We start from the raw sequence: 50849 nt of genomic DNA on the forward strand, positions 1-50849 counted from the left end.
TCTGCCGCGCAGACTCCTGGGTGCTCCCCGGGCGGCGTGTTGTTGCGCACCTCGGCTTGGCTGCCCATGATGGGGTCGCCGAGCGGCAGCAGCGCTTGCTTGGTGTGCTTGGCAATCAGGGCCCGCAGGGTTTTGGTGTGCGCTTCGTCGGTGTGCTCGAAGCGCGCGGGCTTGGTGAAGTCGAGCCGGCGAGCGAGGTGGATCGGAGGGTGTCCACGGCGAACGACGATGTTGTTGGCGTCCGCCAGGGGGAAGAAAGACCGGTGGATCCCCGCGCCCGGGTGCGTCCGGAGCCCGGATTTGGCGGCAAAACCGGCCCGATGGCGCTCAATCGGGCCCAGCGCCCAAGGGTTTTCGTGCAGTTGTGCTCTTGCCCTGCGAGCGCATTGCGGCGAACCTGCCACCCGAGGCGGCGACGTGAACGGCCCAGCGCTGAGCGACCCCGTTCTCGCCCTTCCTGATGCACCACCCAAATCGATCCTGACCGGAGCCCTGTTTCATGATGCCCGTGATCCTTTGCGTCGACGACGACAAGACCGTTCTTCAGTCTTTGCGCACCCTGCTCACGAAAACGCTGGGCGTGCCCTGTCAGGTCGAGATTGCGGAAAGCGGCCAAGAGGCGCTGGAAATCCTGGACGAGTTCCGTGCCGAAGGGCGCGATGTGCATGTGGTCATCTCGGACTTCATCATGCCCAGCATGCGCGGCGACGAGCTGCTGGTGCGGCTCCACGAGAAGAGCCCGCAAATGATCAAGATCATGCTCACGGGCCAGGCTGACTTCGATGGCGTGAAGCGTGTCATCAACGAAGCCAACCTCTATCGGTTTCTGGAAAAGCCGTTCAACAACGCCGACTTGGCCCTCACCGCTCGCTCGGCCGTTCAAGCCCGCGTTCGAGAGGTGGCCTTGTTGGCTCGGGTGGCCGAGCTGGAGCGCAAGGTGCAGGTCATGCAGCAAGCGTTTGGCCAGGCATCGGGGCAAGAGATGGGGTCGTCGCACGGGCCAACCGCGGGTGCCTGAGCCAACGCAATGACGGCCACCATGGTTGCTGGACGGAAGGTGGAAACGTCAACAGACGCAGCCTTGCCGGTGCCGCTTTTCGCATCCAACGAGGTGGTGGCGGCCCTGGAAGCCCGAATCCACAACGCCGGCGACCATGCGGCACTGAGCGATCTGGTCGATCTGGCGTGGCAGCGCCGGCAGCGCGACCCCGACCGCGCCTGCCAGATGACCGAAGCGCTGCAAGAGCGGCTGAACCTCCAAGGGGATGGCCCAGAAAGCCAGCGCGCAAGTGCGCGTTTGGCGCTGGTGCGGGTGGACGTCATGGCACGCCGCGCCTCATGCGAAGCGGCGCTGCCGCTGTGGCAGGAGGCGCTGGCTGCATTCGAGGCGCTGCAAGACCCGATCGGGATCGGAGACGCACATTTCGTGGCCATTGGCCTTTGGCGCAACCTGGGCAACGCCGCGCTGTCCGACCAAGCCCCCTCGCTCGCCCTTTCGGCCTACCTCAAGAGCGGCGATGTCACCCGGCAATGGGCGGCACGGGCGGTGGAAATCATCGACCTGCTGTTCGCCTACCCCAAGCAAGGGCAGACCGAACTGGATGCACTGCTGCGGCAGGAGGGGCCTCGGCCCGGGATCTACGCACAAGCCTTGGTGGCGCAGTGCCGGCATTTGGTCGCCACCATGCTGGGCGGCAGCAGTGCGGAGTGCCTGCGGCTGGGGCAACAAAGCGTGGATGACGCCTTGGGCTGCGGCGCTTTGGAGACGGCGGCCACCCACGCCACTGCCTTGGCCGAGTTCTTTCGCGGGATCGGTGACACCCACCTCTCACTCGACTGGGCTCAGAAGGCCTTGCATTGGGCCGAGACCTCTCAATCGGTGCTGGCCCAGGCCATGGCCATGGGCGAGATTGCCAACAGCCTGCTGCAACTGGGCCAGCGGGTCGAGGCCAAGGACTGGCGCGGCCGGGCCTTGAAGTTGCTCGCGGCCTTGCCGCACTCCACCATGGCGTGCGAGTTGCTCAACGACGCCGCCAGCCAAGCCGAGCTCGAAGGCGACCATGACCAAGCCCTGACCTGGTTCAGCCAAGCCGTGCAAATGCCAGAGCGCGTGCGGCTCTTGGAGAACGTCTTCCGCAGCTGCAACGGCTTGGCGTGCGTGCACGGCCGGCTGGGGGACAAAGACCAAGCGCTCGGGTGGGCCGAAGAGGCCCTGAGCTTGGCTCAAGATCAGGGCAACCCCCGCTGGGCGCTGACGGCCATGTGCACCTTGGCTGAGTTGCCGGTGGCTGGCGGTTCGTCCGACCCTTTGGCCCGAGCCCAAGCGCTGCAAGGCTTCGATCGGGCGCACGCCTATGCGAACGAAACCGCGCAGGGCTTGCCTCCGCCGTTCTTGCAGTGGGCGGCCGGGTTGCAGGCCCAAGAGGGCCGTTTTGAGCAAGCCCATCGCTTGATGCGTTGGGCCATTCAGTCGCGCGGCCACCAACGCTCGGAAGAAAGCGCCAAACAGGCCGCGGCGCTGCGCGTGCGTCAAGAGGTGGAGAGCCTCCAGCGTGAGGCCGAGGCCCTGCGTCGGCAGCACGAGGTTGAGGCGGCGCGGAGCAGCACCTTGGCGCAGGCCTTGAGCACCCTGGAGGACATGGGGGCCATTGGCCGTGAAATCACGCGGCACCTGGACTTCGAGGCCGTATTCACGACCCTGTACGAGCACGTCCATGGCTTGATGGACGCCTACAGCTTTGACGTCTATTTCGTCAACGACGCTCGAACCACGCGAACCCTGGTGTTCGGCATGGAAGGGGGCGAGCGCTATCCGGTCATCACGCTCAGCCTCGATCCCGGACACCCAGGCCACCGCTGCATCGTCGAAAACCAAGCCGTGCTGGAAGAGTTCGAGCCCAATTCCGGCGGCAACATCCCCGGCACCGCCGACAGCCTGAGCGTGCTGTACGGGCCCATGACGGCCGGTGATCGGCTGCTGGGCATCATGTCCATCCAGTCACCCAGGGCGCATGCGTACGGCAAGCGGGAGGTGGCGATCTTCAAGAGCCTGTGCGCGTACGGCGCCATCGCCCTGGCCAATGCTGAAACCTACCAAGCCCTGCAGCAAGCGCAAGCCTCGATGGTGCAGCAGGAAAAGATGGCCTCGTTGGGTCAATTGGTGGCCAACGTGGCGCACGAGATCAACACCCCCATTGGCGCCATCAAGAGCAGCGGGCAGAGCATCGCCGAGTCCCTGGTCCAGGCGCTGGACGAAATGCCGGCACTGTTGCTGAGCCTGAGCCCCGACGAAATGCCAGCGGTGTTGGAGTTGCGCCATCTGCTGCGGCGCCCGGCCCCCATGCTCAGCAGCCGCGAGGAGCGCGCCTTGGTGCGCGATGTGACCAGCGTGCTCGAGGCGCACGGCGTGCCCGATGCCCGCGCCCGCGCCGCCACCTTGGTCGATTGCCGCTTCACCACGGCCGATTTGCCGGTGCTCGTGCCGCTGCTGGCCAACCCCCGCTTGGACACCATCCTGCGGGTCAGCCACAACCTGGCCCTGGCCTTCAACAACGCAGCCAACATCAACACCGCCGTGGCCACCGTCAGCCGCATCGTGTTTGCCCTCAAGACCTACGCTCGTCAAGGCCATTCTGAAGAAGCCGTGCCGATGAATCTGCGCGAGAGTCTGGAAACCGTGTTGACGCTGTACAGCAGCAAGATCAAGCACGGCACCGAGCTGGTCTGCCAGTTCGACTGCGAGGGTCGGATTCAGGGCTTCCCTGACGAACTCAGCCAAGTCTGGACCAACCTGATCCAGAACGCCCTGCAAGCCATGAACTTCAGCGGAACCCTGAGCGTGACCATTGCCCGGGGCGAGGGCGAACTCGGGGGGCACCACGTGGTGTCGATCTGCGACACCGGCTGTGGCATTCCGTCCGAGATTCAAAGCCGAATCTTCGAGCCCTTTTTCACCACCAAACCGGCGGGCGAGGGCAGCGGCCTGGGGCTCGACATCGTCAAGAAGATCGTCGAAAAGCACCAGGGTCGAATCGGGTTGGAAAGCGTTGTGGGTGAGGGATCCACCTTCAGGGTGGTGCTGCCCGCCTTGGGCGGTCAAACCGGTTGAGTCAGCCATGCAACTTTTCGCCCCCAATGCCGAGGTGACCGAGCTGGAGGTGCGCGTTCAGCAAGCGGGCACTCAGGCGGCTCTGCCCGACTTGCTCCAACTGGCTTGGCACATGCGCCAGCGCGATCCCGACCGAGCCCTGCGAATGGCCGAGGCACTTGGGGGGCGCTTGGCGGGCTGGGATGACCCCCAGCAACGGGCGAGCGCCGATGCTCGATTGCGCTTGCTGCGGGGCGAGTTGGCCAGCATGCGGGCAAGCAACGCAGACGCGACGGGGCTCATCCAAGGAGCCTTGGCCCAGTTCCATGCCTTGCAAGACCCGCTGGGTGTGGGCGATGCGCACTGGGCCATGGTCAACCTCTGGCGCGACTCCGGCGACCCGGAGCGGCTCGTGCAAAGCCTGGAGTCGGCCCTGATCGCCTACGAGCGAGGTGGCGATGAGGCGCGCATTCAGGCCGCCCAGGCGCATCTGGTGCTGGAGCTCTCCTTCCAAGACGCAAGCATGGCTCGCCAGCGGTGGGAGCAACTCTTCGGCCATGTGCAGCCCAAGTCCAAGTTGGCGGAGGCATACATCCGGCAGGCGTCTTGCACCCTGAACATCTTGCGGGGCCAGACCAAACGCGCAGCGCGCGACGGCGCTCTCAGCATCGAGGCGGCACTGGCATGCGGCCACCTGCTGTTGGCCTGCCGGTGCGCCTGGAACACCGCGGAGTGTTTCCGGGCGATGGGCGACTTGACGTCGGCCCTGGAGCTGACCGAGAACGCCGCAGGCTGGGCCAAGAAGCGGCAAGCGGCCTACGAACAGGCCTTGGTCTTGAACGAAATGTCGTTGGCCCTGACCGACCTGGGGCGGCTGGACGAAGCCTGGGCCAAGCAGCGCGAGAGCCTGGCGTTGATAGAGCCCCTCAAGGACTCCATCCACTACTGCACCGCGCTGGTGACCTCCGGGCAGTTGGCCTTGCGCCAGGGCCGCACCGAGGAAGCGATCGCCTACTTTGAAGGGGTTGAAGGGCGGATTCAGGCGCATCAACTGGCGCAGTACGTCATGGAATGCCACAAAGGCTTGGCTCGCGCCCACTTGCAGGCGGGTCGGTGGGCGCTGGCCCATGCCAAGCTCCAGGCTGGGCTGTCGGTGGCCGTGAGCACCGGCAACCCCGAGTGGCAGTTGCAGATGTTTTGTGCGTTGGCCGAACTGCCCGACGAGGGGTGGCAGGTCAGCGACCCCAGCGAGCCATTTCTCGGCCGCTTGCATTGCATCGAGGCGGCCTTGGCCATGGCCCAGGTCCTCCCGGACGTCAACTTGCCGCAAGCCTTTTTGGAGTTCGCCGCAGACGCCTATGCCGAAATCGGGCATCACCAGAAGGCCTACGAACTCATCGTCCAGGCGGCTCAAGCGGCTGAACGCATCCACGCCCAAGGCGCCAGCGACCGCGCAGCCGCCTTGCGATTGCGCGAGGAAACCGATGCCTTGCATGCTCAGGCCCAGCAGCTCAGATTGCAGCGCGAAACGGAAGTGCAGCGCAGCAAGACCCTGTCAGAGGCTCTGATCACGCTGGAGAACATGGGCTCCATCGGGCGGGAAATCACCCGCAACCTGGACACCGAGGCGGTCTTCACCACCCTGCACCGCCATGTGCAGGGGCTGATGGACGCGTTCAGCTACGCGGTGTTCTTCGTCGATGACAGCCTCACCACCCGCACCTTGGTGTTCGGGATCGAAGATGGACAACGAATCCCCACCATGACCACGCCGCTGCGGCCGGGGCACGCCAGCCACCGCTGCATCGTCGAAAACCAAGTCGTGGTCCAAAACCCGAAGCCCGACGAGGTGAGCAGTCTGCCGGGCACGCAGCCCACCCTCAGCATCCTGTACGCCCCGCTCACCGTCGCGGGGCGCCTGCTGGGCATCATGTCGATCCAGTCCCAGCGCTCGCACGCCTATGGCGATCGTGAGGTGGCCATCTTCAAGAGCCTGTGCGCCTACGGCGCCATTGCCTTGGCCAACGCTGAAGCCTATCAAGCGCTGCAGCAGGCCCAGGTCACCATGGTGCTGCAGGAAAAAATGGCATCTCTGGGTCAACTCGTGGCCAATGTGGCCCACGAGATCAACACCCCGATCGGGGCCATCAAGAGCAGCGGGCAGAGCATTGCCGAGTCACTGGTTCAAGCCCTGTACGAGTTGCCCGAGTTGATGCGCAGCCTCACCCCGGATGAAACGCCCGCCGTCTTGGCGCTGCTGCACCTGCTGCAGCGCCCAGTCACCATGCTCAGCAGCCGTGAAGAGCGAGCCCTGGTGCGCGATGTGGCCAACGCGCTCGAAGCCCAGGGCATGCCCGACGCCCGCGCCCACGCGGCCACTTTGGTGGAGTGCCGCGTCACGACCGCCGATGTGCCCGCCCTGGTCCCTCTGCTGTCCAGCCCCCGGCTGAACGACATCCTGCGCGTGGTCTACAACTTGGCCCTGGCGGTCAGCAATGCGGCCAACATCAACACCGCTGTGGCCACCGTCAGTCGCATCGTCTTTGCCTTGAAGACCTACGCCCGTCAAGGTCGCGCGGAAGAAGCCGTCCCGATGAGCCTGCGCGAGAGCCTTGCGACGGTACTCACCCTCTACAACAGCAAGATCAAGCACGGCACCGAGTTGGTCTGTCAGTTCGACAGCGAGGGTCGGATTGATGGCTACCCCGACGAACTCAGCCAAGTGTGGACCAACCTCATCCAAAACGCGCTTCAGGCCATGAAGTTCAGCGGCACCCTGACCGTGTCGATCGCCGCGGGCGAGGGCGAGACGGCGAGCCATGAGATCGTGTCCATCGCCGACACCGGCTGCGGCATCCCGGCCGACATCCAAAGCCGCATCTTCGAACCCTTCTTCACGACCAAGCCGGTGGGCGAGGGCAGTGGCCTGGGGCTCGACATCGTCAAAAAGATCGTCGAGAAGCACCGGGGCCGCATCTGGCTGGAGAGCGCTGTTGGGGTCGGCACCACCTTCCGCGTCGCTTTGCCGGCCGGCAAGGATTGAGGGGCGCGACAGGGGCTGGAAACGGCAAACGGGCCGTGAGGCCCGTTTTTGCGTTGGTCTTGGCGGAGAGAGCGGGATTCGAACCCGCGGTGGGCTGTTAACCCACACACGCTTTCCAGGCGTGCGACTTAAACCACTCATCCATCTCTCCGAAGCCCGCGATTCTAACCCGTCAGGCGTCGCTGGCCTCGGGATGCGGCCACGCGTGCTCACGGAGCCACTCGAGCGGCACGACATCCAGGGTTCGCTCGTGCGTGCATTCCAGCACCACCGGCGGCGCGTAGCCGTTCTCGTACGCTTCACGCCAGCGGCGCACGCAGACGCACCAACGATCGCCTGGCTTGAGACCGGGAAAACGCAGTGCCGGGCGAGGGGTGATGAGGTCGTTGCCGCGCTCCAACTGGTGGTTCAAGAAGGCCGGGGTCATGCGGGCGCACACCGTGTGACTGCCCAAATCGTGGGTGTCGGTGTGGCAGCAGCCGTCGCGGCGCCAGCCGGTGAGGGGGTCGAAGGAGCAGGGCTGCAGCGGGCCGCCCAGCACGTTTCGAACGACTGACATCTTCAGGCTCACGCTTTGTGGCCCTTCATCAGCGCCATGGCGGTGCCGATCAGGCCGCTGACCTCTGTCATGTTGCCCGGCACGATCATCGTGTTGTTCTTCTGAGCCAGCTGGGCATAGGCGTCCACCGCCTTTTCGGCCACCTTGAGCTGAACGGCTTGGTCGCCGCCGGGCTGCTGAATGGCGTGGGCAATCTTCTGGATGGCGTCGGCGGTCGCATCGGCCACGGCCGTGATGGCGGCGGCTTCGCCCAGGGCCTTGTTGATTTCGGCTTGCTTCTCGCCTTCAGAGCGGGCAATGGCGGCCTCGCGCTCGCCCGTGGCGATGTTGATCTGCTCCTGCCGACGACCTTCAGAGGCGGCGATCAACGCGCGCTTTTCCCGCTCGGCCGTGATCTGGGCCTGCATGGCGCGCAGGATCTCGGCGGGCGGCGTCAGGTCCTTGATCTCGTATCGGAGGACCTTCACGCCCCAGTTGGATGCGGCTTCGTCCAACGCTTGCACCACAGCGGCGTTGATGGCGTCACGCTCTTCGAAGGTCTTGTCCAACTCCATGCGACCGATGACCGAGCGCAGCGTGGTTTGGGCCAACTGCGTGATGGCGACGATGTAGTTGCTGGACCCATAGCTTGCGCGCATGGGATCGGTCACCTGGAAGTACAGGATGCCGTCGACGGTGAGCTGCGTGTTGTCCTTGGTGATGCAAACCTGGCTGGGGACATCCAACGGAATCTCCTTCAGCGAATGCTTGTAGGCCAAGCGGTCGATGAAGGGCACCAGCAGGTGCAGGCCGGGCGTCATCGTCCGGTCGAACTTGCCCAAGCGTTCCACGACGAAGGCGTTTTGCTGCGGCACGATGCGGATGGCGCGGCTGATGAAGATGATGGCCACGATGGCCAGGACGAGTGCGATTTCCATGATGGACCTGCGGTGCGGAGGTTGAGGGGTCAGTCGTCGACGGGTTCGAGTTCCAGCGTGTTGCCGTCCAGCGCCTTGATGCGGTGCCATCCGCTGCGGGCCTCATGGCCGGTGGCCAGGCGTGCGGCCCAGGCTGCGCCTCGGTGCATCACCTGCGTGCGGCCGTGAGCGTCCCAGGCGGTCACGGTGACGGTTTCGCCAATGTCCAAATTGAGGTTGCGGTCGGCTTGGACCGTGGTGGGCTCCTGGCGATGGCGCCGTCGGTAAACGTACCAACCGGCCGTGCTCAGGGCGCCCGTCAACGCGGCCAAGGCGATTTGTGTGCTGGCGGGCATCCCAAAGTGGGCCGCCAGCGCGCCGACCGCGGCGGCGAAGGCGAGCATCAAAAGGTAGATGGTGCCGGTGGTCATCTCGGCCGCTACCAGGAGGCCTGCCAAGATCCACCATGCGGTTGACGCCTGCATCGTCGCTTCCCTTCGTGTGCGGACGGAACCCCACGGTTCCTGTCGAGTTCAGTTTAGGGTGCGATGCTTGCCCTTACGCGGGGCCGGCAGCCCTAAACTGCGCGCCCCTTTTGAGTCCGGCCCGTTCGAGGAGCCACCGAGATGCTGCGTTTTCACTTTCCCATCGTCATCATCGACGAGGACTACCGCTCCGAGAACGCCTCGGGACTGGGCATCCGGGCGCTGGCCGATGCCATCAAAAAAGAGGGCATGGACGTGCTGGGGGTCACCAGCTACGGGGACCTGAGCCAGTTTGCGCAGCAGCAAAGCCGCGCCAGCGCGTTCATTTTGTCCATCGATGACGAAGAGTTCACCCCGGGGCCGGAGTTGGACCCCGCCGTGTTGAACCTGCGCAAGTTCATCGGCGAGATTCGCTTTCGCAACCCCGACATTCCGATCTACATCTACGGCGAGACGCGCACCAGCCAGCACCTGCCCAACGATGTGCTGCGTGAATTGCACGGCTTCATCCACATGTTCGAGGACACGCCGGAGTTCGTGGCCCGCCACATCATCCGGGAAGCCAAGAGCTACCTCGATGGCTTGGCCCCCCCGTTCTTCAAGGCCTTGATGGATTACGCCCAGGACGGGTCGTACAGCTGGCACTGCCCAGGGCACTCCGGCGGCGTGGCCTTCTTGAAGAGCCCGGTGGGCCAGATGTTTCATCAATTCTTCGGCGAAAACATGCTGCGGGCCGACGTCTGCAACGCCGTGGAAGAACTCGGTCAGTTGCTGGATCACACCGGCCCGGTGGCGGCCAGCGAAAAGAATGCGGCTCGCATCTTCAACGCCGATCACTGCTTCTTCGTCACCAACGGCACCAGCACCAGCAACAAGATGGTGTGGCACCACACCGTGGCCCCCGGCGACGTGGTGGTCATCGACCGCAACTGCCACAAGAGCAACCTGCACGCCATCATCATGTGCGGCGCCATTCCGGTGTTTCTGACACCCACGCGCAACCACTACGGGATCATCGGCCCCATCCCCGAGAGTGAATTCAGTCCGGAGACCATCCGCGCCAAGATCGCCGCCAACCCCTTGTTGGCGCACGTGGACCCGGACAGCGTCAAGCCGTCCATCCTCACCTTGACGCAGAGCACTTACGACGGCGTGCTCTACAACACCGAGGTCATCAAGAAGAACCTGGACGGCTACATCCCGACCTTGCACTTTGACGAGGCTTGGTTGCCGCACGCGGCGTTCCACGACTTCTACGGGCAGTTCCACGCCATGGGCAAGAACCGCCCGCGCCCCAAGGAGGCCATGGTGTACGCGACGCAAAGCACGCACAAACTGCTGGCGGGCATCTCTCAGGCTTCGCAGGTTTTGGTGCAGGACTCGCAGCAGGTCAAGTTGGACAAACACTTGTTCAACGAGGCCTACCTGATGCACACCAGCACGAGTCCTCAGTACAGCATCATCGCCAGCTGCGACGTGGCAGCTGCCATGATGGAGCCGCCGGGTGGCACGGCGCTGGTGGAGGAGAGCATCAAGGAATCCCTCGACTTCCGCCGCGCCATGCGCAAGGTGGACGAGGACTACGGCAGCGATTGGTGGTTCAAGGTGTGGGGGCCGGACTACCTGCGGGCCGAAGAAGGCAGCGAGCCGGTCTCCGACGACTGGATGCTGCATGCTGACGAAGACTGGCATGGTTTCGGCGCCATCGCCGAAGGCTTCAACATGCTGGACCCGATCAAGTCCACCATCATCACCCCGGGCTTGGACATGGAGGGCCGCTTCGCTGCCACGGGTATCCCGGCCTCGGTGGTGACCAAGTTCTTGGTCGAGCACGGCGTGGTGGTTGAGAAGACGGGGCTCTACTCCTTCTTCATCATGTTCACCATCGGCATCACCAAGGGCCGCTGGAACACCCTGGTGACCGCCCTGCAGCAATTCAAGGACGACTACGACAAGAACGCGCCGCTGTGGCGCATCTTGCCGGAGTTCTGCGCCGCGCACCCCAAGTACGAGCGGATGGGTTTGCGCGACCTGTGTCAGAGCATCCACCAAGCGTATGCCGAAGGCGACATCGCCCGTTTGACGACGGAGATGTACCTCTCCAACCTCCAGCCGGCCATGACGCCGACCGACGCTTACGCTCACATCGCCCAGCGCAAGACCGAGCGGGTGGCCATCGACGAGTTGGAAGGGCGGATCACCACCAGCCTGCTGACGCCCTACCCGCCGGGCATCCCGTTGCTGATCCCCGGCGAGCGCTTCAACAAGAAGATCGTCGACTACCTGAAGTTCACCCGCACCTTCAACGCCAAGTTCCCCGGGTTTGCCACCGACGTGCACGGCCTGGTGCATGAGGTGGACGAAGAAACGGGGCGCAGCCGCTACTACGTGGATTGCGTGAAGCCGTGAAACGAATCAGGGGCCCCGCGGGGCCCCTGATGCTGTGAGCGCAGGCTCAGGCGCTCACTCGCCGCCCAGTGCCACTTGGCTGAAGCCGCCATCCACGTAAAGGATCTCGGCGCTGATGCCGGCGGCCAAATCCGACAGCAGGAAGGCCGCGGCATTGCCCACGTCGTCGATGGTGACGTTGCGGCGGATGGGGGCGCTGGCCGCGAACTGGCCGAGCAGCTTGCCGAAGTCCTTGATGCCCGACGCGGCCAAGGTCTTGATCGGGCCGGCCGAGATGCCATTCACCCGCACACCCCTGGCGCCCAAGTCCTGGGCGAGGTAGCGCACGCTGGCTTCCAAGCTGGCTTTGGCCAAGCCCATGGTGTTGTAGCTCGGCACGAAGCGCAGGGCGCCCAGGTAAGACAAGGTCAACAGCGAGCCGCCCGATCGCAGGCGCGGCGCTGCGGCTTTGGCCATGGCGGGGAAGCTGTAGGCGCTGATGTCGTGGGCGATGCGGAAGTTCTCCCGACTCAAGCCTTCGAGAAAGCTGCCGGCAATGGCTTCGCGCGGCGCAAATCCGATGGAGTGCACGAACCCATCGAACACTGGCCACACTTCGCCGAGTTGCGCAAAGGTGCGGTCGATTTGCTCGTCGCTGCCCACGTCGCAATCGAAAACCAGTGTGGACCCGAACTCCGCAGCGAACTCGGTGATGCGTTCTTTGAAGCGCTCGCCCACGTAAGAGAAGGCCAGCTCGGCGCCTTCACGGTGGCAAGCCTTGGCAATGCCATAGGCGATGGAACGGTTGGAAAGCACGCCGCTGATCAAAAAACGCTTGCCGGCAAGAAAGCCCATGTTGTGGTTCCGGAGTCTCAAAAACGGGTCGAGATTCTGGCACGCCACCCATGGTGCGGGTGAACCCGAGCCAAGTTCGGGCTAGAATCGTCGCTTCGCTGAAATGTCTAGCGTGGGCGGTTCGATCCAGCCCATTTTTTTTGGTCGATCCGAAATTGGGTGTTCGCTCCGGATGAGTTGGCAAGCGACGGTGGAAAAGACGGTGACGGGCTTGGGCCTGGAGATGGTGGAGTGCGAGCGCTCTGCCGGCGGCCTGCTGCGCGTCACGATCGACCATCTTTCGCCTGCCGAGGGTCAGCCCGAAACCTTCGTCACGGTCGATGACTGCGAGCGCGTGACCCGGCAACTCCAGTACGTGCTGGAAGTGGAAGGCGTGGACTACCAGCGCCTCGAGGTGTCGTCGCCCGGCTTGGATCGTCCCCTGAACACGCCAGCTCACTACGCCCGCTTTGTGGGCGTGGATGTCGACATCACCCTGCGCATGGCGTTCCAAGGTCGCAAGAAGTACCGCGGTCTTTTGCAGCACGGCGACCGCGCCGAGCAGTGGCGCTTGGTGTTCGGCGAGCCTGGCCACGAACAAGCCCTGGACTTTCAGCTGGCCGAGGTGCGCGAAGCCCGCCTCGTGCCCGTGATCAATTTCAAAGGTCGCCAGGCCCAGCCGGCGACCCCGCGTATTCCAAAAAAGCCCGACGGAGACCAAACCCCATGAACCGCGAGTTGTTGTTGTTGGTGGATGCCATTTCGCGCGAGAAGAGCGTGGAACGCGAGGTGGTGTTCGCGGCCGTGGAGTCGGCCCTGGCCCAGGCCACCAAGAAGTTCGTGGGCGGTGAGGTGGACATCCGCGTGGCCATCGACCGCGAATCGGGCGACTACGAGTCGTTCCGTCGTTGGTTGGTCGTGCCCGACAGCGCTGGCCTGCAGAACCCCGATGCCGAGGAGTTGCTGAGCGACGCTACCGATCGCGTGGGGGCCATCGAGGTGGGCGACTACATCGAAGAAGGCATCGAGTCCGTGCCCATCGGCCGCATTGGCGCCCAGGCGGCCAAGCAAGTGATCCTGCAAAAGATCCGCGACGCCGAGCGGGAGCAGTTGCTGAACGATTTTCTGGCCCGCGGCGAGCGCATCTTCGTCGGCACGGTCAAGCGCCTGGACAAGGGCGACATCATCGTGGAGAGCGGTCGCGTGGAGGGGCGCCTCAAGCGCACCGAAATGATCCCCAAGGAAAACCTCCGCACGGGCGATCGTGTTCGCGCGGTGCTGTTGGGTGTGGACCCTACCGTGCGCGGGCCTCAAATCATGTTGAGCCGCTCGTCGCCCGAGTTCATGAAAGAGCTGTTCCTGCAGGAAGTGCCCGAGATTGAGCAGGGCCTGTTGGAAATCAAGAGCTGTGCCCGCGACGCCGGCAGCCGCGCCAAGATCGCGGTGGTGTCACACGATCGCCGGGTCGACCCGATCGGGACTTGCGTGGGCGTGCGCGGTTCGCGCGTGACCGCCGTGACGAACGAGTTGGCCGGCGAGCGCGTCGACATCGTGTTGTGGAGCGACGACCCGGCCCAGTTCGTCATCGGCGCGCTGGCCCCGGCCAATGTGTCGTCCATCATGGTGGACGAAGAGCGCCATGCCATGGACGTGGTGGTGGACGAAGACAACCTGGCCATCGCCATCGGCAAGGGTGGGCAAAACGTCCGCTTGGCCTCTGAGCTGACGGGCTGGCGCATCAACATCATGTCGGCCGAGGAGTCGGCGGCACGCAAGGCCGAAGAGGATGAAGGCGTTCGCAAGTTGTTCATCGACAAGCTGGACGTGGACGCTGAAGTGGCCGACATCCTCATTGCCGAGGGCTTCACCAGCTTGGAAGAGGTGGCCTACGTGCCGCTGGCCGAAATGCTGGAGATCGAGTCGTTCGACGAGGACACCGTGAACGAGTTGCGTGCCCGTGCCAAGGACGCGTTGCTCACCCTTGAAATCGCTCGTGAGGAGTCGGTGGAAGAGGTGTCGCAAAACTTGCGCGACCTGGACGGCGTGACGCCAGACCTCGTCGCCAAGCTGGCGGGCGGCGGCGTTCACACCCGAGACGACTTGGCGGATCTGGCCGTGGACGAGTTGGTGGACATCACCGGCATGCCCGAAGACGACGCCAAGGCCCTGATTTTGAAAGCCCGCGAACACTGGTTCGCTTGAGCCCTCGTTCGAGCATTCCTCCCCCCACGCGCCGACTGCCCCAGACGCCCGAAGAGATTCAAGGATTCCCACAATGGCTGTGACCACTGTCGCCCAGTTCGCCACCGAGTTGAACCGGCCGGCCAGTACCCTGCTTGAACAACTGCAAGCGGCGGGTGTTCCCAAGGCTTCGGACAGCGACGCGCTGACCGAATCCGACAAAGAGCGCCTGCTGGAGCACCTGCGTCAGGCGCATGGCACGGGGGCGGAGCGCAAGAAGATCACGCTGACGCGCAAGACCACCAGCGAGATCAAGCAGGCCGACGCGAGCGGCAAGGCCCGCACCATCCAGGTGGAGGTCAAGAAAAAGCGCACCTTCATCAAGCGCGAGGACGTGCCAGGCGAAGACGTGGCCGCTGCCGAAGCGGCGGAGGCGGCCGATTTGGCGCGCCGCGAGGAAGAGGCGCGGGCCCAAGCAGAGGCGCTGGCTCGCGAGCAAGCCGAGTTGGAGCGGGTGGCGCGGGAACGTGAAGAGGCCGAGCGGCGGGCGCGGGAAGAGGCAGAAGCCCGCGCGGCGGCTGCCGCTGCGGCTGCGGCTGCCGCGAAGGCCGCCGAAGAGGCAGCAGCGGCGCAGCCCAAGACCAAGGCGGAGGCCAAAGCGGAGGCCAAGGCGGCCGAGCCTGTGCCAGCCCCGGCGCCTGCCGAAGCCAAGCCGGCCGTCCGCGTGGTGAAGGCGGCGGCCATCAGTGCCGAAGAGAAGGCCAAGCAGGCCGAGTTGGATCGCCGCCGCAAGGCGGCCGAGGCCGAGGCGGCCGCCATCCGCGCCATGATGAATGCGCCCAAGAAGGTCTTGGTGGCCAAGAAACCGGAGGAGCCGAAGCCGGCCGAACCCACCGGGATCAAGGGCACCATCCACAAGAAGGCGGGCGCACCCGGAGCCCCGGCAGCGCCGGCTGGCGCCAAGCCCGGCGACAAAAAGTCCATCAAGAGCGAGAAGCTGTCCAGCTCCTGGGCCGACGATGCCAAGAAGCGGGGCGCACCGGCCAAGGGCCGAAGCGATGCGGGCGCAGGTCGCGGAGCGGCCGCGGGTGCGGGCTGGAAGGCGCCGCGCGGCGCGGGCCGGCGCGGTGACCGTGGCGACGCCCCCAGCACCTTCGTGGCGCCGACCGAGCCGGTGGTGCAAGAGGTCCACATTCCTGAAACCATCACCGTGGGCGACTTGGCTCACAAGATGTCGGTCAAGGCGGCTGAGGTCATCAAGAAACTGATGCAGTTGGGTCAGATGGTCACCATCAACCAGCCGCTGGACCAGGAAACGGCCATGATCGTGGTCGAAGAAATGGGCCACAAGGCCTTCGCGGCCAAGCTGGATGACCCCGACGCCTTCCTGGAAGACGAGGCCACCGACGTCGAGCATGAGTCCGTGCCCCGTCCTCCCGTGGTCACGGTGATGGGCCACGTCGACCACGGCAAGACCTCGCTGTTGGACAAGATTCGCAGTGCTCGCGTGGCCTCTGGCGAAGCCGGTGGCATCACACAACACATCGGCGCCTACCACGTCGAAACCCCTCGCGGTGTGATCACCTTCCTCGACACCCCGGGTCACGAGGCCTTCACGGCCATGCGGGCTCGCGGCGCCAAGGCGACCGACCTGGTGATCTTGGTGGTGGCCGCCGACGACGGCGTGATGCCGCAGACCAAGGAAGCCATCCACCATGCCAAGGCGGCGGGTGTGCCCATCGTGGTGGCGATCAACAAGATCGACAAACCCGATGCGAACCCCGATCGCGTGCGTCAGGAGCTGGTGGGCGAACAGGTGGTGCCGGAAGAGTACGGCGGCGACTCGCCGTTCGTGCCGGTGTCGGCCAAGACGGGGCAGGGCATCGACACCTTGCTCGAGAACGTGCTGTTGCAGGCCGAAGTTTTGGAGCTCACGGCCCCGGTGGAATCCATGGCCAAGGGCTTGGTCATCGAAGCCAAACTGGACAAAGGGCGCGGCCCGGTGGCCACGGTGTTGGTGCAAAGCGGCACGCTCAAGCGAGGCGACGTTGTGCTGGCGGGTTCGACCTTTGGCCGCGTGCGTGCCATGCTGGACGAAGATGGCCGGCCGGCGCAATCGGCTGGTCCGTCCATTCCCGTGGAGATCCAAGGCCTGTCCGACGTGCCGTTGGCCGGTGACGAGTTCTTGGTGCTGGCCGACGAGCGTCGCGCCCGTGAAATCGCCACCTTCCGTGCGGGCAAGTACCGCGACGTCAAGTTGGCCAAGCAGCAGGCCGCCAAGCTCGAAAATATGTTCGAGAACATGGGCAAGGGCGAAGCGCAGACCCTGCCGCTGATCGTCAAGGCCGACGTTCAAGGCTCCCAGGAAGCCCTGGCCACCTCGCTGCTCAAGCTCAGCACCGACGAGGTGCGCGTGCAAATCGTGCACGCGGCGGTCGGTGGTATCACGGAAACCGACATCAACCTCGCCATCGCGTCCAAGGCCGTGGTCATCGGCTTCAACACGCGCGCCGATGCGAATGCTCGCAAGCTGGCCGAGGGCAATGGCGTGGACCTGCGCTACTACAACGTCATCTACGACGCCGTGGACGAAGTGAAGGCGGCGATGGGCGGCATGCTGGCGCCCGAGCAGCGCGAAGAGGTGCTGGGCACGGCAGAGATCCGCAACGTCATCGTGGCGACCAAGATCGGCACCATCGCAGGCTGCATGGTCACCAGCGGCATCGTCAAGCGCGACGCTCGCTTCCGCTTGTTGCGCGAGAACGTGGTCATTTACACCGGCGAGTTGGATTCGCTCAAGCGCTTCAAGGACGACGTCAAGGAGGTCCGTGAGGGCTTCGAGTGCGGCGTCAAGCTCAAGAACTACACCGACATCCACGAGGGCGACCAACTGGAGTTCTTCGAGGTCAAGGAAGTGGCACGCACGCTGTAATTCCAGCGCTGTCCCGGCTCACGAGCCCCGCCGGCGCCCAACGCCAGCGGGGCTTTGTCCATCAAGGGTCAACCCATGCGACACAAGAAAAGCACCCCCAACCGCAGCTTCCGAGTGGCCGACCAGATTCAGCGCGATTTGGCCGAGTTGGTGCGCGAACTCAAGGACCCTCGGCTGGGCATGCTGACGATTTCGGGCGTCGACGTGACGCCCGACTATGCCCATGCCAAGGTGCGCTTCACCTTGTTGATGGGCCAACCGCAGGACACGGAGGACGCCCTGAACGAGGCGGCGGGGTTCTTGCGCAACAGCCTGTTCAAGCGCCTGCAGATCCACACTGTGCCGACGCTGCACTTTCACTTCGACAAGAGCACCGAACGTGCGGCCGAGATGAACGCGCTCATCGCCAAAGCCAATGCCCAGCGTGCGCTGGACGACGACGCCACCACCAACGACTGATGAACCCTTCTGCGCGCGTTCGCCAGCCCCGTCGTGCTTTGCACGGCGTGCTGTTGCTCGACAAGCCCCTGGGCGTGTCGAGCAACCACGCCCAGCAAAAGGTCAAGCGCCGCTGGCGCGCCGAAAAAGCGGGCCACACCGGCACGTTGGATCCGCTGGCCACCGGGGTGCTGCCCTTGTGCTTTGGAGCGGCCACCAAGTTCAGTCAGCTCAACCTGGAGGCTGACAAGGCCTACGAGGCCACCGTGCGTCTTGGCCAGACCACGGCCACGGGCGACCGCGAGGGGGAGGTGACGCAGGAGCGTCCGGTGGCATTTGACGCGCAAGCCTTGCAGTTGGCCCTGGCCGCTTTGCGCGGAGAGATCGACCAAGTGCCGCCGATGCACTCGGCGCTCAAGCACGAAGGCAAGGCGCTGTACCAATTGGCGCGACAAGGGCAGGTGGTGGAGCGGGCCGCGAGGCGTGTGACCATCCACGAACTGACCCTGTTGGACTGGCAGGCCGACACCCTGCGCCTGGCCGTGCGCTGCTCCAAAGGCACGTACATCCGCACCTTGGCCGAAGACCTGGGCGAGCGCCTGGGCTGTGGCGCCCACCTGGCCGCGCTGCGCCGCACGGCCAGCGGTCCGCTGGGTCTCGCCGATGCCGTGACGCTGGCCCAGTTGGAAGCCGAGTCCGACCCCGAGCGCTTGGCCCACCTGCTGCCGCCCGACACCCTGCTGGCCGACTGCCCGGAGGTGCGTCTGGACGCCACAGAGGCCGGAAAGCTGCTGGCCGGCATCCGCCGCCGCATCGGCTTGCCGCCTGCGGCTCGGGTGCGGGCTTTTGGCCCGGAAGCGCGCGCCTTTTTGGGCAGCGCCCGCATCACCGCCGGTGAACTCATCCCTGAGCGATTGCTCAGCCCCATCGAGCTGCGCACGCTGCTCGAAGGCCCCCCTTCCTTGACGACTTGAGAGCTGTTCCCATGAGCAAGCAAATCCGCAACATCGCCATCATTGCCCACGTTGACCATGGCAAAACCACCATGGTCGACCAACTGCTGCGCCAAAGCGGCACCTTCGCCGAGCACGAGAAGGTGGTGGACACGGTGATGGACAGCAACGCCATCGAGCGCGAGCGGGGCATCACCATCCTGGCCAAGAACTGCGCGGTCAGCTGGAACGGCACGCACATCAACATCGTCGACACCCCGGGGCACGCGGACTTCGGCGGTGAGGTGGAGCGGGCCTTGTCGATGGTGGACGGCGTGGTGCTGCTGATCGATGCCCAAGAAGGACCGATGCCGCAGACCCGCTTCGTCACGAAAAAAGCGCTTGCGCTGGGCCTGAAGCCCATCGTGGTGGTGAACAAGGTGGACAAGCCGGGTGCCAAGCCCGACGCCGTCATCAACGCCGCCTTCGACCTGTTCGACAAGCTGGGGGCGACCGACGAACAGCTCGACTTCCCCGTCGTCTACGCTTCGGGTATCAACGGCTGGACAAGTCTCGAAGAAGGCGAGCCCGGCGCCCAATGGGGGCCGGACATGTCCGCCCTGTTCGACACCATCCTGAAGCATGTCCCGGCGCACGCAGGCGACCCCAGCGCTCCGCTGCAACTGCAGATCTCGGCGCTGGACTACAGCACCTTCGTCGGCCGCATCGGCGTGGGCCGCGTCAATGCCGGCACCCTGAAGCCGTCGATGGACGTTCTGGTGATGGAAGGCCCCGAGGGCAAGACCTTCAAGGGTCGCGTGAATCAGGTCCTGACCTTCCAAGGCCTGGACCGCGTGCAGGTGACCGAGGCCGGTCCTGGAGACATCGTGCTGATCAACGGCATCGAAGACATCGGCATCGGCGTGACCGTGACCGACCCGGCCAGCCCGCAGCCGCTGCCCATGCTCAAGATCGACGAGCCGACGCTGACCATGAACTTCTGCGTCAACACCAGCCCTTTGGCCGGTCGCGAGGGCAAGTACGTCACCAGCCGCCAGATCTGGGACCGCCTGCAAAAAGAATTGCAAAGCAATGTGGCTTTGCGCGTGCGTGAGACCGACGAAGACGGCGTCTTCGAGGTCAGCGGCCGGGGCGAACTGCACCTCACCATCCTGCTGGAAAACATGCGCCGCGAGGGCTACGAGCTGGCCGTGAGCAAGCCGCGCGTGGTGTTCCGCGACATCGATGGCGTGAAGTGCGAGCCCATCGAGATGGTGACCGCCGACGTCGAAGAGCAGCACCAGGGCGGCGTCATGCAGGCCATGGGCGAACGCAAGGGCGAGCTGGTGAACATGGAACCCGATGGCCGTGGCCGCGTGCGCCTGGAGTACCGCATCCCGGCGCGCGGGCTGATCGGTTTCAGCAACGAGTTCCTGAACCTCACGCGCGGCTCGGGCTTGATCAGCAACATCTTCGACGGCTACGAGCCGCACAAGGGCGACATTGGCAGCCGCAAGAACGGCGTGCTCATCAGCATGGACTCGGGCGAAATCTTCACGTACGCCCTGGGCAAGTTGGACGACCGCGGCCGCATGTTCGTGAAGGCGGGCGACCCGGTGTACGAGGGCATGATCGTGGGCGTGCACAACCGCGACAACGACCTGGTGGTGAATGCCACCCGCACCAAGCAGTTGACGAACTTCCGCGTCAGCGGCAAGGAAGACGCCATCAAGATCACGCCCCCGATCGAGTTGACGCTGGAGTACGGCGTCGAGTTCATCGAAGACGACGAGTTGGTGGAGATCACGCCCAAGAGCATCCGCTTGCGCAAGCGCTACCTGATCGAGCACGAACGCAAGCGCATGGCGCGCGAGGCCGGCGGTTGAGCGTCACCTGATGCCCTGAGCGTCGTCCGCCATGAGCCATCGCCGAGCCTTAGCCCTGATGGTGCTGGTGACCCTGCTGTGGAGCACAGCGGGGGTGGTCACGCGGCATCTGGAGTCGGTGCGCTCGTTCGAGCTGACCTTTTGGCGCAGCGCCTTCACGGCCGCCAGTTTGGTGCTCTGGTGGGGCGTCAGACAAGGCCTGTCGGGTTTGGCCCCGCTGGGGTCGCCTTCGTCCCGCTTGTGGTTGTCCGCCTTGTGTTGGGCGGTGATGTTCACCGCCTTCATGCTGGCGCTGACCCTGACGACGGTGGCCAATGTGCTCGTGGTGATGGCGCTTGGTCCCTTGATGACGGCCTTGCTCGCTTGGATGGTGCTGCGTCGCCCTTTGCCTGTGGTGACGGTGGTCGCGGTGCTGCTGGCGGGCGGGGGCGTGGCGTGGATGTTCGGTGGCCAAGGGGTAGACCTGGGTTGGGGCCCTCTGGTGGCCTTGGCGGTGCCGCTGGCCGCCTCGGTCAATTGGACTTTGATGCAGGCGCATGCTGGGCGACCCATCGGTGCAGAGCGCGAGGTGTCGCTGCCGCACGCCGTGGCCCTCGGTGCCGCCTTGTCGGCGGCCTTCACCTTGCCAGCAGCCTGGCCCTTGCAGGCGTCGGGGCACGACATCGCCTGGTTGGCTTTTTTGGGGGTGACCCAACTGGCCATTCCCTGTGTGTTGCTCGTTCACCTCACTCGGGTGCTGAGCGCCACCGAAGTGGCGCTGGTGGCCTTGCTGGAGTTGGTTTTTGGCGTGGCCTGGGTGTGGTGGTTGGCGGGTGAGGTGCCCGGGCCCAACACCTTGTCGGGGGCATCGCTGGTGGTGGTGGCCCTGGTGTTCAACGAACTGAAGCGTCCCCGGCGGACGTCGCATGCGGCATGAACCAAGTCTGTCTTGATGCCTGGACCCCGAGCGGCCAGGTTTCTGCCCGTCTCCAGGGGGCCCTGGGTGTGTTGGAGTTGACGCGACTCGAAGCGATGAACGCCCTGACCCTGGGGATGGTGAGAGACCTTACACATGCCCTTCGGCAATGGGCGCAGGCGAGCGAGGTTCAGGCTGTGGTCATTCTGGGGCGCCCCGATTGCCGGGGACGTCCGGTGTTCAGCGCTGGCGGCGATGTGCGTTTTTTGCACCAGGCGGCGAGACAAAACCCGAGCGAATTGGAGGCGTTCTTCAACGAGGAGTACGCCCTGAATCACCTCGTTCACCACTATGCGAAGCCGGTGCTGGCTCTCTTGGATGGCCCGGCCTTGGGCGGCGGTTTGGGCTTGGCTCAAGGGGCCAAGTTGCGTGTGGTCAACGAGCGCAGCCAACTGGCCATGCCGGAGACGCGCATCGGTCTGGTGCCCGATGTGGGGTCGAACGCGTGGTTGAGCCAGTTGCCAGGGCGCCTCGGCGAGTGGCTGAGCGTGACTGGGCAAGCCTTGTCGGCCGGCGATGCCATCGAGTTGGGCTTGGCCGATGTGTTCGTCCCCGCGGCCGATTGGGACGCCATGGTGAGGGAGCTGTTGACCGGCCACCAGCCTCACGCCGAGCATGTGGTGGCGACCGTGATGGAGCGCGCTGCCCTGGCCCCGATGCCCCAGCAATTGGGCCATCGGGCCGCCATCGACCGTCACTTCGGCCAAGCGTCGTTGGCCGACATCCTGCGCAGCATGGCCGAGGAGCCCGACAGCCCCTGGGCGCTTGCCACGCGTGCGCAACTGGCCAGCAACAGCCCGCTCATGATGGCGGTGGGCTTGGCCTTGGTGCGGCGCAGCCGAGGTTTGTCGCTGGCCGACACCCTGCGCCTCGAGCGCTCGGTGATGCAGCACGCCTGGACGCCCGGCATGCGGGGCGAGCCCTGCGAGGCCCTGGAGGGCATCCGGGCGCTGAACATCGACAAAGACCACGCGCCGCGTTGGCAACCGGCCGATGTGGCCGGGGTCCATGCCGACGCGGTCGAGGCGTTCTTCGCGGACGTTTGGGTGCCTGCAGCGCACCCGCTGGCTGCGCTGATCTGACGCGGGGCGGGTCTCAGCGGTAGCGCCCTGGCGCCAAAGGGTCGCGCGGGTGGATGGCTTCGTGGAGTTGGCGCACCAGTTCGCAACTCCGCGGGGCGTAGGCGCGCAAGGCCTCCATCCCGTCGATGGGGAATCGGTATGGAAAGCAACCAAGCTCGCGCCCCTGGGCCAGCAGATCGGACCAGCAGGCCTTGGCACGGGCCGTGGCCTGGGCGTCGGAGCGGTCGAACAGCAGAGGCACGGTGCTGTCGAACACCCGATCGCCGAGCGTGGTGAAGGTGATCAAGGGCTCCAAGCCGTGCTCGCGGGTCACACGCTTCACCAACTGCACATAGCGGCGCGCCCGTTCGGGCCGCATGGGAACCAGGGGCGCGTACCAAATCAGCCCGCAGCCATCGGCGGCCGGATGGCGAGGCATGCCACCGAGGTCGGTCGAGCGGTGGCGCCAGTAGGCCAGCGGCAGCGCGGTTTCGTTCGGTCGGCCGTTCACCAAGTCCAAGGAACTCCGCAACGATTCGGTCAGTCGCCGCAGGCTGGCGCCTCTGGCACCGGGTATCCACCGGGCGATGCGAGCCAGGGCATTGGCCTTGGAGGGTGTGACGAACATCAGCCGAGCGGCGGTGCCGCTCAGCAGCCGTTTCAATTCGTGCTGGGCCGCGGCCACCATCGGGGCGGTGCCGTACAGGGTGGCCAAACCCGTCCAGGGCATCACCGCGGTCTGGCGGCCGAGTCGCTCCAGGGTATCGGGTGGAATCAGGCCCTGGGCATCCAGTTCGGACCAGGGGTAGGGCGCTGACATCGACATCACCCGATGCCGGTTCATCAGATTGACGGCCCCCAAGGTGGGTGACAGGCGCTGCATGGCTCGGCGGATGGCGAGCACCGCCGCCTCCAATTGCGTGTCATCCGCCAGGCCGAACAGCGCCACCGCCACGCGCTCGGGCCGAGGTGCCAACGCGAGGCTGATTTCGGTGACCACACCCATCCCGCTTTGGCTGAACAGGCCTTGAAGGTAGGGCCCCAGCCCCCACCGGAACAGCTTGGCCAACTCAGGCCCACCCGCTTCGTCCAGCATGCCGCGGTGGACTTGGCCGTTGGCCAGCACCACCTCCATGGCCGTCACGGCGCCGAAGTGATCGGTTTGCGGCGTGATCCCGTAGCCCCGTTCCAAGGCATTGCCCAACAGGCTGCAATGGGGCCCGGCGCCGGTGACCGGCACGAGGTAGTCCAGATGGCGCTGGCTCAAAAACGCCGCGAGGTCGCCCTGGGTGACCCCAGGCTCCAAGGTGACGACGCCCAATTCCTCATCGAAGTCCACGATGCGCCGCAGTCCACCCAAGTCCAGGAGCAAGGTGCCTTCGGTCACGGGCAGCGCGCTGCCATAGCCCCAGTTGCGGCCTGTGGAGATGGGGTGCACTCCCCAACCAGATGCGGTGGCCATGCGCAGAACATCCGGGACCTGGCCGCGGTCGAGCACGCGCACCGCGCCAGCCAAGGTGCGGGAGGCCCCCGTGGTGTCGGGGCCGTAGCGCCGCTGCGCCGCCTCGGGCTCGTCCACTTGAGCGGCCCCCAGCAGGGCCCGGAGCGACTCGAACGTGGGGATCCAAGCGGGGTTCATGGGGCCTTGGGGTGCTTGCGCGCGCGGTTGGGCTCGGCCGCACACCCCCGAGATGGATGGGGTCCAAGCCCTCTAGGGTACATGGCAGCGAAGGTTCGCTATGGCATCATCGTTTCCAGGTAGGAAGGGCACAGGTTTGCCCTGTGCCGCACGACTCAACACGGGGAACACATGAGCGTTGGAAAGCTTGGATTGGCATCGTTGCGGCGCTGGTTGGCCGCCTGGGTGGGCGGGTCGGCGATCTTGCTGTCGGGATGCGCGACGGTCGACTTGCCACCCGCACCGGCTGCGGCGTCGGTCGACAACTACAGCTACATCATCGGCCCGGGTGACACGCTCAATGTGGTCGTCTGGCGCAACCCCGAGCTGAGCATCACCACGCCGGTTCGCCCCGACGGCAAGATCGCTGCACCACTGGTGGACGAACTGAAGGTGGCGGGCAAGAACTCCATCGAAGTGGCTCGAGACATCGAAAAGGTGCTGGGCAAGTATGTGCGCGACCCCGTGGTCACGGTGGTGGTCACCACGTTCGTGGGGCCTTACAGCCAACAGATCCGGGTGGTGGGGGAGGCGGCGAAGCCCCAATTTCTGCCCTACAAGCAAGACATGACTTTGCTGGACGTGATGATCGCCGTGGGCGGGCTCACCGATTTCGCCGACGGCAACGCCGCCACCATCTTGCGTTCAGCCGAGGGCAACAAGCAGTACGCCGTGCGCCTGAAAGACTTGATCAAGCGTGGTGATGTCTCGGCCAACGTGCAGGTTCGACCCGGGGACATCCTGATCATTCCGCAAAGCATTTTCTGATCGGTCGTGCAAACCGAACGGCGGCGCGCGGGCTACCCGCGCGCCGCGCTTCTTAGGGCCAAGGGCTTTTCATGGAACTGTTGTTGATTCAGATGCAGGCCCTCGCCAAGCGGGTGTGGAAGTACCGCTGGATGGGGCTGGCCATCGGATGGTCGGTGGGTTTGGTGGGGTTGGTGGTGGCCTTTGTGGTGCCCAACCAGTACCAAGCCACCGCGCGCATTTATGTGGACACGCAGTCCATGCTCAAGCCGCTCATGTCGGGCATGACCGTGCCGCAGAACGTCGACCTTCAGGTGCAGATGCTGAGCAAGACCCTGATCAGCCGCCCCAATGTGGAGAAGCTCATCCGCATGGCCGACTTGGACTTGAAGAAGCACACCAAGGCCGAGCAGGAGGAGCTCATCGACAGCTTGATGAAGCAGTTGACCATTGCCACGACGGGCAAGGACAACCTCTACACCCTGGCCTACAAGGACGAAAAACCAGAAACCGCCAAGAAGGTCGTGCAGTCGCTGGTGTCCATCTTTGTGGAGTCGTCTCTGGGCGCCTCGCGCAAAGACACGGCCACCGCCACGACCTTCATCAACGAGCAGATCAAGAGCTACGAGGCCAAGCTGGAAGAAGCCGAAACCCGCTTGAAAGAATTCCGGCTGCGCAACATCGACCTGATGGAAGGTGGCAAGGACTCGGCCGCCCGCTTGGCCGAGATGCGCGCCCAACTGGACCAAGCTCGTCTGCAATTGCGAGAAGCCGAGCAGGCGCGCGATGCGGCTCGCGCCCAGATGACGGCCGAGCGTGCTCGCGCCAACGATGCCGTCAACTCGCCCGATTCCGCCGCCAATGTCCCCACGCCCGAGATCGACGGTCGTCTGGAGGGCTTGCGACGCGGGTTGGATGGCTTGTTGCAGCGGTTCACCGACCAGCACCCCGACGTGGTGACCACACGGCGTCTGATCCGTGAACTGGAAGAACAAAAGAAGCGAGAAGTGGCTCAGTTGCGCAAGCTGGCGCTCAACTCACCTGCCGGGGGGCCGAACCAAGGCTTGGTCGAGCAGGAGATGGGCCGGGTGTTGGCGAGTGCCGAAGTTCAGGTGGCCAGCCTTCGAGCCCGGGTGAGCGAATACCAGGCCCGGTACGCGCAGAGCTTGGAGCTGATGAAGACAGCGCCCCAGCTCGAAGCGGAAGCCGCTCAGCTCAACCGGGACTACGCCGTTCACAAGAAGAATTACGACGAACTGGTGTCCCGCCGGGAGTCGGCTGCCATCTCCGGGGAGCTGGATGTGGCTGCGGGCGTGGCTGACTTTCGCTTGATCGAGCCGCCACGCGTCACGCCGCAACCGGTGGCGCCGAACCGCTACCTGTTGCTGGCCATCGGATTGGTGACCTCGCTGGGCGTGGCGGTGTTCAGTGCTTTCGCGGCCAGCCAGCTGCGACCGGTGTTTTTCGATGCCAACGAGCTGGGCGATCGAACCGAACTGCCCATCTTGGGTGTGGTGTCTCGCATCATGGGCGACGCTGAGCTCCGCAAGCGCCGCATGGACCGCGTGCGGGTGATGGGCGCGGCCGCGGCCTTGGTGTTGCTGTACGCCACGGCGATGGCGGTTTACTACGTGCTGCAAGCGCGGCAGATTGCTTGAGGAATCCATGGCCAGTTTGATTGAACAAGCAGCGCAGCGTCTGGAGCAGCTCCGGCAGGCGGGGGCGTTGGCGCCCGATGCTCTGCCCGCGGTGGTGCCAGCGCCGGCGACGCGTCCCGCCGAGCCCGCTCCGCCTCTGCCGCTGGCGGCGCAGTCTCACGACGAGCCCTCGGGGCGTGGCTCCAAGTCGGTGGAATTGAACCTCAATGCTTTGGCGGTGAAGGGCTACCTGACACCGGGGTCCCCTCGCACGCCGATGGCGGACCAGTACCGGGTCATCAAACGTCCACTCATCAAGAACGCCGTCGGCCAAGGGGCGGCCACGCTCAACCATGCCAACCTCATCATGGTGACCAGCGCGTTGGCCGGCGAGGGCAAGAGCTTCACGTCGCTGAATTTGGCCATGAGCGTGGCGGCCGAGTTGGATCACACGGTGATGTTGGTGGATGCCGACGTGGCCCGTCCGTCCTTGCTCCGGATGTTGGGCTTGCCGCCTGGGCCGGGGCTGTTGGACGTTCTGGAGGGGCAAGCTGAGATGACCGACGTGCTGCTGCGCACCAACGTGGACAAGCTCACGCTGTTGCCCAGCGGAACGCCGCACCCGCGAGCCACCGAATTGCTGGCCAGCGAAGCCATGCGTGAGTTGCTCAACGACATGGCCCAGCGCTACCCCGACCGCATCATCATCTTCGACTCTCCCCCCCTGTTGTTGACCACCGAGTCTCGTGTGTTGGCCACGCAGATGGGGCAGATCGTGATCGTGGTCGCGGCCGAGGCCACGCCTCAGAATGCAGTCCAGCAGGCCTTGGCCGCGGTGGAAAACTGCCCGTTGAAGCTGATGTTGCTCAACCAAGTTCGTGGCGACACATCGGGCGCCTATGGGTACGGTTACGGCTATGGGTACGGCTATGAACACGACGACGACGCCACGCGCACGGCCTGAGCGTTGGGCTTGGCGCGGGGTGGCGCGCGGTGTTTGTGCCCTGGGTACGGTTTGGTTCGCAGGGCACGGTGCAGGGTGGGCCCAATCGGTGGAGACCTTCGGCGGGAGCGATGCGCCGGAAGGGCTGCGGTTGGGGGGCGGTGCACCGGATGCCAGCGCGCCAAGCGGCCAACGGTCGCGTCCCCTGGAATGGCGCTGGAATGCCGCCTTCACCGTGTCGGACAACATCAGCGCCCTACCCAGCCAGCAGGGACGGGATGCTGGTGCGATGCTCCGGGTCGGTCCCGGCGTGCGATGGGTGCACCAAGGGGGCGGGGCCGAGTGGCTGCTCGATTACAGCCTGCAGGCGCAGCGCTACGCCAAGACGGCGGCATTGGGTCAACCGTTTCAAAGCAGTTTGCGCAGCAGTGCCAAGATCGATCTGGGGTCTCCGGCCTTCACCCTTGAAGGTCAAGCCAACATCGCGCAGCGCACGCGCTCGGCATTCGAGGCCCAGCGCACCTTGGGGGAGAGCGGGGTCGGTGAGTCCACGGAAGTCGGTACCTTGGCGCTGGGTCCTGTTGCACGACTGCGCTTGGGCGAGGGGTGGCGCTTGACGGCCCAACAAACCAGCACCCTGACACGCGCTCGTGGCACCACGGTGGGTGATGCCCAAGGCAGCCAGGCTCAAATCAGCATCGAGCCCGGGCCGCAGCGTCGGATGGGGCTGGGTGCCACGGTGACGCACCAATTCACGCGCCCCCTGGAGGGGAGGCGCACGGCTTCGTCCCAGGGCACGGTGAACCTGACTTGGCGCCCCGACGTCGACTGGACCGTGGTTGCCCGAGGCGGTCAGGAGCGCTCTAACCTGCAGTCGGTGGCGTCGCAGACCGGGACGACATACGGCCTGGATGCCACGTGGCAGCCCACGCCGCGCACGCGGCTTCAGCTCAATGGCGACCATCGCGTTCTGGGTGACTTCCACACCGTCAACCTGGAGCATCGCTTCGCCCGCGCCGTGGTTCGATGGAGCGATTCCCGCACCATCAACCAAGCAGGTGTCGTGGGAGCGGCCTCGGGGCAAACCAATTACGACTTGTTTTTCGCCCAGTTGGCGACCACGGAGCCCGACCCGGTTCAACGGGATCTGTTGGTGCGCCAGCGTTTGGCCGACTTGGGTTTGTCGGGTGACGCGGTGGTGGCCAATGGCTTTCTCAGCAGCCAGCCCACGGTGTCCCGCACGCGCCTGTTGGGTGTGACCTATCAACAGCCGCGCACCCTGTGGACGCTGAACCTGACCAAAACCCGAACGTCCCGTCTCTTGGCGGGTGGCTTGGGCAGCGAAGATTTGGCCAGTTCCTCCTTCGTGGACACGGAGTCGGCTCAGATGAGCTGGACCTACCGGCTGACGCCCTCCCAGGCCTTACGGGCCCAGGCGTCTTGGCAGCGCAGCGAGGGGGAGAACGCGGCGTTGCAGCGCAACGAATTGCGCACCGTGCTTCTGGGGTGGGCGGAACGCCTGACCCCGGGCGTGCAGATCGCCTTGGGCTTGAGGCACTCCGCCTTCGAATCTCCCACCCGTCCGTTCGTTGAGAACGCTGTGGTGGTCAACGTCGAGCAGCGATTCTGACCATGTACGAGGCGTTCTACGGCCTGTCGGCCAAGCCCTTTCAGCTCAATCCCGACCCGAGTTTCTACTTCGGATCGAAGCAGCATCGGCGCGCCAAGGCTTACTTGGATTACGGGGTCTTGCGCAACGAGGGTTTCATCGTCATCACCGGCGAGATCGGGGCGGGCAAGACGACCCTGTTGCGGGGCTTGCTCGAGAGCCTCGATGCGGGTCAACAGGTGGTGATCGGCAACATCGTCACCACCCAGCTCGACGCCGAGGACACCCTCCGCATGGTGGCGGCGGCCTTTGGCGTCCGCGCCAGAGATGCCAGCAAGTCGGACATCTTGATGTCCCTCGAAGCCTTTTTCGTGGCCCAGGTGAGCCAAGGCAAGCGTTGCTTGCTGGTGGTGGACGAGGCGCAGAACCTCACCGCCAAAGCGGTGGAAGAGCTGCGGATGCTGTCGAACTTCCAGTTCGGGACGCAGTCGCTGCTGCAAACCTTCTTGGTGGGACAGCCGGAGTTTCGCTACATCTTGCAGCGGCCCGAGATGGAGCAGTTCCGCCAGCGGGTGGCGGCCACGTGCCACATCGGTCCGCTGGACGAAGAGGAAACCCAGCGCTACATCGAGCACCGCCTCAAGTGTGCTGGCGCCACCGACAAGCCCGAGTTCGACCCCGAGGCGTTCTTGGTCATCCACCGCGCCACCGGCGGCATTCCTCGTCGCATCAACACGTTGGCCGACCGGCTGCTGCTATTGGGCTTCATGGCCGGCAAGGTCAAGCTGGAGTTGGCCGATGTCAACGAGGTGCTCAAGGACCTGTCGCAGGAAAGCGCGCTGCCGCCGCCCTCGAAGCCAGTGTCCATCGGTGCGGAGCCGGAATCCGACTCGCAGCTGGACCTCGATCTGGATTTGACCCGTCCCCCGCCGTTGGCGGCGGGGCCCTTGCAGCAGTTCGAGCGTCAGTTGGATGGGCAACTGCACGACTTGCACGCGGAGCGACTGCTGCGACTGGAGCGCAGCCTGTTGCGGCTGGAGCGCATCAACTTGCAGAGCCTGAAGATGCTGCAGCGCTTGGTCAAAGCCTTGCAGCACCCCGATGCCGGGAGTCAGCATGAGTAGCTCACCCACGGGCGCACTGGCGGGGTCGCCCCGGCGTGTGCGCAACGCAATGTCCATCGACGTCGAAGACTATTTCCAAGTCTCGGCGCTGGCCCCCTACATCCCTCGCGACGACTGGGATCGCCGCGAGTGCCGGGCGCCTGCCAATGTCCGCCGGATCTTGGCCCTGCTAGACCAAGCGGGCGTGAAGGCCACGTTCTTCACGCTGGGCTGGATCGCGGAGCGACACCCAGATTTGGTCAGAGAGATCGTGGCCGGTGGGCACGAACTGGCCAGCCACGGTTACGGTCACGAGCGGGCCAGCGATCTCGACCGCGCCGCCTTCGCGCAAGACGTGAAGCGCGCCAAGGCTTTGCTGGAGGACTTGGGCGGCGTGCCGGTCATCGGCTACCGAGCCCCGAGCTTCTCCATCGGCGAGGCCAACCTGTGGGCGTTCGACGTGCTGCAAGAAGCCGGGTACCGCTACTCCAGCAGCGTGTACCCCATCGTGCACGACCATTACGGCATGCCGGACGCGCCGCGTTTTGCCCATGCGGTGCGCGAGGGCCTGGTTGAAGTTCCGGTCACCACGAACCGCATTGCGGGTCGCAACCTGCCCTCCAGCGGGGGAGGGTACTTCCGCCTGCTGCCTTACGCCGTCTCGCGATGGTTGATCGAGCGGGTTAATCGCGTCGATGCGCAAGCGGCGGTCTTCTATTTCCACCCCTGGGAAATCGATCACGAGCAACCGCGTGTGCCAGGCATCGATGCCAAGTCGCGCTTTCGGCATTACGTGAACCTCAGCCGCACGGAAGGCCGCATTCGCCGGCTGTTGGGCGACTTCGCCTGGGGCCGCATGGATGAGATTTTTTTGCCGCCCAGCGGCTCGGCGCTCGGAGCGACCATGGGTGCGGCACGCTGAATGAACGCGCCCGTGACCGTGCGGCCGCTGCCGTCGCTCGCAGGGGCGACGGCCCGTGCGTGGGACGACTACGTCGTGCGCCACCCCCAGGGAACGTTTTTCCACCAAGCCGGGTGGGCGCGCGCGGTGTCGCGGGTTTGGGGCCACCGGTGCGAGTTGCTGGCCGCTTGGCAAGGCGGCCGCCTGGTGGGCGTGCTGCCCCTGGGCGAGATCGACAGCCTGCTGTTCGGCCACGCCGTGACGTCGCTGCCGTTTGCCGTGTACGGGGGCGTGCTCGCCGATGGCGATGATGCAGCCCATGCCCTGGTGGCGGCGGCCGAAGCCTGGACCCGAGCGCGAGGCGCCAGCCACCTGGAGTTGCGCCACTTGCACGGGATGCAACGGCCCGACTGGGCGCAGCAGGACCTTTACGTCACCTTCCGCAAGCCCTTGCTGGACGACGACGAGGCCAACCTGCTGGCCATTCCGCGCAAACAGCGCGCCATGGTGCGCAAGGGTGTCGGGCACGGTTTGCGCGCCGACGTGGACGCCGACGCGGGTCGTTTTTTTGATCTGTTTGCCGACAACGTGCACCGCCATGGCACGCCGGCCATGCCCCAGCGCTGGTTCCAGGCACTGCTGGAGGAGTTCGGTTCGCAAGCCGAGGTGCTGACCGTGGTTGCGCCGGATGGAACGCCGGTGTCGTCCGTGCTCAGCTTCTACTTTCGGGACGAGGTACTGCCTTACTACGCGGGCGATGCCACCGCGGCACGAGACCTGGCGGCCAACGATTTCAAGTACTGGGCCCTGATGCAGCGGGCCCTGCGTCGCGGCGCGCGCGTGTTCGATTACGGCCGCAGCAAACAGGGCACGGGCCCCTACGCCTTCAAGAAGAATTGGGGCTTCAGCCCCACACCGTTGGCCTACGAGTTCAGGCTGTACGAAGGCCAGGCTTTGCCCCAGCACAACCCGAACAACCCCAAGTACCAGCGCGTGATCGAAACCTGGCGTCGCTTGCCCAGGGCGGTGGTCAACCGGCTCGGCCCGCTCATCGTGAGGAACCTGGGGTGAAGCTGCTGTACTTGGTCCATCGCATGCCCTACCCGCCGAACAAGGGCGACAAGGTGCCCTCGTACCACCTGCTGCGGCATCTGGCGGCACGGCACGAGGTGTTCCTGGGCACATTCATCGACGACCCCGACGACGAGCGTCACGTGGACACCGTGCGCGGCTGGTGTGCCGATGCGCACTTCGCCCGCTTGTCCCCGCGTTGGGCGCGGATCAAGAGCCTGCGCGGACTCGGGCGCGGACAGCCCTTGGGCTTGCCCTACTACCAGGACCCGGGCTTGAGGGCGTGGGTGAACGACAGCGTGAAGCGCCATGGCATCGAGGGCGTTGTCGTGTTCTCTTCCACCATGGCACCTTATGCCGAGACCCTGGGGCTGCCCACTTGGGTCGACTTTGTCGACCTGGACAGTGCCAAATGGACGGCCTATGGCCAGCAGCACCGCTGGCCCCTGTCCTGGATTTATGCCCGCGAGGGGCGCACCTTGTTGGCTTACGAACGGGAAGTCGCGCGCTGGGCTCGACGCAGCTTTTTCGTCACCGAAGCCGAGTGCGACATGTTCCGGCGGCTGGCGCCCGAATCGGCCGCCAAGGTGGAGGCCTTGTGCAACGGGGTCGACGCCGACTTCTTCGCCCCCGCCGCCGACCGAAGCAGCCCTTTCGAGCCGGGCACGGTGCCCGTGGTGTTCACGGGGGCCATGGACTACTGGCCCAATGTCGACGCCGTGGCGTGGTTCGTTCATGACATGCTGCCGCGCCTGCGGACCCTTCACCCGAACGTGCACTTCAGCATCGTCGGTCGCAGCCCCACCGCGGCGGTCCGCGCCCTGGCGGGGCCGAACGTCACGGTCACCGGCACCGTCGATGACGTGCGGCCCTACCTCCAACATGCCGCCGCCGTGGTGGCACCGCTGCGCTTGGCGCGCGGCATCCAAAACAAGGTGCTCGAGGCCATGGCCATGGGACGGCCCGTGGTGGCGGCATCGCACTGCGTGGCGGCCATCGACGGCAGCCGACCTGATGAACTGTGTGCCGCCGACGCGGCCGACGACTACGTGCGCATCCTGGATGCCTGGTTGCGCGAACCGGCCGCGGCAGACGCCGTCGGCCGGGCCGCCCGAGAGCGCGTGCTGGCTGGTTTTGCGTGGCCAGCGCGCCTGGCGCCCATCGACGAAGCCTTGGCCCAGCCCTGACATGCCATGACCCACACCCCACTTCATCCTTCCGTCAAGGCGGCTTGGCCCCGTGCGCTCATCACATTGGGTGTGCTGTTGATGCTCATGGGCGCCCTGCATGGATCCCTGTGGGCGGGCATGGTGAGCATTTGGCTTCGCAGCGATACCTTTGCCCACGCCCTGCTCGTGCCTCCGATGGTGCTCTGGCTGGTTTGGCGCAAACGCAGTGCCCTGAGGGCCTTGGTGCCCCAGGCCAGTGGGTGGGGCGTTGCGTGGGCGGGGGGCGGCGTGTTGGCTGTGGCTGTGGGGGATCTGGCGCAAGTCAATGCGCTGCAGCACTTTGGCTTGGTCTTCTTGCTGCAAGGTGCCGTATGGGCGGTGTTGGGCAACCAGGTCGCTCGTTGCTTGGCGTTTCCGCTGCTGTTCCTGCTGTTCGCGCCGCCCTTCGGTGAATTCTTGTTGCCCCCCATGATGCAAGCCACGGCCGATTTCACCGTGGCGGCGCTTCGGTTGACCGGCGTGCCCGTGTACCGAGAGGGCCTGCAGTTCGTCATCCCCACGGGCCATTGGTCGGTGGTGGAAGCCTGTTCAGGGGTGCGCTACCTGATGGCGTCGGTCATGGTGGGCAGCCTGTTCGCTTACTTGAACTTCGACCGCTGGCCCAAGCGCTTGGCCTTCGTGGCGTTCGCCACCCTCATGCCCCTGGTGGCGAACTGGGTTCGGGCCTACCTCATCGTCATGATGGGCCACCTGTCGGGCAATGAGTTGGCCACGGGCGCCGATCACTTGATCTACGGCTGGGTGTTTTTCGGGGTGGTGATGGCCCTGATGTTCTGGGCCGGGTCGCGCTTCGCCGACCCTTTGCCGGCCCAGGCGACTGCGAGCCTGCCCGAGGCAGTTGTCGCTTCGGGCAGCCCCCCACGGGCCGCCTGGCAGGGTGCCCTCCCCGTGGGGCTGGGCCTGGCCTTGGCCGCAGCGCTGGCCAGCCGTTGGCACCATCCAGCCCCGGCGCTCGATTGGCCCGCCGCGCTGGGGGCTCCAGTGGCTGGCGCGGTGTCGGATGCAGCGCCGCCGGCCGGTTTGGGGCTCGTGCCTGGCGCCGATGCCCAGGCGCGTTGGCGCTTCGCTGCGGCGGATGGTCAGCCTCAGGCGCACCTGTACCTGGCGTTCGTGGCGCATCAGCGGCCCAGCGCTCGCGCCGTGGCCAGCACGAGCGTCATCGTGGCCCACAGCGATGCGCGCTGGCAGGTGTTGGGCAGTGGCAAGCGGCAGGTGGAAGGGGTGAGCGTGGACGAGTGGCGGCTGCGTGCCCGCACGCAGGGCCAAGAAGGCGAGTGGCGCGTCTGGCGCTGGTATTGGGTGAATGGTTGGGCGGGTTCCAACCCCGTTCAGGCCAAGTGGCAGTTGATGTGGCAGCGGGCTTGGGGGCAAGGCGACGCTGCGGCGATGGTGGTGCTCATGGTCCCGGAGGGAGAAGGTGCAGACCGCGCGCTTCAAAGCCGATGGGCCGAACTGCAGGCCCCCTTGAATGAACGGTTGTCGGCCCTCAGCCGTCAAGCGGCCCCTGGGCACAATGGCGGGTTGGCTCGCTGAGCCCCCAACCCTCGAACGAAAGACGGAGTTTTTGATGACGACCTTGGCGGTGATTGGCCTCGGCTACGTGGGCCTGCCCCTGGTGGTGGAGTTCGGCAAGCAGATGCGAACCATCGGCTTCGACATCGCGCAGCACAAGGTGGACGCCTGCCTGCAAGGCACCGACCCATCGCGGGAGTTGACCGACGAGCAGATGGCCCAGGCCACCCACGCGGTCTACACCTCCGACCCCTCGATGCTGGGTGAGGCCGACATCATCATCGTGGCCGTGCCCACCCCGGTCGACGAGGCCCACATCCCCGACTTCAAGCCGCTCATCGGCTCCAGCACGAGCGCCGGCCGCCACATGAAGAAAGGCGCCATCGTGGTGTACGAGAGCACGGTCTACCCCGGCGCCACCGAAGAGGTGTGCATCCCCGTGCTCGAGCGCGAATCGGGCCTCAAGTGGAAGCAAGACTTCTTCGTCGGTTACAGCCCCGAGCGCATCAATCCAGGCGACAAAGAGCACACGCTGACCAAGATCCTCAAGATCGTCAGCGGCGACACGCCCGAGACCCTGGACGCCGTGGCCAAGCTCTACGAGCGCATCGTCGAGCCCGGCGTGCACCGCGCCAGCAGCATCAAGGCCGCCGAAGCCGCCAAGGTCATAGAGAACACCCAGCGCGACCTCAACATCGCCTTGATGAACGAGTTGGCCCTCATTTTCGACAAGATCGGCATCGACACCAGCGAGGTGCTGGAGGCTGCCGGCACCAAGTGGAACTTCCTGAAGTTCAAGCCGGGCTTGGTGGGGGGGCACTGCATCGGCGTGGACCCCTACTACCTGACGCACAAGGCCGAGATGCTGGGCTACCACCCCCAAGTCATCCTGGCCGGCCGGCGCATCAACGACGGCATGGCCAAGTTCGTGGCCGAGCAGACCATCAAACAAATGATCGCTGCCGGCAGTCCGGTCAAGGGCGCACGCGTCAACGTGCTGGGCCTGACCTTCAAGGAAAACTGCGGCGACCTGCGCAATTCCAAGGTCATCGACATCGTCCGCGAGTTGGAGAGCTACGGCGTGGTTGTGTTCGTGAGCGACCCGACGGCCGACCCCGAAGAGGCCATGCACGAGTACGGCGTGCGACTCACCGCCTGGGACGACTTGCCGCGGGCCGATGGCATCGTGGCCGCGGTGTCCCATCGCGAGTTCCTTGCCATGCCCACCGACGCGCTGGCCGCCAAATTGCTCCCCGAGGGGGTGTTCATCGACGTCAAGGCCGCTTTTGATGCTGCTGCGCTGCGCGCGGCCGGCATCCGGGTCTGGCGTCTCTGAGACCCAGGCGGGCGGCCGTGAGGGCCGATCAACCCTTGGTCATGCACGTGGTGTACCGCTTTGACACCGGCGGTTTGGAGAACGGGGTGGTGAACCTCATCAACCGTTTGACCGGCTACCGGCATGCGGTTGTGGCCCTGACCGATTGCGTCGACGGCTTTTGTCAGCGGGTTCAGCGCGACGACACCACCTTCGTCAGCCTGCGCAAACCCAGCGGGCAAAGCCTGAAGGTGGCGCCGGCCTTTGCGCGCACCGTGCGCGCCCTGCGACCGGATGTGGTGCACACCCGCAACCTGGCGGCGCTGGAAATGCAACTGCCTGCCTGGTGGGCGGGTGCGCGAGCGCGGGTGCATGGCGAGCACGGTCGCGATGCCGATGACCTCGACGGTCGCTCGCGCAAGCACCGCTGGGTGCGGCGGGCCTTTCGACCTTGGGTGCAGCAGTACGTGGCGTTGTCGGGCGATCTGGCGGGCTACCTGCAGGACGCGGTGGGCGTGCCGACCCAGCGCATCCAACGCATTTGCAACGGTGTGGATGCGGAGCGGTTTCGGCCCGCGGCGCGGAGACAGCCCCTGGAGGGGTCGCCCTTCAACGACCCGCGTTGGGTGGTGTTCGGCACGGTCGGGCGCATGGCGGCCGTGAAGGCCCAGACCGATTTGGTGGCGGCTTTCATCCAGGCCTGCCAACGGGACGCTGGTTTCGCGGACCGGGGGCGGCTGATCCTGGTCGGGGATGGACCCCTGCGCAGCGCCTGCCACGCCCAGTTGGAGGCTGCGGGCTTGTCCCATGCGGCCTGGCTGGCTGGCGAACGCCGTGATGTGCCTGCGGTCATGCAGGCGCTGGATGTCTTCGTGTTGCCGTCCCTGGCCGAAGGCATTTCCAACACGGTGTTGGAGGCCATGGCCTCGGGCTTGCCGGTGATGGCCACCCGCGTGGGCGGCAACGCCGAATTGGTGGCCGATGGGCTCAGTGGCGTGTTGGTGGAGGCGGGACGGCCCGAAGCCTGGGTCCCCACCCTTGAGGCTTGGTGCGCCGACGAGCCGCTGAGGCGGCGCTTGGGCGAGGCGGGGCGGGCCCGGGTGGAGTCCCAATTCAGCCTCGATGCCATGGTGAGCGCCTACGATGCCGTGTACCGCCGCGTCCTCGGTGTCCCTTCGTTGAATTGAGAGCCCTCGATGTGCGGCATTACCGGTCTGTTTGACACCCGCGAGCAACGCCTCCCCGACCGGGGCCGGCTGCACCGCATGAACGAGTCCCAGCACCACCGCGGGCCGGACGAGGGTGACTTGCACCTGCAACCCGGTCTGGGGCTCGGCCATCGCAGGCTGTCGATCATCGACTTGGCGACCGGTCAGCAACCCATCTTCAACGCCGATCGCAGCGTCGCCCTGGTGTTCAACGGCGAGATCTACAACTACCAAGCCCTGATGGCGGAGTTGCAGGCGGCCGGGCATGTGTTCCGCACCAAGAGCGACTCGGAAACCATCATCCACGCATGGCAGCAGTGGGGCGAGGACTGCGTGCAGCACCTGCGCGGCATGTTCGCCTTCGCCATCCACGACAGCCGCCGGCAATGCCTCTTCATGGCCCGCGACCGGATGGGCGTCAAGCCCATGCATTACGCCTTGTTGCCCGACGGCTGGTTGCTGTTCGGGTCCGAGCTCAAGAGCCTGCTGGCGCACGGCGGCATGGCCCGCGACCTGGACCCCTGCGCGGTGGAGGAGTACTTCGCGCTGGGCTATGCGGCCGAGCCACGCACGGTGTTCAAGGCCGCCAAGAAGCTGGCACCGGGCCATTGCCTCTTGTGGACCCGTGGCGCTGGCAGCGAACCTCAGCCGCGCGCCTACTGGGATGTTCGCTTCACGCTGGACAACCCCATCGCTCAGGCCGACGCCGAAGCGGAGCTGCGCGAGCGGCTGATGGAGTCGGTTCGGTTGCGCATGATTTCCGAGGTGCCTTTGGGGGCCTTTTTGAGCGGTGGCGTGGACAGCAGCGCGGTGGTGGCCACCATGGCAGCCGCGCGTCCCGAGCCGGTGGTCACCTGCTCGATGGGCTTCGACGACCCTCGTTTCAACGAGGTGGAGTTCGCTCAAATGGTGGCCGACCGCTACCGCACCGATCACCACGTCGACACGGTGGCCAGCGACGATTTCGCCCTCATCGACACCCTGGCGCGTTTGTACGACGAGCCGTTTGCTGACAGCTCCGCGATCCCGACCTACCGCGTGAGCCAACTGGCGCGGCAGCACGTCACCGTGGCCTTGTCGGGCGACGGCGGGGACGAAACCTTCGGTGGCTACCGCCGCTATCGGCTGCACCTGATGGAAGAAGGCCTGCGCTCCAAACTGCCCTACGGCTTGCGCAAGCCGCTGTTCGGCACGCTGGGAGCCATCTACCCGAAGCTGGACTGGGCGCCCCGGTTTTTGCGTGCCAAGACCACCTTCGAGGGCTTGGCTCGGCATGCGGTGCAGGCCTACTTCCACTCGGTCTCCATCCTCCGTGGACCGATGCGGCAGGCTTTGTTCTCGCCCGCATTCCAGCGTGAATTGGGTGGCTACCAGGCCTTTGAGGTGTTCGAGCGCCACGGTGCTCAGGCCCAAACGCGCGACCCGCTGGCCCTCATCCAATACCTGGATTACAAGACCTACTTGGTGGGGGACATCAACACCAAGGTCGATCGGGCCTCGATGGCCCACAGCCTGGAGGTGCGCGAGCCCTTGATGGACCACCACCTGATCGAGTGGCTGGCCACGCTGCCGTCCAGCTTGAAGATCCGCGGCCAAGAGGGCAAGTTCCTGCTGAAGAAGGCGATGGAGCCCTTGCTGCCGCACGACGTGTTGTACCGCCCCAAGATGGGCTTTGCCGTGCCGCTGGCCCGTTGGTTCCGGGGGCCGTTGAAGCAGCGGGTTCGCGACAGCTTGCTGGGCGATCGTTTGCTGAGCACCGGCTGGTTCCAGCGCGAATACCTGGCGCACTTGGTGGATGCGCACCAGAGTGGCCAGCATGATTACAGCGCCCCGATTTGGACCTTGATGATGTTCGACAGCTTTTTGCGTCAGGTGGTGGACGCGCCCGATTCCATTGGGCTGCCCGTGCCAGCCGCAACGGTGGAGGGGAGGGCAGCATGAAGGTTTTGCATGTGTTCGACCACACCATCCCCCTGCACAGCGGCTACACCTTCCGCAGCTTGGCCCTGCTGCGCGGGCAACGCGCCATGGGTTGGGAGACGCACCACCTGAGCAGCCCGAAGCACAGCGCCGGGCTGGGAGACCGCGCCGATGGCGCGCTCGAGGAAACGGTCGACGGCTGGCACTTCCACCGCACCCCTGACTTGCCGGGCTCGCGGTGGCCGGTGCTGCGCGAGCGGCAGTTGATGAAGGCCCTGCGGGCGCGCTTGACCGAGGTGGCCCGGCAGGTGAAGCCCGACCTCATCCATGCCCATTCGCCCGTGCTCAACGCCTGGCCCGCCTTGCAAGTGGGCCGAGAGCTGGGCCTGCCGGTCGTGTACGAGGTGCGGGCGTTTTGGGAAGACGCTGCGGTGGACCACGGCAGCACGCGGGAAGGCAGCTTGCGATACCGCCTGACCTGGGCCTTCGAGACGCAAGCCCTGCGCCGCGCGGCGCATGTGTTCACCATCTGCGAGGGCCTGCGGCAAGACATCGTGGCGCGTGGCTTGCCCGAGGCGAGCGTCACGGTGATTCCGAACGCGGTAGACGTCGGGGCCTTCACACCCAGCGGTCACCCCGACCCCGAGTTGCAGGCGCGTCTGGGCCTGCAAGGCTGCGTGGTGCTGGGCTTCATCGGCAGCTTTTACGCCTACGAGGGGCTGGACCTTCTCCTGCAAGCCCTGCCCGCCATCCTGCAACGCCGCCCCGACGTTCGCGTGCTGCTGGTGGGCGGAGGACCGCAGGATGCGGCTCTGAAGGCCCAAGCCCAGGCCTTGGGGGTGCAGGACCGGGTGCTGTTCACGGGCCGAGTGCCCCACAGCGAGGTGCAGCACTACTACGACCTCGTGGATCTGCTCGTCTACCCTCGGCATTCGATGCGATTGACGGATTTGGTCACGCCTTTGAAGCCGCTGGAGGCGATGGCCCAAGGCCGGCTCTTGCTGGCCTCGGACGTTGGCGGGCACCGGGAACTCATCGCGCATGGACGCACCGGGCATCTGTTCCAGGCAGGCTCGGCCGAAGCATTGGCCCAAGCTGCTCTCGACTTGCTGGCCTCGCCTGAGCGCTGGGCCGATTTGAAAGCCGCCGGTCGCCGCTTTGTCGAGACCGAACGGCACTGGGGGGCGTCGGTCGCGAATTACCCAGCCGCTTACGAGCGCGTGCTCGCGCAGCACGTCACGGGCAGTCGGTGAACGCGTCGGTTTGGGCCCCCTTGGCGGGGCGTCGCTTGTTGCTCGTGGGGCCGGTGCCGCCACCGTCCGGTGGCATGGCCAACCAGACCCGGCAACTGCGCGAACTCTTGATCGGCGAGGGCCTGCAAGTCGACTTGCTGCCCACGAACCCCCCCTATCGCCCGGCGTGGCTGGCCTCGTGGCGTGGCGTTCGCGCCGTGGCCCGGCTGGTGGGCTACGTCGGCCGCTTGTGGCGTGCGTGCGGGCAGGCCGATGTGGTGCACGTCATGGCCAATTCTGGGTGGAGCTGGCATCTGTTCGCCGCGCCGGCCATTTGGGTGGCCGCCTGGCGGGGGCGTCCGGTGGTGGTGAACTACCGCGGTGGTGAGGCGGACTCGTTTTTGCAGCGCGCGGCGCGCTGGGTTCGCCCCAGCCTGCGTCGTTGTGCCCGCTTGGTGGTGCCCTCGGGCTTTTTGGAGGCGGTCTTCGCCAAGCATGGGCTGCCGGCCCAGGTCGTGCCCAACATCGTGGACACGGCGCGCTTTCGCCCAGCGCCAAACCCGGCCTCTGGTGGTTTTCATGTGCTGGTGGCACGCAACCTGGAGCCCATCTACGACAACGCCAGTGCCCTGCGGGCCATGGCGCGGGTGGTGACGCAGGTGCCCGATGCGCGCATGACCGTGGCCGGCAGCGGCCCAGAGGCCGAGCGCCTGCAGGCTTTGGTGCAACAGCTGGGCTTGTCGCACGCCGTGCGCTTCGCCGGACGCTTGGACCGCGAGGCCATGGCGGACTTGTACCGTCAGGCCGATGTGTTGCTCAACGCCAGCCTGGTGGACAACATGCCCAACTCCTTGCTGGAGGCCATGGCCAGCGGCGTTGCCGTGGTGAGCACCAACGTGGGGGGCGTGCCCTACATCGCCGAGCACGACGAAACGGCCTGCTTGGTGCCGCCGGGCGATGACGAGGCGATGGCGCATGCCTTGGTTCGTTTGGCCCAAGACGCTGCGCTGCGCGACCGCTTGCGTGGCAACGGGTTGGTGGCGGTGGGGCGTTACACCTGGTCGGCGGTGGCCCCGCAATGGGCAAGGGTGTATGCCGAAGCGCTGGCGTCGAGGGCGTGATGGGTCTGTACACGCGCTTTGTCTCGGGTTGCCTTTTTCCTTTGCAGGAGCGACTCAAGCACCATGACACCGTGGCGGTGCGACGTGCGTTGGAGCGCAGCCAATGGTCGACGCCGGCGGAGCTGCAGGCTTTGCAGGTGGACCGCCTGCGGCGCTTGCTGACCCTGGCGGGGGCCCACGTGCCGCACTACCGCGACCTGTTTCGGGACCTGGGCTTTGACCCCACGCAAGTGCGCAGCCTCGAGGCCCTTCGCCGCCTGCCCCGGACGAGCAAGGCCGACATCCGCGCCGCTGGCGATCGCTGGCGCAGCGAGCAGGCTCGCGGCTTGGCCCGGTTCAACACGGGTGGCAGTTCGGGCGAACCGCTCATCTTCTACATCGGCCACGAGCGGGTGAGCCACGACGTGGCGGCCAAATGGCGGGCCACCCGCTGGTGGGGCGTGGACATCGGCGACCCCGAAACCGTGGTGTGGGGCTCGCCCATCGAGGTGGGCAGCCAGGATCGGATCAAGGCGCTGCGCGACCGTTTGATGCGAACGGCCCTGCTGCCGGCCTTCGAGATGAGCGAGGCGCGCTTGGACGGGTTCATCGACGCCATCCGCCGCCAACGGCCTCGGATGCTGTTCGGCTACCCATCGGCCCTGTCGCTCATCGCCCAGCATGCGCGCCAGCGGGGACAAGGCATGGATGACTTGGGCATCCGCGTGGCCTTCGTGACCTCCGAGCGCCTGTACGACGAGCAGCGGGCCTTGATCTCGTCCGTGTTCGGCTGCCCGGTGGCCAACGGCTACGGCGGGCGCGACGCGGGCTTCATCGCCCACGAATGCCCGTCGGGCGGCTTGCACCTGACTGCAGAGGACGTGATTGTCGAGCTGCTGGACGAAGCGGGTGAACCCGTGGCACCCGGCCAGACGGGGGAGATCGTCGTCACGCACCTGGCCACGCCGGACTTCCCCTTCATCCGCTACCGCACGGGCGACATGGGCGTGCAAAGCGGCAGGACCTGCGCCTGTGGCCGGGGCCTGCCCGTGTTGGACGAGGTGCAGGGCCGCAGCACCGACTTCGTCATCGCCCAAGACGGCACCGTCATGCACGGCTTGGCGCTGATTTACGTCTTGCGCGACCTCCCCGGCGTGGCGGCCTTCAAGATCGTGCAGCACACCCGAGATCACACCGAGGTGACGGTGGTGCCCGGCGATGGCTGGTTGCCCGCTCACCGGCAGACCATCGAGCGTGGTGTTCGTGCTCGGTTGGGCGCCGGTGTCAAGGTCGAGGTTGAGCTGGTCGAGCGCATCCCGCCCGAGCGCTCGGGCAAGTTCCGCTACATCGTCAGCCATGCGCGTTGAGGGGCATTGCCATGCGTGACATCGTCATCGTCACGATCGTCGCTCTGGGCGTCTTGATCGCCCTGCGCCGGCCTTGGGTCGGGCTGCTGCTGTGGGTCTGGCTGTCCATCATGAACCCCCACCGCTTCGCCTTCGGGTTTGCGTACTCCGCGCCGCTGGCTCAGGTCACCGTCGCCGCCATCGCGCTGGGCATGGTGGTCACCCGCGACCGGTTGCGATCGCCCTTCGTGGCCGGCCCAGCCACTTGGTTCATCGTGTTGACCTTGTGGATCACGATCACCTGGGCCCTGGGCTTGGACCCAAAGGGTGATTGGGACCAGTGGACCAAGGTTATGAAGATCAACGTCATGGTGGTCATGGCCGTGGTGCTGGTGCACACCAAGCAGCAAATCATGGGGCTGGCCACCGTCCTCGTGGGCTCCATGGGCTTGTTGGGTCTCAAGGGTGGGCTGTACACCTTGGCCACGGGTGGCGGTGGCAGAGTCTGGGGGCCGCCCGGATCGTTCATCGCCGACAACAACGACTTCGCCTGCGCGCTGGTCATGACCATCCCGCTGTTGCGCTTCCTGCAGTTGCAGGTTCAGCACCGTTGGTGGCGCCACGTCTACACAGCACTCATCCTGTTGTGCGTGACGTCGGTGATCGGCAGCCAGTCGCGGGGCGGGCTGTTGGCCATGGCGGCCATGGGGACCTTTTTCTGGTGGAAAAGCAAAGCCAAGGTCCGGATTGGGCTGGTTTTGGCCCTGATGGCCGTGGTGGTGTTGCTGGCCGTGCCGGAGTCGTGGATGCAGCGCATGCAAACCATCGACGACTACCAGACCGACCAGTCGGCTTTGGGCCGCCTCAACGCTTGGTGGATGGCCTGGAATTTGGTCAAGGACTATCCCCTCGGCATCGGGATGAACACCGTTCGGCCCGAGCTGTTTGCCCTCTATTCGCCATACCCGGAAAAGGTGTTTGCCGCCCACAGCATCTACTTCCAGATGCTGGGAAACCATGGCTACTTGGGGGTGCTGTTGTTCGTGGGGATCTGGTGGTCCACGTGGCGATGCGCGGCCGATTTGATTCGGATGGGAGAGCGCAACCCCGAGCAGCGCTGGCTGAGCGACTTGGGAACCATGGCACAGGTGTCGGTGTTGACCTATTTGGTGGGTGGCATATTCCTGAGCTTGGCCTACTTTGACCTGCCCTATTACACGATGACCTTGGTGGTGGTGGCCCGCCTATGGGCCCACAACGCCAAGTTGCAGGCTGCCGAGCCCCAGGTGCCGGCATGGCAGGCTCATCTCGGTTGGGGCAAGGCGGCCCCGGTCGCCGTGCGAAAGCGGAGGGTTGCATGAGCGACGCTGTGCACGTGCGCCACCTCCGCCTGACGCCGCAGGGCGAAACGCAACGGCTGGAGGCCGAGATCGATGGCGATCTGGTGTGGTTCGATGCCCCGTCAGGGGCCTTCCATGGCCCCCGTGCCGAGCCCTTTTTGGCGCTGGCCCTGCAGGAGGCGATGGCGCGCCGGGTGCCGCTGGTGCTAGATCCTGCCCATCGGGTCTCGCCAACCTGGGTGCGCAACCTCGAGCGCGTGCAGGCCGTTTGGTTGTCGTGGAACGACGAGGACATCGGATGGGTGCCGGTGCAGGCGTCGACTGCCCCAGAGCCGGACCACCGGGGGTGGAGCCTGTCGACCTTCTCCGGCGGGGTGGACAGCAGTTACACCTTCCTGCAATGCCGCGAGCAGCTGTCGCACGTCGTGCTGGTTCAGGGTTTCGACACCGATGACGAAGACGGCTGGCGCCGCAACGTGCGCGCACGACGTGCGTTTGCCGATCGTCAGGGGGTCGCGCTGCTCCCCGTGGCCAACAACGTACGGGCGTTTCTGCAGCGGCGACGGCTGTCTTGGAACCTGGCTCACGGCGGCTTGTTGGCCTCGCTGGGCGTGGCCCTGGGTGCTCGAAGCGTGGTGATTCCGTCAACCTTCACCTACAGCCACCTGATTCCCTGGGGCTCGCACCCCGTGCTCGACCCCCTGTGGTCCACAGACCAAACCACCGTCACCCACCACGGGGCCGATTGCGGTCGGACCGAAAAGACCCGTCGCTTGCTGCAAGCCCCCGATTTGCTTCACGAACTCCAAGTTTGTTGGCGCTCGGTCGATCAGAACTGCGGTCAGTGTCCCAAGTGCGTTCGAACCTCGTTGGCGCTTCACCTGTTGGGTGCCGAGTCGGACAAGCTGCCGCCGTACACGAGCGTCGACCAGTTGGTGGCTCTGCGCCCTTCCGACGGGGCCTCCCTGGCGTACACCGAAGAGTTGATTCGATTGGCATTGGTGCAGGGTCATCCGGCGGTGGCGAAGCGACTGCGACGGGATCGCCGTCGCTACCTCTTGAAGATGCACGCGGTCGAGTGGCTCAAGCTGTTGGGGGGGAGGCGCCTCAAGACGTGGGCTCGGGGGCGTTCCACCGCTGCGTGGCGGCGAGATCGGGTCAAGCTGCAGGCGGCCCGCGATTGGCTGGACGACGGAGTGGCGCCATGATCAAAGCTGCTTGGCACTGGGGCAGCCCGGGGGGCGCTCGTGGGCGTTTGACGGTGTTGATCTTCCACCGCGTGCTGCCCCAGCCCGACCCCCTGTTCCCCGGCGAGATGCATGCCGCGCGCTTCGATGCCGTTTGCGGTTGGCTGGCGTCCTGGGCGCCGGTTCTGCCCTTGGAGAAGGCGGTGCGGCAATTGAGAGACGGGGTCCTGCCCGCACGGGCCTTGGCCATCACCTTCGACGATGGCTATGCCGACAACGCCAGCGTGGCCTTGCCGCTGCTGCAAAAGCACGGCCTTTGCGCCACCTTCTTCGTGTCCACCGGCTACCTGGATGGTGGTCGCATGTGGAGCGACACCTTGGTCCACGCCGTGCGGCACTCAGCGCGTGCGCACATCGATGTGAGGGACCTGGGTCTCGAGGGCGTCGATGCACTCAGCCTGGACGGCTGGGAGGCCCGCCGAGCCAGCGTCAATCGGTTGCTTCATGCCACCAAGTACCTCGGTGACAAGGCACGCGATCAGGCCGTGGCCGCGCTGGCCAACCGCTTGGGGGTGAGCCAGTTTCCTGAAGATTTGATGATGACCAGCCAACAAGTGAGAGCCTTGCGCGACGGAGGCATGCAAATCGGTGCTCACACCGTGAATCACCCGATCCTGTCGCAACTGCCCAGGGCTGAGGCCTTGCGCGAAGTGAGCGGCAGTCGGTCCGCCCTGGAGGGTCTGCTGGATCAGCCCGTGTCGGTGTTCGCTTACCCGAATGGCAAGCCGGGCCAGGACTACTCCAAGGCGTCGGTGGAGATCGTCCGCGAGGCGGGCTACGAGGTGGCGGTTACCACGGAGTGGGCGTCGGCAGGGGTTGAAGTGGATCCGCTGCAGGTTCCGCGCTTCACACCTTGGGACTCCCAACGGTGGCGTTACGGTTGGCGGCTGGTGCGAAACCTGCGCGTCGATCCGCGGGGAGTCTGCGCTTGATCGACGCTTTTCTGCATGTCTGCCGCTTCCTTGGCCTGTTTGCCTGGGCGCGCAGGACCACCCGACACCGCCTGCGCATCTTGTGCTACCACGGCATTTGGATGGGGCCAGCGCCTCATTTTGGCGATCGGGTGTTCATGAGCCCTGAGCTTTTCGCCCATCGCATGAACGCTCTGAAGCGGGTCGGCTACACGGCGCTGTCGCTGCAGGAGGCCTGGAAACGTTGCCAGGAAGGGGGGTTGAACGGCCGCGAGATCGTCATCACGATCGACGACGGTTGGGCCGGCACGGCGCGCCACATGGCGCCGGCGCTGGCTCGGCTGGGTTGGCCGTCGACCTTGTACCTGGCAACGCACGATTTTCTGATTGGGACCCCGATTCCGCCGGTGACCGCCACGTGGCTGCTGGAGCGCGCCACGCAGCCTCTGGATCCTCGCATCCTGCTGGGCCAAGAGACGGCCCCCGACGACTGGGCGACGGCGCTGGAAGAGCGCATTCGCTCGCTGCCCGATGGACCCGCGCAGGAGGCGGAGTGGACCCGTTGGGGCGCTGCCCTGGGGGTGGATGTGTCCGCCGTGCTGGCCTGCCGCAGCCTGCATCCGATGACGCCGGCCGAGTTGCGCCAGTGCCTCGACATGGGCATGGACGTTCAACTCCACACCCACCACCACGACCTGGGCGACATGAGGGCGACCGTGGTCGAGCGCGAGCTGGCCCTGAACCGCGAGCATTTGGCGCGTTTGACCGGGCAATCGCCCATGGCGTTCAAGCACTTTTGCTACCCCAGTGGCGTGCATGACCAGCGGGCTTTCGTCAGCTTGCGGCAGTCGGGCATCGAGACGGCCACGACCACGGACTACGGTCTACCGAGCGGGCGCCATGAACCCATGGCGCTGCCCCGGATCCTGGACGGGCAGTCGATGAGCGACATCGCGTTGGAGGCCCGGCTCAGTGGGTTTTGGTACTGGGTGGACCGCCTCCGTGGGCGAGTGACGGGCCACGCATGATGCTCAAGCAGCGCCTGTCGGTTCAAGCCAGACCTGCCCCCCGCCCCGCAGGGCAGATGGCTTCAGGGAAAGGCAGGCCCTTGCCGAACCATGCCCCCATGCAGAATCGCGCACTCGTTTTGTGGGGCCACAGGTTGTGACTGCAGTCGGACGGAAAGTGGCCGTCGGGGCCCTGTGGATGGTGGGCCTGCGCCTGTTGGAGCGGGCGATCGGCTTCGTGTCCACGCTGATCCTCGCGCGCTTGTTGGTGCCCGCCGATTTCGGCTTGGTGGCGATGGCGATGACCGTCTACGCCTTCGTGGAGGTGGCCGGCAACTTTGGCTTCGATTTGGCCCTGTTGCGCGACAAGGATGCATCGCGCGAGGCTTACGACAGCGCCTGGACGCTTTACGTCATTTACGGCGTGTTTGCGTTCTTGCTGCTGCTGGCCCTGGCGTGGCCAGCCGCGCAATTCCATGGGGATCAACGCTTGGTGCCCGTGATGGCGGTTTTGGGCTTGATCGCCCTGGTCCAGGGCTTCGACAACATCGGCACCGTGCACTTCCGCAAGGAGTTTCGGTTCGATGCCGAGTTCAAGTTGATGCTGTACCGCAAGCTGGTGGCCTTCGGGGTCACCGTGAGTTTGGCGCTTGCCTTCCGCAATTACTGGGCACTGATCGGTGGCATGGTGGCCCAGCGTGCGACGGGCACGGTGCTGAGCTACACCATGCACCCGTACCGGCCCAGGTTCAACCTCACCCACGCACGGGCGCTGTTTGGGTTTTCGCGCTGGCTGGTGCTGGCCCGCTTGATGGAGTGCTTGAAGAACCGAGGCCCGGACTTCATGATCGGCCGCCATCTCGATCTGGCGGCCTTGGGCCTGCACCGGTTGTCGCTGGAATTGGCCACCCTGGCCACCTCCGAGTTGATGTTGCCCATTTTGCGGGCGGTGTTTCCTGGCTATGCCGCGGTGGCCCACGACCGCCAGGCCCTGGCCTCGTCGTTCCTGCGGGTGCAAGGCAGCATCGTCTTGGTGACCTTGCCCGTCGGCTTGTGTTTCGTGCTGATGCCCGATTTGGTCGTGCGCGCGTTGCTGGGCATGAACTGGCTGGGTGCCACGCCGCTGGTGATGATCTTCGGCATCTCGGGCTGCCTGTCGATGTTCCAACTCACCAGCCTGGCCATCTTTGAAGTGTTGGGTCAGCCTCAGCGGTCGACGTGGCTGCGACTCACCGAGAACGTGCTGTTGCTTCCTTCCGTCGCCATCGCGCTGTGGTCGGATGCGGGCCTGGTCGGTGCTGCATGGTGCTGGGTGGGCGTGCAAGTTCTGCTGGTGCCCCTGTCGGCGTGGTTGATTCACGGGCTGTTGCCCTTGACCCTGCTGCAGCGCTTGGGGGTCTTGTGGCGTCCCGCCCTCGGGGCCGTTGTGATGGCCGTGGTGATCCACGCGGTGCGACTCTGGTTGCCGACGGTGGAATCCAGCGTGGCGGCTTTCGCTCAGTTGCTGGGTTTGGCTGCCCTGGCGGTCGGCAGCTTTGTGGCGACGGTGTTCGGCGCGTGGTGGGCGGCAGGTCGGCCCAGTGGTCCGGAGTCGTCGCTGGTGGAATGGATCGTGAGCAAATCGCGCCCGACCGCGGCGCCGCCGGTCGAGCCCCACTCTTCGACGTGACGCTCGGGGCCGTTGGGCTGAGCGCCGGCGCTCAGCCCAGCTTCGCGCTCAGAAAGTCGGCGAGCGACCCCACGGTGGCAAAAACGTCGCCGTCGATTTCGTCGTCGTGGATGCTGATGCCGAGTTGCTCTTCCATGGCGGTCATCAGCGACACAACCGCCATCGAATCCATTTCTGGCAGGGCGCCCACCAAGGGCGTTTCACGGGTGAACGATTGCGCCCGCCCGCCGAGCGACAAAACGTCGTCGAGGATGCGCAGGACGTGGTGCAGGGCGTCGGTGGACATGGCAAACGGCGTGGGACGGCTCAAGCAGGCCCCAGATGAAGGGGCGCGGAGTTTATCGTCGGCGCCCCGGGCCGATGGCCCAGCCTCCCGCAGGCCCGGGGGGCGGGGCTAAACAAGGCAGTGCCTCGACTACATTCGCCGCAACCCTCGATCCCGACCTCGACTTCGACCTCTTTGAGCATTTCACCGGGCGCCATGCCGTTGCACGAATCTCAATTGCTCCACGAATTGCCGCTGCGTCAGGCTGAACTCCGTCCCGAGGCGCCGGCCCTGGTCCACGGGGTCCAATCGCTCGACTACGGGCAGTTGGCTGCCCAGATTCGCGGCCTCGCCGCCGGACTGTTGAATTGGGGCCTTCAGCGTGGCGACCGCGTGGCCGTCTACCTTGAAAAGCGCATCGAGACGGTCGTGGCGAGTTTTGGTGTGCCTTCCGCCGGCGGTGTGTTGGTGCCCATGAATCCCTTGCTCAAGCCCGATCAAGTGGGCTTCATCGCGTGGGATTGCGACGTGAGGGTGCTGGTGACTTCGCCGGAGCGCTACGCGCAGCTCGGGCCCACCTTGGCGGCATGCCCCTCGATCCAAGCTGTGGTGCTCACCTCGCAAGACGAAGCTGCTGGGCATGGGGTGCTGTCTTGGGGCTCGTTGCTGCCAACGCCGCCCCGCGCGGGTCACCGCCTGATCGACACCGACGTGGCCGCCATCCTCTACACCAGCGGCAGCACCGGCAAGCCCAAGGGCGTGGTGCTGAGCCATCGAAACATGGTGGCTGGGGCCAAGAGCGTGGCCAGTTACCTGGACAACCGGGAAGACGACACCTTGCTCGCGGCCTTGCCCCTGAGCTTCGATGCCGGGTTCAGCCAGCTCACCACGGCCTTCCACGTGGGCGCGCGAGTGGTGCTGCTGAATTACTTGCTCCCGCGGGATGTGCTCAAGGCGATGGAGCGCCACCGCGTGACCGGGCTGACGGCGGTGCCGCCCCTCTACATCCAATTGGCCGGCTTGGAATGGCCAGCCAGCCTTGACGAGCATTTGCGCTACTTTGCCAACACGGGCGGCCGCATGCCGCGCGACACCTTGGCCCAGCTGCGGGCTCGGGTGCCCTCGGCCAAGCCGTTTCTGATGTACGGCCTGACCGAAGCCTTTCGCTCCACCTACTTGCCG

At 65.6% G+C, this 50849-nt stretch carries 39 protein-coding genes, 1 tRNA gene and 1 pseudogene; 33 read left to right on the forward strand and 8 right to left on the reverse strand.

All coding sequences use genetic code 11. The features are described 5' to 3' along the window. Nucleotides 1-404: pseudogene (locus tag O9335_RS03435) on the reverse strand (hypothetical protein); the annotation flags it as partial. Nucleotides 405-499: 95 nt separating this feature from the next. Between O9335_RS03435 and O9335_RS03440 the strand changes: the two are divergent. The 3 genes from O9335_RS03440 (at nt 500) to O9335_RS03450 (ending at nt 7130) form a co-directional block, all read left to right on the forward strand. Further along, nucleotides 500-1018 carry a response regulator gene (locus tag O9335_RS03440; protein WP_298383598.1) on the forward strand — a complete coding sequence of 173 codons (519 nt, stop codon included), beginning with the start codon at nt 500-502 and terminating at the stop codon, nt 1016-1018. 69 nt (nt 1019-1087) lie between these two features. Then, nucleotides 1088-4108 (forward strand): ATP-binding protein, encoded by a 3021-nt coding sequence (locus tag O9335_RS03445; protein WP_298383601.1) that lies wholly within the window; start codon nt 1088-1090, stop codon nt 4106-4108. A gap of 7 nt (nt 4109-4115) precedes the next feature. Continuing rightward, nucleotides 4116-7130: an ATP-binding protein gene (locus tag O9335_RS03450; protein WP_298383604.1), complete on the forward strand. Its 3015-nt coding sequence runs from the start codon at nt 4116-4118 to the stop codon at nt 7128-7130. 60 nt (nt 7131-7190) lie between these two features. Here O9335_RS03450 and O9335_RS03455 read toward each other — a convergent pair. From O9335_RS03455 to O9335_RS03470, 4 genes are all read right to left on the reverse strand, one after another. Then, nucleotides 7191-7281: transfer RNA gene (locus O9335_RS03455), tRNA-Ser, on the reverse strand. Between the two features lie 21 nt (nt 7282-7302). Next, the gene (locus O9335_RS03460; protein WP_298383606.1) at nt 7303-7689 is read right to left on the reverse strand and encodes a DUF2237 domain-containing protein; all 387 of its coding nucleotides are present in this window, start codon (nt 7687-7689) and stop codon (nt 7303-7305) included. 8 nt (nt 7690-7697) lie between these two features. Beyond that, the gene (locus O9335_RS03465; protein WP_298383610.1) at nt 7698-8606 is read right to left on the reverse strand and encodes a stomatin-like protein; all 909 of its coding nucleotides are present in this window, start codon (nt 8604-8606) and stop codon (nt 7698-7700) included. Between the two features lie 29 nt (nt 8607-8635). Next, nucleotides 8636-9070 carry an NfeD family protein gene (locus tag O9335_RS03470; RefSeq protein WP_298383613.1) on the reverse strand — a complete coding sequence of 145 codons (435 nt, stop codon included), beginning with the start codon at nt 9068-9070 and terminating at the stop codon, nt 8636-8638. A gap of 141 nt (nt 9071-9211) precedes the next feature. Between O9335_RS03470 and O9335_RS03475 the strand changes: the two genes are divergently transcribed. After that, nucleotides 9212-11479, forward strand: a complete 2268-nt coding sequence (locus O9335_RS03475; protein WP_298383616.1) for an arginine/lysine/ornithine decarboxylase — start codon at nt 9212-9214, stop codon at nt 11477-11479. 54 nt (nt 11480-11533) lie between these two features. Here O9335_RS03475 and fabI read toward each other — a convergent pair whose 3' ends face one another. Further along, entirely contained in the window at nt 11534-12313 is a 780-nt protein-coding gene (gene fabI, locus O9335_RS03480) for an enoyl-ACP reductase FabI (RefSeq protein ID WP_298383617.1), read from the reverse strand. A gap of 172 nt (nt 12314-12485) precedes the next feature. On the opposite strand from fabI, the gene rimP reads away from it, so the two are divergent. The 8 genes from rimP (at nt 12486) to O9335_RS03520 (ending at nt 22698) form a co-directional block, all read left to right on the forward strand. Then, nucleotides 12486-13022 carry a ribosome maturation factor RimP gene (rimP, locus tag O9335_RS03485; RefSeq protein ID WP_298383620.1) on the forward strand — a complete coding sequence of 179 codons (537 nt, stop codon included), beginning with the start codon at nt 12486-12488 and terminating at the stop codon, nt 13020-13022. Beyond that, entirely contained in the window at nt 13019-14494 is a 1476-nt protein-coding gene (gene nusA, locus O9335_RS03490; protein ID WP_298383622.1) for a transcription termination factor NusA, read from the forward strand. The genes rimP and nusA overlap by 4 nt, the downstream gene beginning before the upstream one ends. Nucleotides 14495-14567: 73 nt before the next feature. Continuing rightward, nucleotides 14568-17405 carry a translation initiation factor IF-2 gene (gene infB, locus O9335_RS03495; protein ID WP_298383624.1) on the forward strand — a complete coding sequence of 946 codons (2838 nt, stop codon included), beginning with the start codon at nt 14568-14570 and terminating at the stop codon, nt 17403-17405. A 75-nt stretch (nt 17406-17480) separates the two neighbouring features. Beyond that, the gene (rbfA, locus tag O9335_RS03500) at nt 17481-17864 is read left to right on the forward strand and encodes a 30S ribosome-binding factor RbfA (RefSeq protein ID WP_298383627.1); all 384 of its coding nucleotides are present in this window, start codon (nt 17481-17483) and stop codon (nt 17862-17864) included. Beyond that, nucleotides 17864-18817, forward strand: a complete 954-nt coding sequence (gene truB / locus O9335_RS03505; RefSeq protein WP_298383630.1) for a tRNA pseudouridine(55) synthase TruB — start codon at nt 17864-17866, stop codon at nt 18815-18817. Before rbfA ends, truB begins: the two co-directional genes overlap by 1 nt. A gap of 11 nt (nt 18818-18828) precedes the next feature. Then, nucleotides 18829-20661, forward strand: a complete 1833-nt coding sequence (typA, locus tag O9335_RS03510) for a translational GTPase TypA (RefSeq protein ID WP_298383635.1) — start codon at nt 18829-18831, stop codon at nt 20659-20661. 31 nt (nt 20662-20692) lie between these two features. After that, complete coding sequence (locus O9335_RS03515) at nt 20693-21577, forward strand: DMT family transporter (protein WP_298383638.1); 885 nt, start codon at nt 20693-20695, stop codon at nt 21575-21577. After that, nucleotides 21574-22698 (forward strand): 3-hydroxyisobutyryl-CoA hydrolase, encoded by a 1125-nt coding sequence (locus O9335_RS03520; protein WP_298383641.1) that lies wholly within the window; start codon nt 21574-21576, stop codon nt 22696-22698. The genes O9335_RS03515 and O9335_RS03520 overlap by 4 nt, the downstream gene beginning before the upstream one ends. Nucleotides 22699-22711: 13 nt before the next feature. On the opposite strand, the gene O9335_RS03525 is transcribed toward O9335_RS03520, so the two are convergent. Next, the gene (locus O9335_RS03525; RefSeq protein ID WP_298383644.1) at nt 22712-24316 is read right to left on the reverse strand and encodes an FAD-binding protein; all 1605 of its coding nucleotides are present in this window, start codon (nt 24314-24316) and stop codon (nt 22712-22714) included. A 171-nt stretch (nt 24317-24487) separates the two neighbouring features. Here O9335_RS03525 and O9335_RS03530 point away from each other — a divergent pair, with 171 nt between their 5' ends. The 20 genes from O9335_RS03530 to O9335_RS03625 all read left to right on the forward strand — a co-directional run bounded on the left by O9335_RS03530 (nt 24488) and on the right by O9335_RS03625 (nt 49402). Further along, nucleotides 24488-25123, forward strand: a complete 636-nt coding sequence (locus O9335_RS03530) for an XrtA/PEP-CTERM system exopolysaccharide export protein (RefSeq protein ID WP_298383647.1) — start codon at nt 24488-24490, stop codon at nt 25121-25123. Nucleotides 25124-25194: 71 nt separating this feature from the next. Then, complete coding sequence (locus O9335_RS03535; RefSeq protein WP_298383650.1) at nt 25195-26760, forward strand: XrtA system polysaccharide chain length determinant; 1566 nt, start codon at nt 25195-25197, stop codon at nt 26758-26760. Between the two features lie 7 nt (nt 26761-26767). After that, a complete protein-coding gene (locus tag O9335_RS03540) occupies nt 26768-27703 on the forward strand; it encodes an XrtA-associated tyrosine autokinase (protein ID WP_298383653.1) in 936 nt (311 codons plus the stop codon). Next, complete coding sequence (locus O9335_RS03545; protein ID WP_298383655.1) at nt 27669-29312, forward strand: TIGR03016 family PEP-CTERM system-associated outer membrane protein; 1644 nt, start codon at nt 27669-27671, stop codon at nt 29310-29312. The genes O9335_RS03540 and O9335_RS03545 overlap by 35 nt, the downstream gene beginning before the upstream one ends. A 2-nt stretch (nt 29313-29314) precedes the next feature. Beyond that, nucleotides 29315-30415, forward strand: a complete 1101-nt coding sequence (locus tag O9335_RS03550; RefSeq protein WP_298383657.1) for an XrtA/PEP-CTERM system-associated ATPase — start codon at nt 29315-29317, stop codon at nt 30413-30415. Nucleotides 30416-30464: 49 nt separating this feature from the next. After that, nucleotides 30465-31316 carry an XrtA system polysaccharide deacetylase gene (locus O9335_RS03555; protein ID WP_298383660.1) on the forward strand — a complete coding sequence of 284 codons (852 nt, stop codon included), beginning with the start codon at nt 30465-30467 and terminating at the stop codon, nt 31314-31316. Beyond that, nucleotides 31317-32366, forward strand: coding sequence for a FemAB family XrtA/PEP-CTERM system-associated protein (locus tag O9335_RS03560; protein ID WP_298383663.1), 1050 nt, complete (start codon nt 31317-31319; stop codon nt 32364-32366). Then, a complete protein-coding gene (locus O9335_RS03565; RefSeq protein WP_298383665.1) occupies nt 32363-33553 on the forward strand; it encodes a TIGR03087 family PEP-CTERM/XrtA system glycosyltransferase in 1191 nt (396 codons plus the stop codon). The genes O9335_RS03560 and O9335_RS03565 overlap by 4 nt, the downstream gene beginning before the upstream one ends. A 6-nt stretch (nt 33554-33559) precedes the next feature. Continuing rightward, nucleotides 33560-35128, forward strand: a complete 1569-nt coding sequence (gene xrtA, locus O9335_RS03570; RefSeq protein WP_298383668.1) for an exosortase A — start codon at nt 33560-33562, stop codon at nt 35126-35128. 34 nt (nt 35129-35162) lie between these two features. Then, complete coding sequence (locus tag O9335_RS03575; protein WP_298383670.1) at nt 35163-36443, forward strand: nucleotide sugar dehydrogenase; 1281 nt, start codon at nt 35163-35165, stop codon at nt 36441-36443. A gap of 17 nt (nt 36444-36460) precedes the next feature. Next, the gene (locus O9335_RS03580) at nt 36461-37609 is read left to right on the forward strand and encodes a TIGR03088 family PEP-CTERM/XrtA system glycosyltransferase (RefSeq protein ID WP_298383673.1); all 1149 of its coding nucleotides are present in this window, start codon (nt 36461-36463) and stop codon (nt 37607-37609) included. Nucleotides 37610-37618: 9 nt separating this feature from the next. Further along, the gene (locus tag O9335_RS03585) at nt 37619-39571 is read left to right on the forward strand and encodes an XrtA/PEP-CTERM system amidotransferase (RefSeq protein ID WP_298383676.1); all 1953 of its coding nucleotides are present in this window, start codon (nt 37619-37621) and stop codon (nt 39569-39571) included. Next, nucleotides 39568-40803, forward strand: coding sequence for a TIGR04063 family PEP-CTERM/XrtA system glycosyltransferase (locus O9335_RS03590; protein ID WP_298383679.1), 1236 nt, complete (start codon nt 39568-39570; stop codon nt 40801-40803). The genes O9335_RS03585 and O9335_RS03590 overlap by 4 nt, the downstream gene beginning before the upstream one ends. Next, nucleotides 40800-41903, forward strand: a complete 1104-nt coding sequence (locus O9335_RS03595) for a glycosyltransferase family 4 protein (RefSeq protein ID WP_298383682.1) — start codon at nt 40800-40802, stop codon at nt 41901-41903. The genes O9335_RS03590 and O9335_RS03595 overlap by 4 nt, the downstream gene beginning before the upstream one ends. Next, nucleotides 41903-43249 (forward strand): phenylacetate--CoA ligase family protein, encoded by a 1347-nt coding sequence (locus tag O9335_RS03600; protein WP_298383685.1) that lies wholly within the window; start codon nt 41903-41905, stop codon nt 43247-43249. The genes O9335_RS03595 and O9335_RS03600 overlap by 1 nt, the downstream gene beginning before the upstream one ends. Nucleotides 43250-43260: 11 nt before the next feature. Next, nucleotides 43261-44589 (forward strand): putative O-glycosylation ligase, exosortase A system-associated, encoded by a 1329-nt coding sequence (locus O9335_RS03605; RefSeq protein WP_298383688.1) that lies wholly within the window; start codon nt 43261-43263, stop codon nt 44587-44589. Further along, a complete protein-coding gene (locus tag O9335_RS03610; protein ID WP_298383691.1) occupies nt 44586-45776 on the forward strand; it encodes a hypothetical protein in 1191 nt (396 codons plus the stop codon). The genes O9335_RS03605 and O9335_RS03610 overlap by 4 nt, the downstream gene beginning before the upstream one ends. Then, nucleotides 45773-46747 carry a polysaccharide deacetylase family protein gene (locus O9335_RS03615; protein ID WP_298383694.1) on the forward strand — a complete coding sequence of 325 codons (975 nt, stop codon included), beginning with the start codon at nt 45773-45775 and terminating at the stop codon, nt 46745-46747. Before O9335_RS03610 ends, O9335_RS03615 begins: the two co-directional genes overlap by 4 nt. 164 nt (nt 46748-46911) lie before the next feature. After that, complete coding sequence (locus O9335_RS03620; protein ID WP_298383697.1) at nt 46912-47754, forward strand: polysaccharide deacetylase family protein; 843 nt, start codon at nt 46912-46914, stop codon at nt 47752-47754. 157 nt (nt 47755-47911) lie between these two features. Further along, entirely contained in the window at nt 47912-49402 is a 1491-nt protein-coding gene (locus O9335_RS03625) for an oligosaccharide flippase family protein (protein ID WP_298383699.1), read from the forward strand. A 31-nt stretch (nt 49403-49433) separates the two neighbouring features. Here the strand turns inward: O9335_RS03625 and O9335_RS03630 are convergent, their stop codons facing one another. Then, the gene (locus O9335_RS03630) at nt 49434-49688 is read right to left on the reverse strand and encodes an acyl carrier protein (RefSeq protein ID WP_298383702.1); all 255 of its coding nucleotides are present in this window, start codon (nt 49686-49688) and stop codon (nt 49434-49436) included. Nucleotides 49689-49883: 195 nt separating this feature from the next. Between O9335_RS03630 and O9335_RS03635 the strand changes: the two genes are divergently transcribed. Beyond that, on the forward strand, nt 49884-50849 hold a 966-nt coding region (locus O9335_RS03635), incomplete at its 3' end, for an AMP-binding protein (RefSeq protein ID WP_298383705.1).

This window comes from Inhella sp. (assembly GCF_027532025.1).
Classification (GTDB): domain Bacteria; phylum Pseudomonadota; class Gammaproteobacteria; order Burkholderiales; family Burkholderiaceae_C; genus Inhella.

Excerpts from the sequence above, each read along its gene's own strand:
- O9335_RS03585 (WP_298383676.1), top strand. The coding sequence starts at position 37,619 with ATGTGCGGCATTACCGGTCTGTTTGACACCCGCGAGCAACGCCTCCCC.
- O9335_RS03540 (WP_298383653.1), top strand. The coding sequence starts at position 26,768 with ATGGCCAGTTTGATTGAACAAGCAGCGCAGCGTCTGGAGCAGCTCCGG.
- typA (WP_298383635.1), top strand. The coding sequence starts at position 18,829 with ATGAGCAAGCAAATCCGCAACATCGCCATCATTGCCCACGTTGACCAT.
- O9335_RS03610 (WP_298383691.1), top strand. The coding sequence starts at position 44,586 with ATGAGCGACGCTGTGCACGTGCGCCACCTCCGCCTGACGCCGCAGGGC.
- rbfA (WP_298383627.1), top strand. The coding sequence starts at position 17,481 with ATGCGACACAAGAAAAGCACCCCCAACCGCAGCTTCCGAGTGGCCGAC.
- O9335_RS03620 (WP_298383697.1), top strand. The coding sequence starts at position 46,912 with ATGAACGCTCTGAAGCGGGTCGGCTACACGGCGCTGTCGCTGCAGGAG.
- O9335_RS03440 (WP_298383598.1), top strand. The coding sequence starts at position 500 with ATGATGCCCGTGATCCTTTGCGTCGACGACGACAAGACCGTTCTTCAG.
- O9335_RS03520 (WP_298383641.1), top strand. The coding sequence starts at position 21,574 with ATGAACCAAGTCTGTCTTGATGCCTGGACCCCGAGCGGCCAGGTTTCT.
- O9335_RS03615 (WP_298383694.1), top strand. The coding sequence starts at position 45,773 with ATGATCAAAGCTGCTTGGCACTGGGGCAGCCCGGGGGGCGCTCGTGGG.
- O9335_RS03590 (WP_298383679.1), top strand. The coding sequence starts at position 39,568 with ATGAAGGTTTTGCATGTGTTCGACCACACCATCCCCCTGCACAGCGGC.
- rimP (WP_298383620.1), top strand. The coding sequence starts at position 12,486 with ATGAGTTGGCAAGCGACGGTGGAAAAGACGGTGACGGGCTTGGGCCTG.
- O9335_RS03530 (WP_298383647.1), top strand. The coding sequence starts at position 24,488 with ATGAGCGTTGGAAAGCTTGGATTGGCATCGTTGCGGCGCTGGTTGGCC.
- O9335_RS03535 (WP_298383650.1), top strand. The coding sequence starts at position 25,195 with ATGGAACTGTTGTTGATTCAGATGCAGGCCCTCGCCAAGCGGGTGTGG.
- truB (WP_298383630.1), top strand. The coding sequence starts at position 17,864 with ATGAACCCTTCTGCGCGCGTTCGCCAGCCCCGTCGTGCTTTGCACGGC.
- O9335_RS03525 (WP_298383644.1), bottom strand. The coding sequence starts at position 24,316 with ATGAACCCCGCTTGGATCCCCACGTTCGAGTCGCTCCGGGCCCTGCTG.
- O9335_RS03630 (WP_298383702.1), bottom strand. The coding sequence starts at position 49,688 with ATGTCCACCGACGCCCTGCACCACGTCCTGCGCATCCTCGACGACGTT.
- O9335_RS03555 (WP_298383660.1), top strand. The coding sequence starts at position 30,465 with ATGTCCATCGACGTCGAAGACTATTTCCAAGTCTCGGCGCTGGCCCCC.
- O9335_RS03605 (WP_298383688.1), top strand. The coding sequence starts at position 43,261 with ATGCGTGACATCGTCATCGTCACGATCGTCGCTCTGGGCGTCTTGATC.
- O9335_RS03465 (WP_298383610.1), bottom strand. The coding sequence starts at position 8,606 with ATGGAAATCGCACTCGTCCTGGCCATCGTGGCCATCATCTTCATCAGC.
- O9335_RS03560 (WP_298383663.1), top strand. The coding sequence starts at position 31,317 with ATGAACGCGCCCGTGACCGTGCGGCCGCTGCCGTCGCTCGCAGGGGCG.
- O9335_RS03450 (WP_298383604.1), top strand. The coding sequence starts at position 4,116 with ATGCAACTTTTCGCCCCCAATGCCGAGGTGACCGAGCTGGAGGTGCGC.
- O9335_RS03550 (WP_298383657.1), top strand. The coding sequence starts at position 29,315 with ATGTACGAGGCGTTCTACGGCCTGTCGGCCAAGCCCTTTCAGCTCAAT.
- infB (WP_298383624.1), top strand. The coding sequence starts at position 14,568 with ATGGCTGTGACCACTGTCGCCCAGTTCGCCACCGAGTTGAACCGGCCG.
- fabI (WP_298383617.1), bottom strand. The coding sequence starts at position 12,313 with ATGGGCTTTCTTGCCGGCAAGCGTTTTTTGATCAGCGGCGTGCTTTCC.
- nusA (WP_298383622.1), top strand. The coding sequence starts at position 13,019 with ATGAACCGCGAGTTGTTGTTGTTGGTGGATGCCATTTCGCGCGAGAAG.
- O9335_RS03460 (WP_298383606.1), bottom strand. The coding sequence starts at position 7,689 with ATGTCAGTCGTTCGAAACGTGCTGGGCGGCCCGCTGCAGCCCTGCTCC.
- xrtA (WP_298383668.1), top strand. The coding sequence starts at position 33,560 with ATGACCCACACCCCACTTCATCCTTCCGTCAAGGCGGCTTGGCCCCGT.
- O9335_RS03470 (WP_298383613.1), bottom strand. The coding sequence starts at position 9,070 with ATGCAGGCGTCAACCGCATGGTGGATCTTGGCAGGCCTCCTGGTAGCG.
- O9335_RS03600 (WP_298383685.1), top strand. The coding sequence starts at position 41,903 with ATGGGTCTGTACACGCGCTTTGTCTCGGGTTGCCTTTTTCCTTTGCAG.
- O9335_RS03575 (WP_298383670.1), top strand. The coding sequence starts at position 35,163 with ATGACGACCTTGGCGGTGATTGGCCTCGGCTACGTGGGCCTGCCCCTG.
- O9335_RS03545 (WP_298383655.1), top strand. The coding sequence starts at position 27,669 with ATGAACACGACGACGACGCCACGCGCACGGCCTGAGCGTTGGGCTTGG.
- O9335_RS03475 (WP_298383616.1), top strand. The coding sequence starts at position 9,212 with ATGCTGCGTTTTCACTTTCCCATCGTCATCATCGACGAGGACTACCGC.
- O9335_RS03515 (WP_298383638.1), top strand. The coding sequence starts at position 20,693 with ATGAGCCATCGCCGAGCCTTAGCCCTGATGGTGCTGGTGACCCTGCTG.